Consider the following 56,406-nt stretch of genomic DNA (forward strand, 5'->3'; position numbering starts at 1 on the left):
GTGCGATTTGCTTTCTCCCCGACAATGGAACTTGCCGCCATTACAGAAGAAGCCATTATTGGAATGATTAAAAAGAATACAGGCATAATGTTGTTCAGCACAAGCTTTATTATATTCTGATTGAAGTTGCCTGCCTGTTCCGCAAGGGGAAGCATCTCTAACAGCTTTTGAAATTCAGCTGTTTCTTCTGGCACAAAGTGTATGACTAGGATAAATATCGAGGGTAGGATGACTGTCAATACCAGCGGTACAATCAACATAACGGAAAACATTTGCTTGTTACTTGTGATTCCTCGTAAATCCTTTTTTATGATGGCTCTTTGCATAGCGTTGATCATTTAATGGTCTCCTTCTGCTTTTCTTTTTCAATTAAATTGAAATAGATATCCTCCAGCGAAGGACGCTTCATTGACACATGATAAACATCGCCACCTTCTTCTACGATGCTAGAGACAATATGGGGGATTTCCTCTTCCGTTTGAATATCCATTTCAAAATTCCGTTCTCCTATTTTTCGATATGACAGACTGCCGGGTAGCTTGCTGGCTTTTATCTTGACTTTCATTCCGGAAATAACCTTGGAACGAAGCTGCTCAAGACTTCCAGATGCGAGTAAAGTTCCCTGATTCATCAATCCAAATGAGGTGCAAACCTCCTGCGCATAGCGCAATTGATGGGTACATAAGAATATGGTCATTCCTTTGTCACGTGCAAGACTTTGGATCAGTTTGTTGACACTTTGGGCACTTTCAGGATCAAGCCCGGAGGTAGGTTCATCTAAAAACAGGACTTTGGGTTGATGAATCAACGCACGAGCAAGGGAGAGCCGTTGGCGCATACCTGTAGAATAGGTGGTTAGTTTTTTATCTTTCGCATTCGAGAGATTCAACTTTTCTAATAGAGATTCAGCGTGTCTTTCACTCTGGCCAGAACTTTTGCCGAATGCAGAGGCATAAAAAATGAGGTTTTGAATCCCTGTCAAATTGTCATACATCTGCGCATGTTCCGTCACAACACCGGATAGACCATGCACTTTTTCTGGATTTAGAGTCGGATCAATTCCTAACACCCGGCAGCTTCCCGCAGAAGGTGTGAGCATGCCATTCAAAACTTTGATAGTAGTGGTTTTTCCGGCACCATTCGGGCCTAAAAATCCAAAAACTTCACCTTGCTCAAGAGTGATGCTTATATTATCCACCGCCTTTTTACCCCCGGGATATATTTTTGACATATGATCTATAACAACTGCTTTCATTATCAAACCTCCTTATTTTCAATCAAAGTACTATGCTCTTAACCGTTGGTCAGATTCTTCCGGAGATTAATCCTGGGGTAGCGCTGTCTCCATTTTGATTATTGTTTTTAGCCAGCTATCAATAAGAGCAAAAAATCATCTCCGTGAAGATGCAAAAGATAAATGATACAAAACCAACTCAGTGTAATTCTCTGATAACTCTAATACTTATCCCATTCACTTCAGCGTTATATTGTCCTTGCACTGCGGATATATAATAACTTGCGGTTCTCTTGCATTCATTCACCACTCCTGAAGGCGTTCCCATCATGGAATATATTAGAGAAAGCAAAGCCTTCTCCCGAATGCCCTTTAACGTTCATAGAGGAAGTAACCACGGATTTTCCCGAACTTTCCTTACCATCTAAATCTTGATAACGTACAAAGCTTGTTTAACCCCTAGAACACCCGATGTTAAATAATGGGAATATTCTCTTATCCATTCACTGTCTAACTGTTCAAAAGCAGAATCTGACTCAGCTGCTTGCTTATAATAGAAATTATACCCCTCTGCCTCTTCTATCCCCTGCCACCTCTAGCTCTCCATTTGTGTTTAGCACAACTACATTCTCGTTCGAATAATTACTGATAGATGAAATGCTAGAATTAGTTTCAGCTGCATTTGTAGGTATTGCAGCAGCCTATATAATAACAATGGGTGATACTAAAGCAATAGCGATTGCCTAGAATGCTTTTCTTTTTCCCTTCTAATTTTTTAGAAATTTTAAATACCCCTTAGAAAGTCAACATTGATTTAAAGCGTTTCCAATAAGTTGTGGCGGAAAAATAATTCTCAATACAAATATAACAAGTAAAAGAATAATTTTCTGCAGGACTTTTACTCTAATCTCTGAAAATGGTATTATCAGCATCCTTTTATCGTAATAGTATAGAGGTCATGAGAATTTCACTTTCAAAAACGCAAGCAGATTTTAATCATGTCTAGTCTATCTTACATTGTAAAAACCCATCGCTTCACTAATGGAAATGAAAAACTCTCCAGTAGCGGAGAGTTTTTTATTTATTCTATTTCATCTATCTTCTGCTTTAAATATTTAGCGATTTCTGTTTGCCCAAATTGTCTAGCATATTCATATGCATCCATATTCTTAATATTCTCTCCTGTATATCTAATTGAAATATCTATTCCCTTTTCAACTAGAAACTCAGCTACATCTTTATGCCCGCCATAAATTGCTCCAAATAACGGATTTCTGTTTGCCAAGCTCACATCTATTTCTGCACCATGCTCTATTAAATACTTCACTATTTTCAAATGCCCAGCTCCTGCTGCCAAATTTAATGAAGAAGCATCAAAGATACCACCTTTTGTATTAACATCGATTCCTTTTTGAACTAGATACTCTACTATTTCAAAATGTCCTTTCTTTGCTGCAACATGTAACCAGGTACCAAATGGTGTCATTAAGTGTAAAGATTCTGGATTATCATCTATTAAATGCTTTACTTCATTAATATCACCAATCTTTATAGCATTTCTTATCGTTTTATTTACAATTTTTTTATCCATAATATTAGCCCTTCTGTATTTTCTAATATCTTGTACTAGCTATGCACCTTAATCTTCAAGTCCTTCAACTATATCATCAAAGTCATGCCCATTTCTCCAATAGCCCTTAACCGTTTCACTATTTCCTCTAAAGCATCAAGACTCTGTTGTCCTACTTGGGCATTTGGTGCCAAGACAAGATTTCCTTCCCTATAAATGTTTTAACTTTCTATATACTTTATAGTAATAGCACCCATTAATCAAAAACCAAATACTATTAGCAATCCGCATCAAGTTACTTCTTCGGTCAAAAAACATTAGAATGATTTTGCAAATCATTCATATTATTGTAAAGATATGAAAATAAAGGAGGGCTTTTTGTTATGAGTCAGTTTTATAAAAAATACCACCCTTATATAAGCCCTAATGATCCTTGCCCGCCATTGAAAACAAAAGTATATTCCACCCCGCCCAATTTATATATGGGCTTTCAGCCGCCCCATTTGCCGCAATTTTCACCAATGGAAGCACTCAAAGCAGGAACATTATGGAAAGCTTTTTATGACCCTTATTATAGTCCTTATGAAAAAAGAGAAGGTGATGCATGATGAAACAGCTGCCTGCAGAATATTATCAGCTTCTTGAACAGCTGCAAGCTGTTGACTTCGTACTGGTCGAATTAACACTTTATCTTGATACACATCCGAATGATCAAGATGCAATCAATCAATTTAATCATTATGTTAAAGAAAGAGAAAAGTTTAAACAGCTATATGAAAGCAGGTATGGTCCACTTCTGCAATTCGGAAACAGCTATTCAGGCAGTCCATGGGATTGGGACACAGGGCCATGGCCTTGGCAAGTATAAAAATGATTGAGGGGGCATTGATATGTGGCTTTATGAAAAGAAATTGCAGTATCCTGTTAAGGTCAGCACCTGTAATCCCATGCTGGCTAAATTTCTGATAGAGCAATACGGCGGCGCAGACGGGGAACTGGCTGCAGCACTGCGCTATTTAAATCAGCGTTATACGATACCTGATAAAGTGATTGGCCTTTTAACAGATATCGGCACAGAGGAATTTGCTCATTTAGAAATGATTGCAACAATGATCTATAAATTAACTAAAGATGCAACTCCAGACCAACTAAAAGCTGCCGGCCTCGATGCGCATTATGTCACACATGAAAAAGCGTTATTTTATCATGATGCTGCAGGTAATCCGTGGACTGCTACATATATCCAGGCTAAAGGTGACCCGATTGCGGATTTATATGAGGATATTGCTGCTGAGGAAAAGGCGCGGGCGACCTATCAATGGATTATTAACATGAGTGATGATCCTGACTTAAATGATAGCCTGCGGTTTTTGCGGGAAAGAGAAATTATTCATTCCCAGCGGTTTAGAGAAGCGGTTGAAATTATTAAAGAAGACAGAGATCGAAAGAAAGTATTTTAGAATATGCCAAAAGAGACTAAAGTACAGTATTTTAGTCTCTTTCTCTACTTTGTTTCATGGAAAAGATTAATGTCATACTCCTGTTTCATCATATAAAAAACATGGTGACGGCCCTTCCACTCTTCTTCCTTCTTCCAAAGATCTTTAGCTTTATCGATAATCTCACAACGAAGCTCATGATATTCCTTCTCTGCTTTATCCTTTTTTTGTTTAAGAACATTCATAAATCCGAAGGAACCAACAATCATGGCCAGTGCATAGAGATTAAATGTTTTAGCGATAAAAATAGAAAACATGATGGCAAAGGAATGGGAGAACGGAACGGCAATATGTTTATACAGCCAGTAAGCGTAAAAAAATCCAAAAATAATTGTCAGCCACATAACAAATAAATGCCTTGTTTTTATCATGTCAAATTTACGTTTTTTATCCACTAGCTTTTGCAGCATTTCCTTTGTCGTTTCATCTGTATTGCTGTCAAGATTTAATATCGACGATTCCATATGCCAATCCTCCTTCCCTTTCACTATATGAAAGGAAAGGACAAGTTAGAATCATTTATTTAGCGGTTATTGTGGAATTTTTAATACTTGCCCAGCCAGTACATTATCACTTGTAAGCTGGTTTGCTTGCTTAATGATCTCTATTCCAGTTTTAGAGTTATAATATTTCATCGCTATTCTGTATAGTGTTTCATTAGCTGCTACAGTATGATAGATAACCGATTGTTGGGAGGCTGCTTCTGCATTTTCTGTTTCTGTTTTTTCAACCGGTTCCTGCTTTTCCACCTCAGAAGCAGCTGCCTTTTCCGCTTGGCTGTCTGCTGTGGTTTTTTCCTGTTCTGCTGCTGTTTTTTGTTTCTTTGTAGCCTCTTCTTTCTGTTGTTCTGTTTCTTGTTTCTTTGCAGCCTCTTCTTTCTGTTGTGCTGTTTCTTTCTGCTTGGCTACTTCTTTTTCTTCCTGCTCAGCACTGGCTGCTTGTTCTTTTGCGGTTTCATCAGGCTTTTCTTCTGCTTCACTGTCTTCTTTTTCTACTGTTACATTACCAGTTGCAGAACTACTGCCCTTTTGTTCAACACCTATCTGCTCGAATTGATTGGAAGAGCTGTTCACTGAAAGCACTGTGTCAACTGAATAGCGGTTTATCATTTCATGTATGCCGAGCAATAGTACAGGCAGGGCAATAAAAGAAATAGCAAGAATCGTCATGCCTGTATACTTTTGGTTTTTCTTTTTCTTTTTTTTCTTTTTATGATGAACAGCTCTGCGCGACGGCAGTTCTTCTGTTACTCTGCTTGGAATCGGTTGAGCTGGCTTTTCACTTTCTTCCAACCGAGAAAGCCGTTTTTTCTGCCGTTCTGCTTGAACTCTGTAAGGATCTTCTCTTGTCATGAACATCCCTTCCCCCTAAACATATTTCAAACGTATTAAAATTAGTCAAAAACCTTATATCTAATCAGCAAACCAAGGAAAAAGTCGATTGTAAAATGCATGATAATGGTCGCCAGTAAACTTCCTGTCCACATATATAAAAACCCAATTAAAAGACTTATAAAGATGATGTTTACAAATAAAAACCAATTAAATAAATATCGGTAGTGGATGACTGCAAAGATAATGCTTGCTGCCAATAATCCTAAATTTGTTTGAAGGATACCGCGAAACAATATTTCTTCACTGATACTAATCACGGCAGCGATTATGGCGATATGAGCTGGATGCATATTTTGAAATATTCGTTTGTTTAGTCCGCCGTCATCATGATACTTTTCAGGTAGATATCTCATAAATATCATATCGAGGCCAACAACCGCCGCACCTAAGGCAAAGCCGATTAAAATATGGTTCCAATTAAAGAGGCTTAAAGAAGTAAATAGATCTTCTATCTGGAATACGAATATACCTAAGCCTGCAGAAATAATTAATAATATAAATTGTGTTATATATAAGTGCTTTATAAGCTCTTTATCAGACAAAGTATTTAACAGCTGGGAATATTTTTGTTTATTCATCGGCTTTTTCTCTTCTCTTATTTAGAATAAAAGCAAGCTGTCTTTTCCAGCCATCACCAACAAGCTCTGCCTTATCATTAATAGGCTGACCCGCATAAAACCTCTCCATATTCAAACCGCAATTATCACAGCATACGGAATTAATTGGTGCTTCTTTTTCCTGGAAATAGCTCGTCAAATAGGATCTGCGGCATTGCTTTAATAATACCCATGCAAGCATATCGTGTATGCTTTGTTTTTTAACAGCAAGCCTGTTCTTGCAAAATTCACTAAAATGGTTAAGCTTTGCTTCTATTTGCTTGCAGGTTTTTCCTTCTGGCTGAACATAGGCAGTTAGCACTCGCCATTGAGTTTCAGTGAATTGCTCCATTATCCAAGCCAGCTCTTTTTCAGCCCAATCTTCATATGTAGTATATGGAAGCAGAGACCTTCGCAGTTGATTTAACTGCAGCTCATTCGGCAGCTCCATTTCCGTGAGCTGATAAGCAAGCGTTTCGTCACCTGGCACATATAAGAGGATAGAAATACTGTTTTGACGGTCTCTGCCAGCCCTGCCGATTTCCTGTAAAAAAGACTCTACTTGTGTTGGGAAATGATAATGAATAACATAACGGATGTTCTCCTTATTAACTCCCATGCCGAATGCACTTGTTGCACAAACGATATCAAGCTGGCCATTCAAGAACTGTTGCTGAATCAAGATGCGATCCTCTTGGGACATGCCGCCATGATAGGCATTTATTCTTTTACCCGAGTATTGCTTAAGTTCTGCAGCGGTTTGCTCTGCCAGCTTTTTGCTTGAAAAATAAATGATGCCAGGTCCTTGCAGTGTGTTTGTCAGTTCTTCAAGCCTTTTCCTTTTTTCTATCCCACTCGATAAAATTTCTGCTGTTAAGGCAATATTGGGTCTGTCGACACTGTAAATGACTTGTTCAACAAATTCTAGAGCTAATGATGATATAATATCTTTTCGGATGGCGGGAGTGGCTGTTGCTGTAAGTGCCAATGTTAATGGATTTCCCAACTCCTTGCGCACTATCCCTAAATTTTGGTACTCTGGTCTGAAATCATAGCCCCATTGGGAAATACAATGAGCTTCATCGACAACAAATAAACCAATTTCCAGTTTTTTCAAAACATTCAATATATAGGTTGTTCCAATCATTTCTGGGGAAATAAACACGAATTTATACTTGCGTATATTTTTAATTACATCATTTCGCTCTTGCCAGTTTAAAAAGGAATTAATGGCAACAGCACTTTTTTCGCCATTCATTTTCATTTGTTCGACTTGATCTTGCATGAGTGACAGTAATGGCGAAATGATGATGACCGTCCCTTTCAGAAGTTTCCCAGGCAGCTGATACACCAATGATTTCCCTGTTCCAGTCGGCAGCATTGCCAATGTATGACGATTCTCCATTAATGCTGAGATTGCTTCCTTTTGTCCTGGGCGGAAAGAGGGCAGCGAAAATAATTTCATTAGGTTTTTTTCTAAATTCAATTTATGCCTCCCCCTAACTTCGCAAGAACGATTCTTATTTCAAAATATGACACTTCAGGAAGCTGTTGTTTGATTTGCTTCAACGACTTGGAAGCAGTAACTTCTGCGATTTTTTTTATTTTAGCTATTTTGTCGAGACTAACATATTCTTCAATCGAAAAATCAGGGATATTCAACACGAGTTCTGCGATATGATCTTCAATTGTACTCATCTTCAAACGTCGCATTGTACTTATTTCGTCAAGGCTTAAGCCTTTTTGAATATATTCATATGTCGCTTTGGTTGAATTAGTCAAAATATATGCAGTATTATCATCCATCACCATTTGTCTTAAAAATGGGAATTTTTCTTTAGCACTGAGAATTTTCTTCAGCATAAAGTGAAGCAATGACAGAAAGTAAAGCTCATAATAACTTCTGTCTATCCCAAGACTAGCTGCCGCTTGCTCTGGAGTTAGCCCAATATGCTCTGACCCTGTTAACCTGCACACAAGGTATTCAGGTAACACTGCTTCATCATCGAGGCAATCAGCCAATTCTTGGTAAAGCTGTTCATTCAGTGATTGTCTGTCGCCAGCATAATTCTGCAATGCTTGCTTCATCCACGCCTGTACTACGATATTTCGCTGAATTGGCATATAGCGATTATCGCCTTTGGAAAGATGGGAGGCAACTTGAACAGAAAGTGCCAGCCGCTCCCAAAATCCTACAGCAATTCGGTGATATTTCCAGCCATTTAAATGGGTAGGAATAGGGTATTCTATAAGTAAACGCGCAAACTCATCTTCTTGTTTCGGATTGATGTCATAATGCTGAAATGTTTTTCCTTCAGCAGTCCATTTCTGCTCTTTTAAAGCAGAAATAATCCTGTCGAACTCTGCTCTTGATAAATTCGGGTATGTTTGAAAAAAAGGCATAAGTTCAAAAATATGGATATCCTGTATCGTTTGCGCTGATTTTTTGCCGTTTAGGATATGAAGGACAGAGTAGATAGTTCTTTCTCCCTTTATTCTTTGTAAACAATATAACACGATTACCTCAATAAAGGTCATATACGAAAACTCCTTAAAATAATGGTTCATGTCGAATTATGTACTTTCTTGCTTTATATTTTACCACGAAAACTGTACTTGGAGCTAAACTTGAATCATTAATGCGAGGTTTATTCCTTTATATTGGTCTTTTTTATTGAAAAGTTATACATTCAGTTTTACAATAAAGGATGGATAGTAAAGATGTATCATTATTTATAAATGCATATTACTTAACAAAAGAATACTGGAGGTTTTTACGACTCATGGCAAAATATACGATTGTTGATAAAGATACATGTATTGCTTGCGGTGCATGTGGAGCTGCAGCTCCTGATATCTATGATTATGATGATGAAGGCTTGGCATTTGTAATGCTTGACGATAACGAAGGAACTGTAGAAGTTCCAGAAGTATTGCTTGACGATATGCTTGATGCATTTGAAGGCTGCCCAACAGATTCCATTAAAGTGGCAGATGAGCCGTTTGAAGGCGACGCATTAAAATTCGAATAATAAAAAAAGCAAAAAGAGTTTTTCTCTTTTTGCTTTTTTTATTATTATGCTACCTTACGATATTGAGCTTGCTTTGTGATCCAGCCTTTCATTTTCGTAAAAACAAGCAGGAACAAGGCTGAAACGATAGCGCCTTTAATAAGGTTAAACGGCAGGATTAAGGAAATTACATATGCACGCATTTCGGCAGATGTCATTGGGTCCCATCCGATAAACTTAATATAAACTGGCAATAGTACAAAATAATTGAAGAAGCTAAGGGCTATACTCATCACAAGGGCACTTGAGATAAGGCCGAGCACCATTCCCAATTTTGATTTCAATTTATTGTAGATGAAATAGGCAGGCAGGATAAATGCAACTCCAGCAATGAAGTTTGCTAAATTTCCTACAGGTATTCCAATCTCACTGTTATGGACAATATAATCCAGAAGGTTTTTTATCAACTCTACCAATATACCTGCAACTGGACCAAGAATTAACGCTGTTACCAATGCTGGCAAATCACTGAAATCCAATGTCAAAAATGGAGGAAACGTTGGAAGCGGGAACTTGATAAACATAAGCACAAAAGCCATGCTGCTCATCATTCCAATCAAGACAAATTTCCTTACATTCATTTTCTTTTTATTCATTTCTTACTCTCTCCTTTTAGGATCCATCTGCCTAAGAAGAGAGATTCAGCAATTTTGTTAAGGCACGCCAAATAAAAACCTCAAGCTAACATGAGCTTGAGGGAGTGTTTAAAGGCATACTTAACAAACGTTCTAACTAATAATTTTTTCGAACGATTGCAGAACCTCCATCTTCTCCCATCCAGACTTTACTGTCGGTTTTGGATTTTCACCAAATCAGCCTAACGAATAGGCTCGCGGACTTAGAGCAATACTCCTCACCGCCGGTCGGGAATTACACCCTGCCCCGAAGATAGATCAATATTTTATTTTTTTTACTAATTTATATTATACATAAGAATGGCTGTTATGGGAAGAACATTGCTTATAATAAAAGCGGGAAGTTTTATCGGAATTAAAAGGAGATTTTCGAACTGGGGCAACTCACAAAGAAAGAAACATACTGGGAACTTTGTTTATTGCCCATTCTCACTTAGTGATACTACTTTTATGTAAGTCAAACCTTTAAGGAATACATTATTCATAATAGATGTTCACATTAGGTGTGATGCCGCTATTTTTATCTTCCTGCTCCTTTAATTGCTTAAATTGAAGCAGACTCATGCTTTCAGGGGGAAGCAAGGCAGGTTGTTCACCTAATATTGCGCTTATTTCGTTTTCTTTTATGTAATAGATTGCTTTTTTATATGGAACTTGCCCAAGAGTTGGGTTATAGCCTACCGGCTCTTCTACCGTTATTTCCAAAGTTTCTGGTTTTACCTCTGCCTGTTTTTCGGCTTTTGCCTTTTCCTTTTTATTTTCTTTCGTGGTTACTTCTTTTTTTACAGGTTTGCTTTTTGCTTCAGCAGCTTCCTGTCTCGCTGGTTTCGCTGCTGCTTCGACTGTCTGTCCCACTTCTGCCTCTCCTAATGCCAATATCGGGTTTATCGCATTTTCCTTTGTTACCGTCCATTCTTTTTCGTGAATCTCAAAATGCAGGTGGACGCCAGAGGAATGGCCAGTATTGCCCATCTTCCCAATAAGGTCGCCCATTTCAACCTTTTGTCCTTCCTTCACTACTCGTTCATTTAAATGGGCATAAACGGTTTCTAAGCCATTAGTATGCTTAATAAAAATTACATTCCCGTAGGATTGGGAATAATAAGACTTTGTGACATTGCCGCTGTCTACAGCAAATACAGCAGCTCCAAGGTCACCTGCAATATCAATTCCTTTATGATCTCCATGTCTTGTATTAAATGTATCTGAAATCATGCCTTCACTCGGCCAAGTCCACCCTTTGGTGCGTTCAGACAGTGAAGGTGATTTAGCTTCTGAATGCTTGCCTCCTAAAAATAACAAGCTGACAAACAGAAGCATTATTGCAGCTATGAGCAGCCGTCTGATATAGTCTCCCATTGTATCCTCCTTTTTTTCCTAACACGAAAATAACCTGCAACAAATATTTGTTGAGAGAAAAAAGAAAATTGAAAAGTTCCTCTTTCACCATATGAGTACATGTTTCGTTATAGAACTGATCAGTCCACCTAGATGAAAGTGACAACCATTAGCATAAGAGCATTTGCCTAGTCTCCTAAAAGCTATGAAACAAATGTTAGTATGGGATATGTTCTCTTAATTCATGCATTCTTTTTCACCGTCTAACAAAAACAACTAAAAAAAGCTCCAGCTAAGCTGGAACTTTTTTAATTCATTTCTCGTTTATTTGCCGCTACAGGAACTGGGATTTCATCAGTAAATACAAATCTTCCAATTTGATTAATCCCAGCGTTTTCAAATCTCACTGTTTTAAATTGGAAATCCTTAGCGGTCAGCAAGATCGATTCTATAGCTCTAAGTGTAGCTTTATCCGCATGTAGGACGCTGTCTTTTGTTAAATACAGCTCCAATTCACTTGTTTCTATATTTGGAACTATCTTCTCGAAACGGATATTGTCAGGGATTGATGCAGACAGACCATATTCCGGCATATCCTTTTGCATATTGATAAGTGCGGTCTCAATATCATGATACGGTGTCTCCCAAGGAACATACAGGGCATTTTCAGCCTCGACTGAATCTGTTAAGAGATAGTACCCTCTGTTTTCAAGCTGCTGATAATATATCTCCGTCAAATCTCTGTCACCAACTAATACTCCCTTTTGACCCTTTCTCCTGAATTCCATTTTATCGGCACCGACACTTTCCAGCTGCTGATAAACAATAGAGTTTAAGAAGTCATCTGAACCGATTGCTCCAAGGGATGTGACATCATCTGCGAAGTCAATAATAACTGTCTTATTGCTCATGTCATAACTGACTGTCCCATCAAATGGGTAATAGTTATCAAGGCCCCAGCTTGTTTCCTCAATGGCAGACATGTATTTTTTATACAAGTCAAATTTAGATAAGCTGTCCGGATTTTCAACAAGAATGCTGACAGGCACTGCCACCTGCAGATTCTTATCAGGAATAGGGTATGTGAGCAGCTCTTTGTCTCCTACTTCTTCTGCATACAAAGCTGTTGTTTGTAATTCAACATCTGCCTGTCGATTCTCGACTTCTCCTGACTGCTCTTTCATTTGGAACGAAGATGAGTTTTCTGTGCTTTGGCTGTCTTCATTAATTGCTATATATTTGCTGTTTTCGGATGAAGATGAATCACTTAAATTATAATTGCCGTTATTTGACCGAAAGAAGCTTTCTCCTATAACAATAAGAAGCATGAAAGCAAATACAGAAGCGACTGCTGGCATGAGCCAAGGACGGCGAATCCGTTGTTTAGACTTGCCGGCCGCAATATTTTGATAAATGCTCTTTGGGTCCCGTTCATCCTTAATGGCCGGGAATTGCCTCAACAGGCTTTTTAGCTGCTCATCGCTCCAATTGTTTTTTTCCATTGTATTCCTCCTCTCTCGTCCATTCCTCCATATGTTTTTTTAGTGCTTTTAAAGCGCGGTGCTGTGTTGTCTTTACCTTACTTTCTGTCCAGCCGAGTGTTTCTGCCGTCTCTGCAATGGACCGTTCCTGAATATAGCGAAGAATAATGACCATCTTTTGGTCCACTGTACATACCTTTAACGCTTGATATAAATATTGCACTTCTTCAGATAGTATAGCCACTTCCTCTGGCAGAGAATCATCAGCTTTGATTTGCTGTTTAGACCAATCAAACTTCTCCATGATTCTGTCCTTCCAGTTTTTATTTTTACGAAAATGGTCGATCGCTACATTCCGTGCAATACTGAACAGCCACGTTTTTTCTGCACTTTTCCCTTCGAAACGGTCATAGGATTTCAATACGCGAATATATACTTCCTGCACTAAATCTTCTGCCGTCTCTTTATGGCTGACCATATAAAATAGAAATTGAAAAACGTCATGATGATATTTTTTATATAGTTCATCAAAAACGGAGTCCATCAGTTTCTCCTCCCCGTTTATAAAATTAGTCGTATTGTTTTCCACAATAGTTACGGATTTTTTTCTTCTACAATAATTTTTTATGTAATTATTAAGATTAATTGTATTTTTAAGCAAAACAAAAAGGAAGGAATAATCCTTCCTTATGTTCTATTATGTTAAATTGTTTCTTGTGAATCAAGAAGAATCGGCAACATCTCTAAATTTATTCAACATTTCGGGGCAAAAAGATAAAAAATGTCGTTCCATGACCATACTTGCTTGTGACAGATATATGGCCATTATGAGCCTCCACGATATTTTTGGCAATGGCAAGCCCCAGTCCTGTGCCCGCGCTGCCTCTCGTCCTTGCCTTATCCGCCTTGTAAAAGCGCTCAAAAATATATGGCAAATCCTCTTCTTTAATCCCGGCACCGTTATCTTCTATTTCCAAGTAAATGCCGACATTATCTGATTTTGCATTGATTTTCACAGTACCATTGTCTTTCGTATGCCTGATGCAATTGTCGATAATATTTGTGACCACCTGCTCCATTTTATCAACATCCATCACAAATGGCGTCATATCCTCTTGGATATCCATCGTTATTTCAATATTTTTTTCTTTTGCGATTGCATTAAACTTCCGTGCAACCCGATGAAAGAAGGAAGTCATTTCCACTTCATCTAGGAATAGCTCAAGATGTCCCGCTTCCATCCTTGCTAAATCAAGGAGCTCATTGACAAGGCGGCCCATGCGAAGAGATTCGTCATAAATGATTTTGGCCATTTCCTGCTTTTCTTCCTCAGATTGTGCAATATTATCTACAATGGCTTCACTATAGCCTTGCAGCATACTGATCGGTGTGCGCAATTCGTGAGATACGTTAGCAATAAAATCGTTGCGCAGCTTGTCCAGCTTCCGCTCTTCGGTCATATCCCTAATAACTGCAATAGCTCCTCTTATCTGTTCCCTATTATAGAGGGGACTTACAATAATCACCCACGCTCTATGCGAAAGCTTCATCTCGGCAATTTGCTCTTCTCCCGTGCCGATGGCAAGCTGAAACAGTTCTTTCACTTCTGCAGGCACTTGCTCTTGCAGCGGCTCACTGCTGCCTTGTTCATAATGCCAATATTGCAGAAATCTTTCTGCCGGAGGATTTGTTATAAGCAAACTTCCGTTTTTATTAAACGTAAGCACACCGTCTGCCATGCCGCTCAGTATATTACCGAGCTGTTCTTTTTCTTGGCTTAAGGCATTTATGTTAAAGTTCAGCCGTTTTGCCATTTGATTAAATGCTACAGACAGCTCCCCTATTTCATCTTGAGACCATATTGGAACAGTAGTCTCGAAATTCCCTCTTGCCAGCTCCATTGCAGCCTCTCTCATCTTGCGGAGAGGGGCTGTAATTCTAGTAAGCAAAAAGAAAGCAAATATTGTTGTTAAAATAATGGCGACAACAGCAGCTAACACAATAAACTTCGTTGTTGAGTTTTTTGTATCATTAAGAACAGACAGATTTTGAAAAACATAGACTGCACCAATCGGTTTATCTCCCTGAAGTATAGGAACACCGCTTGCTGTCACTTCAACATTCTCATTTGTTCCTTCGCTTGCAAGTTTAATTGTTTGCATAGTCTCCTTGCCGTTAACGTTCACTTGTTTAAGCTGTTTGCTTGATAGGGCCGTTTCCATTGAATCCTGCGTAAATTCACTGTCCGGAGATATCGAAGTCTTACCATCTAATTCAATCGCCGCAGCGGCAGATTCATCCACCAGCTCCCACACGATATCCATGCCGATATCCGGATGTTGCTCAAGAATGCTTGACGCCTTGGCAGCATTGCTTGTCAGCTCTTTTTTTGTCAACTCCATATGATACTGCTCAAAATACTCAAGGAGCATAACAGTCAATATAATCAATACGACTGAAATCAGCAGTAAAAAGGTACTCCAAAGCTTAAATACAACACTTCTCCAAAACATCATCCATTGCTGACCTCGAACTTGTAGCCTACTCCCCAAACTGTAACAATCATCCGAGCAGCGTCCTCTGATACTTTATTCAGTTTTTCTCTCAAACGTTTAACATGTGTATCGACTGTGCGTAAATCGCCAAAAAAGTCATAATGCCACACTTCTCTCAGCAGCAGCTCCCTGTCATATACTTTGTCTGGTGATTTAGCAAGAAATAACAGCAATTCATATTCCTTTGGCGTGAGACTGACTTCTCTGCCATTTGCAAGAACACGGTGCGCATCATTGTCAATTGTTAAGTAAGGAAACACAATTAAGTCCTTTGCACTGCTTTCACTTTGTACAAATCCAGCTGGAGCAGATCTTCTTAATAAAGCTTTGACTCTCAACACTACTTCCCGCGGACTGAAGGGCTTAACAATATAATCATCTGTACCTGCTTCAAATCCTTGCACCCTGTTAATTTCTTCTCCTTTGGCAGTAAGCATAATAACAGGTGTCGCCTTTTTCTCCCTCAGCTCCTTGCAAACTTCCATTCCGTCCTTGCCTGGCATCATCAAATCGAGCAAAATAATATCATAATCGCTGGAAAGAGCTTTATTTAAAGCGGTTTGCCCGTCTGATGCTTCCTCAACAAGAAAGTCCTCTCGTTCTAAATACATTTTCAGCAGCCTTCTGATTCTGTCCTCATCATCCACGACAAGAATTTTTATTTCCTTCTCCATTTGGTAATCCTCCTTACAACGCTTCTATGATAATAATGGAAGCACGCTAAACACTTTTTTGCATGTTTCCTTTTTTGCCCATCTTATAAACAACAAAATCCCAAAGACTTGTTAAATATCAATGGGATTTCCGTAAAAAACTTATAATCATTATAGCATTTTAATGTTGCAGATATTGTAATCATGCACCTTGTTCTGTGAACGTTTTATGAATTTTTAACAAGCTTATTTTTTCTTATTCGCTTCCGTACGAAGAAGTTTTACTTCATGTGCTGTTAATTCACGTGCATCACCAGGGCTCAAGCCATTCAAATTCAAAAAGGAGTATCGTTCCCTTTTCAGCTTTAACACAGGTGTGCCAATCGCTTCGAACATTCTGCGGACTTGGCGGTTTTTGCCTTCATGAATTTTCAACTCAACGATAGACGTTCCTTTTTTCTTATCCACAGACAGAACCTTAGCTTTTGCTGGTGCTGTCTTACCGTCTTCAAGCATAACGCCTTTTTCCAGTAGCTTGATTTTCTCTCGCATCGGAATGCCTTTAATCTTTGCGACATATACCTTCTCTATTTCCCCTTTAGGGTGCATCATCAAGTTGGCGAATTCTCCATCATTTGTGAGCAAAATAAGTCCAGATGTGTCATAATCAAGACGTCCGACCGGATAGATTCTTGATGATATTACTTCAGAAAAGAAATCTGTTACGACTTTTCTGCCTTTATCATCATTCACACTCGAAATCACGCCGCGAGGCTTGTACAGCAAGAAGTATACAGGCTCCTCCCTTTCAATCGGAACACCGTTCACTTCAACCTTGTCAGAAGGTCCAACTTTTACACCTAATTCTTTTACGACTTTACCGTTAACAGTAACTCTTCCATCCAGAATTAATTCTTCTGCTTTCCTTCTCGATGCAATCCCAGCATGGGCAATTACCTTTTGCAGTCTTTCCATTTATGTTTCACCTCATTAAATTCATCAACAGCAATAGCTTACTTTTCAAACAGCCATATTTTTTGTCATCTTTTGAATTATGACATAAGTTTGCCCATTTTCAAAGGAAAGTCTGTAAAAACACTGAAATAAAAAAAACTCCGAACGAATCGGAGCATCACTTACCAAACATTAATGTCACAACAACAATCGCTGCTACAAACCCGACAAGGTCTGCAAGCAGCCCTACTTTAAGTGCATCACCCATCTTTTTGATGCCGACAGCGCCAAAATACACAGTTAGCACATAAAAGGTCGTATCAGTACTGCCTTGAATAGTAGCCGCAAGCCGGCCGATATAGGAGTCCGGACCATAGGTGGCAATCAGGTCACTTGTCATACCAAGTGCTGCATTGCCAGAAATAGGGCGAATAAACGCAAGCGGAGCAACCTCTGATGGCACTCCAAAAAAGTCTAATGCCGGCTTTAGAAATCCCATAAAATATTCCAATGCCCCTGATGCACGGAATACCGAGATTGCCACAAGCATGCCCACTAAAAAAGGGATAATGGAAAAGGCCATTGAAATGCCCTCTTTCCCTCCTTCTACAAAACTTTCATATGTTGGTACACGCTTGTATGTTCCATAAACGAGAATAAAGCAAATTAAAGAAGGAATCATCCAAACTGACAACAGTGAAATAATTTCCATTATGAATTCATCCTTTTCTCATTCTTCGATAGTAAAAATATCGATCAATTAAAATCCCGCTAATTGCGGAGAAAATCGTCGCAATTAAAGTCGGTCCAACTATATCAGTCGGTGAAGCTGAATCGTAGTTGATGCGAATGGCGATAACCGTTGTTGGAATAAGCGTTATGCTGGAGGTATTTAATGCCAAAAAGGTTATCATGCTGTTGCTTGCACTCGTCTTGCCTCCGTTTAACCGCTTCAGCTCCTCCATTGCTTTTATTCCAAGGGGAGTCGCAGCATTTCCCAAACCGAAGATATTGGCCATCATGTTGGAAAGAATATATCCCATGGCCGGATGGTCCTTCGGCACCTCTGGAAACAGCTTGGATACTAAGGGTCTGAACAGATTTGTAAGTTTTTTTAAGAGGCCTGCTTGTTCCGCAATCTTCATCATGCCAAGCCAAAAGACTAGCACACTGATTAATCCGATACATATCGTAACTGCTTCTTTTGCACCTGAAAAGATTGCCTTGTTGACTTCATCGATTGTCCCATTAAAGATGGCAAAAACTATTCCAATCACAGTCAGGAGCACCCAAATGATATTAACCATCCTTATCTACTCCCATAACTGCCAGAAACATACTTTTAAAATGGTCAAAGAAGCTCTTCTTTTCTTTTACTTTTGCATGTTCAAAATAAACGGGAGCAGTTTCTACCAGCTTGCCTTCTAAATAGATCTCTGCATTGCCGACTATGTCAGGAACACTCTGCTCCTTCTTTTTCCAATCTGCTTGGACTTTTGAAAGCTTAAATTGGATTTTTAACTCATCCTTCTCCGCTTCCGTAATCGGATACACTAAATCCTCTTTAATATACAGCTTGTTTTTATAGAAGGAGTCCTTTGTCTTAACTTTGCCTTTTTCCAGCACTAATGCCATTTGATAATTCTTAAATGCAGTCTCATACATGTTTATATGATCATCCCAATCATCAGGATCGTTTAAAGTGACTGCAATCAGCTCGACTCCATCTTTTTCCGCTGTGGAGACAAGGGTTCTTTTCGCTCTTTTTGTATAACCTGTTTTTCCGCCTGTGGTGTACTCATAAAGACCAGTCAGCAGCTTGTTTTTGTTCTTCCAAACCCGGTCCCATTCTCCATCAGGATTTTCTGAACGGTAATTTTTTGTTCCTGCTATTTTTTTGTATTGCTCATTATCCATCGCATACTTTGTTAGTAACGCCATGTCATAGGCAGATGAATAATGATCCTCATGATCATCCAGCCCATGAGGATTAGCGAAATGTGTGTCCTTCATGCCCAGCTCTTGTGCTTTTTGATTCATTAAGTAAACAAATCCGTCCAAACTTCCGCCGACATGCTCCGCAATAGCAGTAGCTGCATCATTCCCAGATCGAAGCATCAGCCCGTACACCAAATCTTCTAGAGAGATTTTTTCGCCGGCCTTCAAGTAAATCGAAGATCCCTCAGATCTAACTGCATTCTCGCTAATTTTCACCATATCATTCATTTTTCCCGACTCAATCGCAAGAATGGCTGTCATAATTTTTGTTATGCTGGCAATCCTTCTTTGGGTATGTGCATCCTTTTCATAAATGACTCGTCCTGATTCCTGCTCCATCAAAATGGCGCTGCTAGCACTGACATATATTTGCGCATTGGCATTTTGCGGGATAGTCAGCAACAGAAATGCCGTGATGCAAGATAGGAGTAATATCTTATATGGTTTCATATAACACTACCTCGTCTCCTTATATGGTTTGTACATATTTATGCAGGACAAGCGGGCTTATGACAAATTGGTAAAAACTTTAGACTTAGGCTCTCTTTTTAAAATCAAAAAAACAGACGAACCATTGCTGTTCGCCTGCATGCTCAATAAAAAATTAAAACGGCCTCCATTTCAAATCACTTGCCTTCGCAAACCTCTCTTCAACATCTTTCCAGTTAACGATTTTCCACCAATTACTGATATAATCAGCACGGTTATTTTTGTACTGTAAGTAATAGGCATGCTCCCAAACATCCAATGCCAACAAGGGAATTGTATCCCATTGAGTCAACAGCATATGCCTTTCTGATTGGAGAATTTCCAAATGGCGCGCCCGAGGTGACCAGACTAGGATTGCCCAGCCTACCCCTTCCACTGCCTTGGCTGCTTCTGTAAAGTGGTGCTTAAAAGCGTCAAAGCTGCCGAAATAATCCTTTATTGACTCAAGAAGCATCCCTTTAGGCTCTCCTCCGCCGTTTGGACTCATATTATTCCAAAAGATCGTATGCAAATAATGACCAGATCCGTGGAAGGCTAGCTCTCTCGACCAATGCTTCACAAGGTCAAACTTTCGATCTTTTCTTGCTTGTGCCAGCATTGTTTCTGCTTTATTTAGTCCATCCACATAGGATTGATGATGTTTTGTATGGTGAAGCCTCATAATTTCTTCCTCTATATAGGGCTCCAATGCATTATAAGCATACGGCAGCGGCGGCAGCTTGTGGCCTCCTGCCTTTACTGATGGTTCATTGATGAAAATCGTTCCAACCTGCTGTCTCTGCTTAAAGTAACCTTCCATTTCGTCCTGAAGCTCTTCCGCTTTATGCTGGATTTTAATCAGTTCCTCTGTATCAATCGGTTTGCGTTGGACCGTTTCCATTAAGGATGTAAACTTATCAAGGCTTTTCCAAATTTCTGCGCTTCTTTGGACATTCTCTGTTTCTAAAAAGTCCTTCAATTCTCTGTTCCAGACTAACACATCTTTTACATATTCATTGTAGCTGCTCATTGATCTCAGATAACCCCTTTTCTATCTAAAGTCATTCTTTACAGAATATGTGCAGAATGGGGGGAACATGTTTAAATAACCGAAAAAAAGAAGCAGGATGAATGCGTTGCTTTCATCCTGCCTCTTTTTGTTTTAGTCATCCAATTGCTGGAATGATTCGAAGAACAAATCTGCCTCTTCCTGCTTATAATCTTCCTCTTTTTCTGCTAATTCAGGAAGTTCCTTTAAGTCCTTTAAACCAAAATGATCTAAAAATTCCTTTGTCGTTCCGTATAAGATTGCCCTGCCTGCACCTTCTGCTCTGCCGACCTCTTTTATTAGCGCTTTTGCAGAAAGGGTATGAAGGGGCCTTTCTGTTTTCACACCGCGGATTTCTTCAATTTCTGCTCTTGTAATCGGCTGCCTGTAAGCAATAATGGCAAGGGTTTCAAGTGCAGCCTGTGATAATGTAGAAGCATGCGGGGATTCAACAAGCTTTTTTAAATAGACTGAATGCTCTTTTTTCGTGGCAAGCTGAAAGGTCCCGGCTATTTCCACAATGGAAATACCTCTATTTTCATCTTTACGATAATCCTCCATCAGCTCTCTTGTTACCTGCTCCGCCTCGAATTGCTCCACATTCAGGACATGGGCCAGCTGCTTAAGTGTCAAGCCTTCATCTCCAGCTGCGAATAATAAACTTTCAATAATACCTTTCCAATTTGTAACCATCAAAATCTTTCCTCTTCCTTTCCAACCACAAATATATCTGCAAAGTTATGCTCTTGTTCCACAAATAACGCCTGGCGCTTCATTAGCTCCAACAGAGCAAGAAAGGTCACAACTATATGGGTTTTATCATGGACAGGAAAAAGCTCTTCAAAATGAGTTCTTCTTCTGCTTTTAATGAAAACAAGAATTTCCTCCATCCTGCTCTCGATTGGAATTTCCTGTCTTGTTATTTTTGTCGATAGGGGCGCCTGCAGCTTTTTCCTGCGCATCAGCTTTTGGAACGCAGCCAGCATATCGTATAAAGACACGTCCAAATCGCTTTTAGCATTTTGATCTGCATCTTGGGTAAAGTCAGATAAATCGCTCGGAGGCTTCGTGAAAATCAACCCTCTCTCCTGCTCCATCTCCTTAAGATCATCCGCTGCTTCTTTAAATTTACGATATTCTACCAGTCTTTCGATTAAGTCTTCTCTTGAATCTTCTTCCGGCTCATACATAAGGTCATCATCAAGAAGCTCTTCATCGTATTTAGGAAGCAGCATCTTGCTTTTAATTGCGAGAAGTGTCGCTGCCATCACTAAAAATTCACTTGCAATATCAAGCTGCAGCTCTGACATTGCATGGATATATTCTAAGTATTGTTCCGTTATTTCCGCGACATTTATATCATATATATCAATTTCTAATTTATTTATTAAATGCAGCAGCAAGTCCAAAGGACCTTCAAAACTGTCAATCTTCACATTATATTGCATTATATCTCACCAAAATCCTAATAAAATAACATCTATATTCCTTATGCTAGTATAAGTATAGATGATTCCATAAAGTTATCCAATAATAAATTATACCATCTTCAAAAGCATATAGGGTAACTGACTTTTCTATCTGCTTGTAAAGGAAGTATAATAGCAAAAGATACTTTTTGTCGGGAAGGAGAAAATAGTGGTGTATCCAGATGAATATATTGAGTATTTGGCACATTTTCATGGAGATCAAGATTTCTTTGAGTGCCATGAAATATTAGAGGAATATTGGAAAGAGGTTGATTCAGGCAATAAAGAATCGATTTGGGTCAGCTTTATTTTAATGGCAGTATCATGTTATCACCATCGTCGCGGAAATTTCACTGGCGCACGCAAAACATTAGAAAAAGCCATTGTCATGTTTAAGCATGGAAACTGGATATGGTCAGACTATGGACTGGATGAGCATATATTGCTGGCGAGATTGGAAGAAAGATTGCATAATATCAATAACCAGCTTCCCTTTAAACCGTTAGTCCTGCCTATTAACGATGCTTTTTTAGAAGAGCAATGCGTGAAATGGTGTCTATCGCATGGAATGGAGTGGAAATCAAGTTTAATACCTGCTGAAGCAATTGTTCATCGTCATCTGACACGAGATAGAAGCGAGGTCATCTTAGAAAGAAATGCTGCCATTGCAGAGCGTAAGGAACGCAGGAAGAAATAGGTAGCAAAAAATCCCTGACCGCTTACCTGTAAGGAATCCGGTCAGGGATTTATTTTTATTACGAATTAAGATTTTCCTCCATATTCATGCATTTAGAAAGAAAGCCTACAGTCAATTCGTTCGCTTCGATTTTTTTGTTGGTATATAATGACTTAATTGCTTGCACCATCGATTTACCGACACCTTGATGTCTGTACGAAGGGTTTACGGATATATGCTGGATGCTGATTCTGTCCGCATCTTCAAAGCTGATTCCTATAAGCCCGATAATATCCTCTTCTTCCTTCCATAAAAAAAGCTGCCAATTCTCGTTAGCTTCGTATTGCTTTATCGTTTGCTGTAGCACTTTTAAATCCTTTTCGGCAGGCATAAAAGAAAGCAGGCCCATCGCAATTTTCTCAAAAGATTTTTTATAACGAATAATCATTTGTATCCCTCATTATTATTAAAGCATATTTACCTGTAAGTTTTCCCATAATGGATTGTTTCCAAACAATATTCTATTTTAAATATGAAGAAACCGGCACTAGTATTAAAATCCGCCATAAGAGCATAAATTATCTGACTTTGGCGAAACCTGTTATAAATACTATCATACATAAATTATGATTAATCTTCAATGAAAATATTATAAGAAGAAAGCATCATTACAGTAACTGCGTCAAAATCCCTACTGTTTGCAAGTAATCCATATATCATCTTCTCATTATAATAGTATGCTAAAACAATTCATTCAGCTACTATTTTTATTAGCCTTATTATCGATTATAATAGCAAGTGCAAATCCCGTCCTTTACACAATATGTGGATAGAAGGAAACTTTTTGATTTGCCTGTACGTCTATATGCATAGAACATATTTAGGAGGAAACACAGATGATTAGAAAAAAATGGGCTGTGCTTGTCTTTTCACTTTTGCTCCTGCTGCCATTGCACGCATTAGCAGATGCAGCGCCAGGGGATATGATTATCACTTTAGGTGAAAACTTGACAGAAGAGCAGAAGAAACTGCTTCTGACGGAAATGAAAGCGCCTGATGATGCACAAATCATTACAGTCTCTAATAAAGAAGAACATCAATATCTAGGAAGCTATATTTCCAAGGCATTGATTGGCACAAGAGCCATCTCTTCCTCCGCTATTACCATCAATGATGCAGGAAGCGGAATAGAAGTGACAACTAAAAATATAAACTGGGTAACAGATGAAATGTATATTAATGCGTTAATAACTGCAGGTGTAAAGGATGCTGACATTTATGTTACAGCTCCAATTGAGGTTTCGGGGACAGCAGCACTTACAGGTCTTATTAAAGCATATGAAGTATCTACAGATACAGAAATTCCAGAGGATGTTAAACAGGCTGCCAATGAAGAGATGGTGCAGACCGCTAACCTCGGTGAAGAAATAGGAACAGATAAAGCATCTGCACTAATGGCAAAAATCAAAGAAAAAATCGCGGAAAATAAACCGTCGACAGATGCTGAACTGGAAAAAATCATCAATGATGCAGCAAGCGAGCTTAATATTTCGTTAAGCGATACTCAAAAGCAAACATTGATGGATTTCTTCAATAAGCTTAAAGAGCTGGATATCAACTGGAATCAGGTTGGAGATCAGCTGCAAGATGCAAAAGATAAATTTAATGCATTTATTGAAAGTGAAGAAGGTCAAGGTTTTCTTGCAAAAGTAAAAGAATTTTTTGCAAGTCTCGTTGATGCGATAAAATCATTCTTCTCTTAATAGAAAAAAAAGGAAGTGCAAATGCACTTCCTTTTTCTTATTTATTTACAGACGCCTTCTCTTTCAAAGGTAAATCCAGACGAACTATGTCCTCATACGTCTCTCTTTTTACAACAAGAACCGCTTCCTTGTTTTCCACAAAAACGACTGGAGGTCTTGGAATTCGGTTATAGTTATTAGCCATAGAATAACCATATGCACCTGTGCAGAACACTGCTAAAATATCTTGTTCTCCTGCTTTGGGCAGTGGTAGATCCCAAATTAGCATATCTCCTGATTCACAGCATTTGCCAGCGATGGACACCGTTTCTTCTGCTTCAACCAAAGGTTTATTTGCCAAAACAGCCTCATATTTCGCATCATACAATGCCGGACGGATGTTATCTGTCATTCCTCCATCAATCGCTAAGTATTGGCGCACTTCTGGAACTTCTTTTCTCGAACCAATCTTATATAGAGTTGTGCCTGCATCCCCAACTAGTGATCTGCCTGGCTCAATCCAAATTTCCGGCATGCTCATGCCAAATTGATTCATATTTTTCTCCACTTCAGTAATAATCTCTTCCACATATTCTGAAGGCTGGATCGGTTGGTCTTCGTTTGTATATCTGATACCGAAGCCCCCGCCAAGGTTTAAAACTTTAGATTCAAAGCCGAAAGCCTGTTTCCATTTATAAAGCTGACCAATAATCTTTTTTGCAGCAAGCACAAAGCCTGTTGTCTCAAAAATTTGAGAGCCGATATGACAATGCAGCCCTAACAGCTCAAGATTTTCAGATTCCATCGCTTTAAGGATCGCTTCCTCTGCTTGTCCATTTTGCAGTCCAAAGCCAAATTTAGAATCCTCTTGTCCTGTAAGGATATAGTCATGTGTATGTGCTTCAATCCCAGGTGTTACGCGAAGCAGAATCGGCATCTTGCTGTGGTTCTGTTCACACAGCTCCTGCAATAAGGCAAGCTCATAAAAGTTGTCAACTACAATACAGCCGATTTTATGCTCAATTGCCATCAGCAGTTCTTCTCTGCTTTTGTTATTGCCGTGGAAATGGATTCTTTCCATCGGGAAACCAGCTGTAATTGCCGTATAAAGCTCACCGCCGGATACTACGTCAAGGGACAGCCCTTCCTCATTGGCAAGCTGTACCATTGCAATTGTTGAAAATGCTTTGCTTGCATAAGCAACCTGTGCCGGAATACCTCGTTTAGCGAATGTATCCTTAAATCCTCTTGCTCGTTCTCTGATAAGTGCAACATCATATACATATACTGGTGTTCCGAATTCTTCGACTATTTTCACTGTGTCAACACCGCCAATTTCCAAATGGCCAGCTTCGTTCACACTGGAAGTTCCATAATAATGCATATATCCCCCTCGATTCTCCCTAAGATTGATATGAAAGGCTAAGATGAAAAAATAAGAAACAAGCAGACAGTTCCCCTTTCGAACTGTCTGCCTTTTTATGTCCAATTATTTAACAGCCTACTTGATTAAACAAATGTATCATAAATAAACCCATTTCTCAATCCTCTTTTTATTGGATATTTCTATTTATTACGGTCTTGAGCATGTGCATGGCTTGGTCTTAATTTACTACTAGGAACTGTTCTTCTGATAAGAATATTAAGTAGCGCCTTTGGATAAAACGGAATGAAAGGCCATAGATATGGAACATTCAATGTGCGCAAGCTTGCTAAAAACAGAACATACAAAGTACAGCCGACAACAAAACCTGGAGTATGGAATATAGCGACTAATATTAAGAGAACAAAGCGTACGAGCTTATTGGCAATCCCTAATTCATAACTTGGAGTCGCAAAATTCCCGATTGCTGCCACTGACACATAAAGAATAACTTCTGGTACAAACAAACCAACATCAATGGCGATTTGCCCAATCATAACGGCCGCAATTAAGCCCATTGCGGTCGACAGCGGTGTCGGTGTATGAATGGCTGCAATCCTTAAGAATTCTAAACCGAAGTCAGCAATAAATAACTGAACAATAATCGGCAAGTGGGTACGCTCTGTCGGTCCGATAAAGGCCAGGTTTTCCGGCAGCAAAGACGGCTCAAGTGTAACAAGGAACCACAATGGCAAGAAAAACAAGGAAGCGATAACACCTAAAAAGCGAACCCAGCGCACAAATGTGCCGACCATTGGAGCTTGTCGATATTCCTCAGCATGCTGCAAATGATGAAAGAACGTAGCAGGTGTAATAATAACACTCGGTGATGTATCAACATATATGACAACATGGCCTTCTAGCAAATGATTGGCTGTGACATCTGCTCTTTCTGTGTAGCGGACTAGAGGATATGGATTGTAACCTTGCTTTAGCAAAAACTCCTCAATTGTCTTGTCTGCCATCGAGATGCCATCAACATTTATTTGCTCTAGCTCCTTTTTAATGATTGCAACTAGATCTGGATCAGCAATATCTTTAATATAACCAATTGCCACATCAGTTTTTGACCGTTCTCCGACCTTCATAATCTCAAAACGGAGCCGCTCATCACGTATTCGTCTTCTTGTAATTGCCGTATTTACGATAATATTCTCGACAAAACCATCACGAGAACCGCGGATAACCTTTTCTGTATCCGGTTCCTGCGGAGTTCTGCCAGGATAGCTTCTTACATCGATGGCAATACCTTTTTCATAGCCTTCCATGACTGCAACAACTAAACCAGACAGCACTTGGTCTACAAGCTCATCCATTTTTTCCAGGGGCTTTACTTGGTGGTGCACAAGCTGGTTTTCAATAATTTTAAAAAAGTCATCTGATTGATGTACACGTTCTTCATCATTTAAAAATAATAGCTGTTCTAAAAGCTGAGAAATGATGGCACTGTCAACGAGTCCGTTCACATAGTACACATTTACCTCATGATGGAGAACACTGATTTTTCTCACTCCAAGGTCAAAGCTGACACCTAAGCCTACCCTGTCGGTCATGTACTTTTCTACATCGCAGAGCCTTCTAAAAATAGTCTCCATATCATGTGTTTCCTTGCTCATAAAATCCACTTCTTTCTAAAATATATTCCACTGCAATTCGTGTTATTGGTGCACCTTTTTCATAGGAATCTCTTTTGCCCATTTTGCCTATATCACCGATGCCGACAACTAAAGGCAAGTCGAGACTATCGAGACTGTAGACAGTATCACCGCTCATTCTTCCTATCTCATACTCTGGAATGCCAAGCTTATCTACACCGTAAGGAGTCAGATTGCCATCTTGGTCGATTGCCACATCAATCCTTGTCCATTCCTCTCTTCTCGTTCTGCTTGCAACAGCAATTACCCCAAGCACTTCCACATCCTTGTGTGCTGCTATGTATTTCAAAGCTGTCTCGCCTGCCCCCTCACCCACATAGCCACTATCATCAAACATCACTAATACGGGATCATTTTTGGCTTTTTTTATGAGATTTAAAATCTCCGGTCCACTATGGGTGGAGGGATTTCCAAATGACGTAGAAATGCAGCGGCCTCCCACTTCTTTTGCCACCATTTCAACTGCTCGTTTTGCATATTCGTCTCCATCTGTTATTAAAATAATTTTTCTTTTTGTACCCATCTGCAAATTCCTTTCTTTGACACTTTGCTAGAATCTACGGTGCAAAATACATCCAGTGAAATAAGGAGCCAAAGATTTTACCAAAGACAAGTGCCATCATCAATACGAGCAGCCGATCATCGAGGCTTACCCTTTTTGCGAGAAGAGGAAAAACATTTAATACTTCTGTAAGTGCTGCAGCAATCATACCTATATAGATTCCACCGGCTAGACCCATTACTGTTAACAGAATGGCTGGTAATGAGAAGGCTGGTTCTCTCAAAAAGACGAATGTACCGCAGACTGCACCGCAGACGACAGACCATTCATAGGAATATATCTTGCTTCCTGTTTTCGTCAGCTGCGTCAATCTCGGAATAATCCCAAAGACGGTTAAAAAAGCAACATAACCGGCTCCGACTGTTATTCCCCAAGCTCCCCCAATAAAAAGGACAGCAAGTATTTTAATGATCATCTAATTTTTTCATGCTTTCTTTATTTTCATGCATGATGACATATTGGTCCAAAGCTTGCTGATAAGAGAAAACTTCTACTTCCAGGGGGCTTGGTTCCTCATTAAAACGCTTTTTGAATACATGGTTGAAAAAAATGATCATTCCTAAGCCTAAACCTAGACTATAGGGAATTTGGAAGATGAGAGGCTTTTCTACCTCTTTTCCTGTAATGATTTTATACAGCTTTTGGTGGACTGCCTGCATGCTGACGTCTTCATGAAAATTCATAATAGTCAAGGCAGAGCCAATAAAAAGGAGCAGCCAAACCAAAAGGAACAGCGGTATAGACACTTCTTTTTTTTTGAGGATGACTTCAATGATGGTTTGTGCAGGACCGATAATCTGTATCTCCAAGTTTAGATTGAAGCTGCGTATTGCCTTAATTACCCTTGTGCTGTCGATGATGATGATGTTACGGTCACTTTCTGAAATAGAATAGATTACCAAATTATTCAATTGTTCCATTAAGCTATCAACAGCTATTACTTGGGCTAAATCCTTCAGCAGCACATCTTCATTCAATCTTTTTTCGATACGATTTCTCATCCGAATATAGACTGTCTCAGCCATTCATCAACACATCCAATCATCTAATGTTTTTACGATGATGGTAGTATTTGCTTAATGTGGGCAATTTATAATGATAATTTTTTTGGTAATATTTCCATATAAAAAGAGCAGATGGATATTAAATATCCATCTGCTCTTTCATTTGTAGCAATATTTTTTTCTCAAGGCGTGATACTTGGACTTGGGATATTCCAAGCCGGGTTGCAACTTCAGATTGTGTCTGATCTTTGTAATAGCGCAAATACACAATCAGCCTTTCTCTTTCGTCGAGTTCCCTAATCGCCTCTTGCAGGGCGATTTTATCAAACCATTTGCCCTCATTGCCATCATCTATCTGGTCTAGAAGGGTAATAGGATCGCCGTCGTTTTCATATACTGTCTCATGGATAGAGGACGGTGTTCTGGCGGCCTCTTGTGCTAAGACAATATCTTCCGGCGGAATATCAAGATGCTCTGAAATCTCTCCAACAGTTGGTGTACGGCCGTACTGCTTGGAGAGTTCATCTTTTGCTTTCCTGATTTTATTGCTCAGTTCCTTTAAGGAGCGGCTCACTTTCACGGTTCCGTCATCACGGATAAAGCGCTGAATTTCGCCAATGATCATCGGGACTGCATAGGTCGAGAACTTCACATCATAGCTTAAATCAAATTTATCTACTGATTTAAGCAATCCGATACAACCGATCTGAAATAAGTCATCCGGATCGTAGCCTCTGTTCAAAAACCTTTGCACGACTGACCATACAAGTCGCATATTCTTCTGGACTATTGTGTCTCTAGCTGACTGATCGCCATCTTGGCTTCTTTTGATAAGCTCCTTCACTTCATGGTCTTTTAAATACGTTTCTTTCTCCTTTTTTACCTCCACATCCATAAGCGATTCTCCTTAATTGCTTAGCATTTTGCTCTTTATTAAATGCTTGCGCAGGCGGATCTCAGTTCCATTTTCTGGGCTAGAATGCACTTCAATTTCGTCCATAAAATTTTCCATGATGGTGAATCCCATTCCGGATCTTTCCAATTCAGGCTTTGTCGTAAATAACGGCTGTCTTGCTTCTTCTACATCCATAATTCCTCTTCCATCATCACGAATGGTCAAATCGATAAAGGAATCTTCCATAATGACTGAAATGTAGACAATCCCGTCAGGGTCATTTTCATAACCATGAATAATACAGTTTGTGACCGCTTCTGATACGACTGTTTTGATTTCTGTCAACTCATCCATCGTTGGATCAAGCTGTGTAATAAAAGCAGCGACAGTTACCCTTGCGAAGGATTCGTTTTGGCTTTGTGCGCTGAATTGCAAATGCATTTCATTTCTCATTTATGCAACCCCCAATCTTTCAAGTGCAAATTGTTCATTTGTTTCCAGCTTCATTATCTTAAACATGCCAGACATATCAAACAACCGTTGTACACTCGGGGAGATTGCGCAAATCACCATTTCTCCGCCTAGCTGCTTTATTTGTTTATATCTGCCTAAGATTACTCCTAAGCCTGAACTATCCATAAATGATAAATGCTCTAAGTTTAAAACAATATGGCGAATATTTCTGCTCTCTATCGCATCAGTCGCTTTTGTGCGCAGCTCTTCTGCGTAGTGATGATCTAATTCCCCTGCTAAACGAATACAAAGAACATTGTTTTTTGTTTCCAGCTCAATATTAAGACTCACTATCCATAGCCTCCTCTTTTTAGGTTAGTGAGTCAATTCTACCTTTAATCCCGCATTTCCTTCAAGCAAGACAAAACTAGTGTTGATTCGCTAAAAAAAGAGGAATGCTGACAGTTTTAGCAAGCTTATTGCGTTTTTGTAAACATACCGGCAGTTCGTTTAAACAGTGTCCACCAGCCTGCTTCTTTAATTTCTGTTTGCGATACGAGCGGACTTTCCACGATTGTCTTGCCATCTTTCACAAATTGGACCTTGCCGATTTCCTGACCCTTTGCAATTGGGGCTTTTAAGTTTTTGTTCATGACGATTTTTTTCTCTACGTCATCAACCTTTTCTCCCTTTTTCGTCAATAGAGAGATTGGTTCGCTTGTAACAGCTGATGCCTGTTTTTGGTCCCCTTTGCTTACATTTACTTTGCCGATAAGCTCATTCCTCTTATAGACTGGATGCGTTTCGTATTGGCTAAATGCATAATCAAGCATTTTTGTTACTTGTGCATTCCGCTCTTTTGATGTAGGCGCACCAAAAACAACAGCAATCACACGCATTCCATTCTTTTGGGCAGTTGCTGTCAGGCAGTATTTTGCTTCTTTCGTGAATCCCGTTTTCAAGCCGTCTACTCCAGGATAAAACTTAACAAGACGATTAGTATTTACAAGCCAGAACTTCTTGTCAGAGTCTTCTCGCAAGTACGCCTCATATGTACCTGTAAATTTAGTGATATCCTCATATTTCAATAATTCCTTCGCCATGATAGCCATATCATGTGCTGTGCTGTAATGCTCATCGACCGGGAGGCCTGTGACATTCTTGAATGCTGTATTCTTCAATCCTAAACTGCTCGCTTTTTTGTTCATCATTTCTACAAATGCTTCTTCTGAGCCAGCAAGTCTTTCGGCTACTGCCACTGCTGCATCATTCCCAGACCCGATTGCAATGCCTTTAAGCATTTCCTCTGTTGTCATTTCTTCTCCAGGCTCCAAGAAGATTTGGGAGCCGCCCATTGAAGCTGCATGTTCACTCGTCCTGATTTTCTCGTCTATTTTGAGTTTACCTTGATCGAGTGCTTCCATGATTAAAAGCATAGTCATTATTTTTGTCATACTTGCCGGCGGCAGCTCTTCATTGCTGTTTTTCTCATATAGTACTGTCCCAGTGTCTCTGTCAATCAAAATAGCTGATTTAACATTGTCCACCAATTCACTACTTTTCTCTGCAGCAAGTGTGCTTGGTGCCAACATAGATGCAAATAGTAACATGGTTAAAAAGATTGTTGCGATGCGTTTCATCTCAAAGACCCTCCATTCTATATACTGTCCCATTTTTTCCAATCATGTTTTTTTTATACAGTCAGCTATAAATATTTTTCTTAGGAAGACTACTGTGCGCACGAGGAGTGAGTATCCTTGACACAATCATGCATTTAAGCTATTTTTAGACTGTTATATAAATAGTTCGGCTATAGAAATAAGCTGTATTAACTTAGTGGTTTTTTCGAAATAAAGGAGGAGAAATTTTGATTCAAATAAAAACAAAGGAGCAAATCGAAAAGATGAAGAAAGCCGGGGAAATCCTTGCAGATTGCCATAAGGAAATCCGCAAGTTAATTAAACCTGGCATTACAACACTTGAGATTGATAGATTTGCAGAAGAATATATCACAAAAAGAGGAGCAACACCTGAGCAGAAGGGATATCACGGTTATCCTTTTGCGACATGCGCATCTGTCAACGATGTTATTTGCCACGGATTTCCAAACAAGACTGCTTTGAAAAATGGCGATATCGTTACAATAGATATGGTGGTGAATTTAGACGGATGGCTTGCCGATTCTGCCTGGTCCTATGCGGTCGGAACGATTTCGGAGGAAGCGCAAAACTTGCTGAAAACGACAGAAGAGGCCCTGTATAAAGGGATAGAGCAAGCAGTTGTAGGAAACAGGGTCGGCGACATTTCCCATGCCATTCAAACCTTTGCAGAGTCAAAAGGCTATGCCGTTGTTCGCGACTTTGTCGGCCATGCGATTGGCAGAGACATGCATGAAGAGCCGCAAATTCCTCATTTTGGTCCTCCAAATTTGGGTAGAAGGCTGAAAGAAGGCATGGTTATCACGATAGAACCAATGTTAAATACCGGAATGTATCATGCGAAGGTTGATTTAGATGGCTGGACTGCAAGAACAGTAGACGGCAGTCTCTCAGCTCAATATGAGCATACGCTCGCAATCACAGCAAATGGGCCTGAGATATTAACAAAGCAATAAGAAAAAAAGGGAAGCTAATTTTAACGCTTCCCTTTTTGTATGCAATTATTCGTGGATAAGCTGTCTCACTTGATTTGGCGGCATTACATCTGCCGGTATTCCAGGCTCATAAAGTTTCACAGCCGATGTTTTTGCAAACTCTTGTTTAGCTTCGTCTATTAAAGAATGATCTTCCAACAAATCATAAAGTGTTAAAGCCATTGTTTTGGCAGCTAAATGCATTCCTTTAAAGCCGATAGAGCTGCCATAACAAGCCGTTGCTTGCCAGGAATGCGCTTGAACTCCTACCGGTGCACAAGTTGTCATCACTTGTCCTACAGGGGTGATCCAGCTTACATCGCCGACATCTGTTGAACCGCCGATTGATACACCTTTCATTCTTTGATCGTCAATATTGACTGTTGGAAGGAGATCATCTGTGAATGCTGCAATGCGCTGTTTAGATGTAGCAACGATACTTGGGTCAATGGAAGCGATAACTTCACTTGCAAATTGTTTTTCCTCTTCTGTAAAGAATAACGGGTTTTCCTCCATATTTTTCAGCATCAGCCCGTTTAATGTATCGTTGGGCAATGTTTCATAGGCGAAAGCAAGAATTTCAGAACGAACTGTCGTTTCTGTCATTATGGCCGCTCCCTCGGCACATTTTTTTACCCTTTCAAGCAATTCGTCCACTTGTTCCTTTGTGGCAGCCCGGATATAATACCACACGGTGCTAGCATCTGGAACAACATTAGGAGCAAGACCTCCATTAGTAATGACATAATGTATTCTCGAGCCATCGAGGATATGTTCTCGCAAATAATTGCTGCCAATATTCATGATTTCCACGGCATCAAGTGCACTTCTGCCGGCATGAGGAGCTCCTGCAGCATGTGCTGCAATTCCGCTGAAATGGAATTTAATTGACACCATTGCTTGCATGCTAAAGTTTGACGTCATATTAGCAGTACCTGGGTGCCAAGTAAGGGCACAATCTAAATCATCAAATACACCTTCTCTTGCCATAAAGGTCTTGCCTGACAGAACCTCTTCGGCCGGACAGCCATAATAACGAATCGTTCCAGTGAGGCTTTCCTCTGCCATTTTCTCTTTTAAGGCAATAACTGCTGCCACCCCTGCTGTCCCTAATAGATTGTGTCCGCAGCCATGGCCTGGACCGTTTGCAACTATTTCCTCCCGAACTGGCGATACGGTTTGAGAAAGACCTGGCAATGCATCATATTCTCCTAATATGCCGATGACTGGACTGCCGCTACCAAACTCTGCAATAAAAGCCGTTTCTGAGCCTCCTGCATTTTTTGTAACCGTAAACCCGGCATTTTGCAGTGCTGCTATTTGCAGCCCGACAGCATGCGTTTCCTCATAAGCAAGCTGCGGATGTTCCCATATATCCTTCGCCATGTCTGTAAAGAATTGTTCATGTTCGTTCAGCCACTCTACTACATCTGTTTTACTCATATAAAGCCTCCTAATCAATTAGTTGCAAAAAGAAGAATGAATATTCTGTATTTTAAAAGCATAACCCATCTTTTTAATTCGTGCCACTAATCAGTCAGGAAATCTGACGAAAACATTTTTATTGAAGAACATCCATCACTTTATTCTGTATCATGACAACCTCATTTTTCATATGTACTGGCTCATATTCCTTGTCTATACATTCCTCCCAATAGGCAATATGAAGGTTATCTATTTCATGTTTGGATTCCGCTAACAAAGCTCCCCCTTCACCTTGGATTGAGTACCAATAAAGAAATTCCTCACCGCCTGTAACCTCCCGAAAGATTGTTTCCACATACATTTTTTCATCTTCCAACGTCAGCAGCACCTTGTCCATTTCCTTATTTAGAAGCGCCATCCATTTATCCACGACTGCAGATTTACCTTTTTTCACTTTTACTTTCGTCAACTCTATATTCACAAGCAGCACCCTCCTCAAGTAATTAATGTCATTATAGCAAACTAATTAGATATCCGTCTAATTAGTTTGCTATAAAAGAAGATCGAGTTCGCCTCGACCTTCCTTCCTGCTTTATTTAGCCTGAAATTACTTCATAAATTAATTCAGGAGCATCTACTTTTTGATCTGTCACTTTAATATGCTCATATAATCTTTGTTTAACATCATCGACATTGTCTGTATTACTATAAATCGTCACAAGGGATTCGCCTGCTTCCACCTTGTCACCGATTTTCTTGTTTAGAACCAATCCAACAGCTAAGTCAATTTCTGACTCCTTCGTCGCTCTGCCAGCACCTAGAATCATCGCTGCTGTTCCGATACTATCAGCCGTGATTTCTGCCACATAGCCGGACTCCTTTGCAGGTAGCTCAAGCTTGTATTGTGCTTGTGGAAGACGCTCAGGCTCATCCACAACACTTGAATCGCCGCCTTGTGATTCTAAAAACAGCTTGAACGTTTCCAAGGCTTTGCCGCTCTTAATTGCATCCTCGAGCATTTCTCTTGCTGTTTCAATATTTTCAGCCTTCTCCGCTAAATACACCATCTGAGAGCCTAGAGTGAGACAAAGCTCTGTTAAGTCTGCTGGTCCTTGACCCTTTAATGTATCGATTGCTTCCTTCACTTCTAAAGCATTACCGATGGCAAATCCAAGCGGCTGGCTCATGTCAGAAATAATTGCCATCGTCTTGCGGCCGACATTATTGCCGATTCGAACCATTGCTTCTGCAAGTTCCCTTGAGTCATCCAATGACTTCATAAAAGCTCCTGCCCCTGTTTTAACATCAAGACAAATCGCGTCAGCACCGGCAGCGATTTTTTTGCTCATTATGCTGCTTGCAATAAGAGGAATACTGTTTACTGTTGCCGTAACATCTCTTAAAGCATACAATTTCTTATCAGCAGGAGTCAGATTGCCGCTTTGACCAATGACAGCAACCTTATTTTTATTTACTAGTTTAATAAATTCTTCTTTATCGATTTCCACATGGAAACCTTTTACTGCTTCTAATTTATCAATCGTTCCGCCAGTATGGCCAAGACCCCTGCCGCTCATTTTCGCAACAGGAACGCCTACAGCCGCAACGAGCGGGCCGAGTACAAGTGTCGTCGTATCGCCGACACCGCCAGTAGAATGTTTGTCAACTTTGATTCCTTCAATTGCCGACAGGTCGATTACATCACCGGAATGAACCATTGCCATTGTTAAATCAGCTCGTTCCTTCTCGGTCATGCCTTGAAAAAACACTGCCATTGTAAATGCACTGATTTGATAATCAGGTATTGTACCATCTGTATAGCCGTTGATAATGAAAGAAATTTCCTCTTCCGTCAATTCGCGTCCATCACGTTTTTTCTCAATTAAATCAACCATTCGCATTTTCATAGTGAGAATCCCCTTATCTACTATTCGCCGATTTTTGTAACCAATTCTTTCACATATTTAAGGAAGTCTGCTTTAACTTTTTCTGTCGTTTCAATTACTTCTTCATGATTCAACGGCTGGTCAAGAATACCTGCTGCCATGTTGGAAATACAAGAGATTCCAAGGACTTTAAGTCCAGCATGTCTAGCAACAATTACCTCTGGAACTGTTGACATACCGACTGCATCTCCGCCAAGAACTCTAAGCATTCTAACCTCTGCCGGTGTTTCATACGATGGACCTGTGTTACCGACATATACGCCTTCTTGTACCTTTAAGCCGATGCTTGCAGCGATTTCTTTAGCTGTTGAACGTAAATTTTTGCAATATGCTTCAGACATATCAGGGAATCTAACGCCTAGGGCAGAATCATTTGGGCCGATAAGCGGGTTTGTTCCCATATTATTAATATGATCTGAAATAAGCATTAAGTCTCCAGGAGCGTATGATTCATTCACACCGCCTGCTGCATTTGTTACGATTAAGTTTTCGACACCTAATTCTTTCATAACACGAACTGGGAATGTCACTTTTTCAAAAGTGTACCCTTCGTAATAATGGAATCTCCCTTGCATTGCAACAACTTCCACACCGCCAATTGTTCCAAATACAAGCTGACCAGCATGGCCTTCTACTGTTGAAACTGGGAATTCTGGAATTTGCTCGTACGGAATTTTTACAGCATTTTCGATTTCTTCAGCTAGAACACCAAGTCCTGAGCCTAAGATGAGGCCAATTTTTGGCACAGCGGAATATTTTCCCTTCAAAAAGTCTGCTGATTGTTTAATTTTAGTATAATCCATGTTCACTGCTCCTTATATTAACTCTTTTAAAAAGCTCTTTCCGTTTTTTGGCATAGAGACATTAAAGTTTTCTGCAATCGTTGCGCCAATGTCCGCGAACGTTTCTCTTAACGGAAGCTGTTGTCCTGCACTGATTTTTTTGTTGTATACTAACAGCGGCACATACTCTCTCGTATGGTCAGTTCCATGATGGACAGGATCATTTCCGTGGTCTGCTGTGATAATCAGCAAATCATCCTCGTTTAAGTGCGGCAGCACTTCTGAAAGCCTTGCATCATATTCCTCAAGCGCCTTGCCATAGCCGATTGGATCACGTCTATGTCCGTAAAGAGCATCAAAATCGACAAGATTTAAGAAGCTTAATCCCGTAAAGTCCATATGTAAAGTTTCAAGCAGCTTATCCATCCCATCCATATTCGATACGGTTCTTAGTGACTTAGTAACACCTTCGCCATCATATATATCAGAGATTTTACCGATAGCAATGCTGTCAAAACCGCTGTCTTTCAGTTCGTTCATTACTGTTCTTTCAAACGGCTTCAACGCATAATCATGGCGGTTTGCTGTTCTTTTAAAGCTGCCTGGTTCACCTACAAACGGTCTTGCAATAATTCTGCCTACCATATACTTCTCATCAAGTGTCAATTCTCTTGCAATTTCACAAATCTCGTAAAGCTCCTTTAATGGTACAACTTCTTCATGTGCTGCAATTTGCAGGACAGAATCAGCTGATGTATAGACAATCAAGGCACCTGTTTTCATATGCTCTTCGCCAAGCTCATCTAAAATTTCCGTACCGCTGGCAGGTTTATTGCCGATAATTTCTCTGCCTGTTTTTGCTTTTAATTCATTTAACAGCTCATCCGGGAATCCTTCCGGGAAAACACGAAACGGTGTGTCAATACGCAGGCCCATGATTTCCCAGTGACCAGTCATTGTATCCTTGCCGTTTGATGCTTCCTGCATTTTCGTATAATGAGCCATCGGCTTGTCTGCTTTATCAATACCTTTAATTTCTTCGATGTTGCTCAAGCCAAGTTTCCCCATATTTGGCATATGGAGACCATTCATCTTTTCAGCTATATGACCAAAAGTATGGGCACCTAAATCGCCGAATTTTTCAGCATCAGGAGCTTCACCAATTCCGACTGAATCCATCACAATTAGGAATACCCTTTTAAATGGATATGTGGACATTTAATTACCTCCTATATATGAATTAATCATCCTATTTTACCCTTTAGTATGTATCTTTAACCTAAAAAATTATAGCATATTGTCAGAAGTCTGACATCTATTTGCATAAAAATAATTTTAGGGCCAGTCCTTCCACCATTGTATGAAAAAAGGTGAAAGGGCTGCCCCTATGCTCTTGGATGATATTGACTATAAACGTCTTTTAATCTTGTTTTTGTAACATGTGTATAAATTTGTGTTGTAGAGATGTCAGCATGTCCAAGCATTTCTTGAACTGCCCGCAAATCTGCCCCATTCTCAAGCAGATGTGTCGCAAAAGAATGCCTTAGGGTATGGGGAGTTATCTCCTTATTAATCTCCGCTTCTTTGCCGAGTCGTTTTAAGATTTTCCAGAAGCCTTGCCGTGACAGTCTTCTGCCGTGATGGTTTAGAAACAGGGCATCTCCTACTTCTTTTTTGCTTATAAAAGCAGGTCTTCCTTCTTCAAGGTATTCTGTAAGCGCCCTTGTGGCGGCACCCCCGATTGGAATGATTCGCTCCTTATTCCCTTTACCGATACACCGAACGAAGCCCATCATTAAATGGACATCATCCATATTCAACTGAATCAGCTCACTCACCCGTATTCCTGTTGCATATAAAAGCTCCAGCATAGCCTTGTCTCTTTTTCCAAAATGATCCAGCTTATTCGGAAATTCAAGCAACGCCTCTACCTCTTTCATAGACAGCACCTTAGGCAATGACCTTTCTCCTTGCGGCGATTCAATATGTACGGTCGGATCCTCTTCGGTCACCCTGTCCCGAAAAAGGAATTGGTGAAACGCTCTGATAGAAGCTATGTGTCTGGCAATTGTTTTAGAAGATTTTCCGTTATCTTTCAAAAACCCCAAAAACCGAACAATATGTGCACGCTGAATATCGGTAAGGCCAACCATCTCTACTTCTTTCATGTACTTACTGTAGGATTTCAAATCCCGTTCATACGAAACTAGAGTGTTTTTTGCCAGACCCTTCTCCACCAATAAAAAATGCATAAAGTCCTTTAGCTGTTCTTCCATTAGTCATTACTCCCCATTTAAGTAAAAAAGAAATATTCGTTCCTTCCAGGAAAATTCCTCTGCCTTTCCATCACCACTCACTTTCACAGCAGCTCCAGATGGTTCATCATAACGATGAAAATCCTGATATTCTTCATTAAACCATATAAGCGCATAATAAAAAAGAACTGTGCATCCTACAAACAGCAAAAAAACCTTTGCTGTCCGAAAAACTACTTTAGACCATTGCAGCATTATTACTCCTCCAAACTAGTGTCATACTAAAAGCTATGCCAGTTTACGGAGTAAATATACCTGTAATAGGACCTAAAACTACTAAACAATGCAAAAAACCTTCTCCATATGAAAAAGGTTTCTCATTCTTTGATTAATCTGCACTTTTTTCAATACAGCGATGACATATTCCATGAAAGGTTAAACGGTGATCTTTTATTTTAAAGTTCCAGTCACGTTCAACCACTTTTTCAACATCCCCTAATAAATCCTCTTGAATTTCATCAACAGCTCCACATTCTATGCATACTAAATGATGGTGAAAGTGAGCTGCACCTTCTTGTCGCAAGTCATATCTAGAAACACCGTCACCGAAATTTATCTTGTCGACTATTTTCAGCTCAGTCAGCAGCTCTAATGTCCGGTAAACTGTCGCTAATCCAATCTCGGGAGATTTCTCTTTTACAAGGAGGTAAACATCTTCTGCACTTAAGTGGTCTTCTTCATTCTCTAGCAAAACCCTCACTGTTGCTTCCCTTTGAGGAGTTAATTTATAGCTCGAAGAATGCAACAGCTTTTTTATTCTATCTATTCTACTTTCCATTCCGAAAGTCCCTCCCTAGCCACTGTCCATATCATTATAACAGAAGAAGGAATAGAATCCTAATAAAAATTATTATAAATAAGAATCAATAATTATTTGTTAATTAAAATAATTATAATTTACTTACACTTTCGGGATGAACCCTATAAATGATTCTACCATATTAATAATCGATTTCATAAGTCCTGGTGAAATATAGGCCTCCACTCCAGCGGCAGCAGCAAGGAATATCATAGCAGCAAACAGCAGAAACATATATCTTCCAAATAACGGCAGCATCGGCTCTCCCATTTTTTTCATAAATTGCTGTCTAATCATCTTAAATGAAAACGAAACAGACAAGGTTGCAGAGATGATAAAAATCGGGATAATGATAATATTTTGAGGCAAAACAGACACAAAAGAAAGCAAGAAGCCGTTCCAGCCCATCTGGTTTACTAAAAATCCGACTGTAAATCCAACAACCATCCCTTTAATGAACAATAAAATGAGAATAACCGGCAAACCGATGATAGAAATACCCAAGAGCCACATCAAGCCGATGAATTTACTGTTATGAGAAAAGCTTTGAATAAATAAATCCTTGCTGTCAGCAACCTTGCCATTAGAAATTTGGCTGAAAAACTGTGACAGATAATAGAATAAATCTTCCTTTTGGCTCAATGTTAAACTGTTCACGACAATTGCTCCAAATATGACACCCATCAAAAACAACACCGCAATAAATAAATAGATGGAGGAATGCTCCCGAAAATGATTTGCTAGAATGTTCTGGTACTTATTTTTTTTCATTGCTACCTCTCCTCTGTGCCAATCTGTTAGTTCATTCTATGAAAAGATTCAGCAGTATATGACTAGCAAATCTAGTATTTTTCTACCAAAAGTATCTGTAAATTATAGATGGCAGCACGTATACTAAAAGAAACCAATAGAAGGGGCGAGCGCTTATGAAACCAATCCTCCTTGATTTTCCTCCTAGAATAGAAACAGACAGACTGTATTTAAGGCCATGCCTACCAGGTGACGGAAAACTAGTTTTGGACAGCATCCAGCATTCCTTGCAAGAGCTGCAAGATTGGCTCCCTTTTGCCCACAAACAGCAAACATACGAAGAAATAGAAGAGAATATTAGAAGGTCGTATGCTAAATTTATTTTACGAGAAGACATTCGCTTGCATATCTTCTTGAAAGAGACAGACACATTTATTGGATCAACTGGCCTTCACAAAATTAATTGGGATGCTCGCATTTTTGAAATCGGCTACTGGTGTGATTCAAGATTTGCTGGATGTGGCTATATTACGGAAAGCACGAAGGGATTGGTCCAATTTGCGAAAGATGTTCTAAAAGCAAATCGAATTGAGATTCGCTGTGACCCTCTCAATACAAAAAGTAGGAACATCCCTGAAAAGCTCGGATTTACGCTGGAAGGAATTCAAAGGAAGGATTGTATGAGCGCAGACGGAAGTACCCTTAGAGATACTTGTGTGTTTGCTTTGACTTAACTCATGACAAAAAACGAAAAGAAACGGCCAATCCGCCATTTCTTCTCGTTTTTTATTCGTCATTTTTATTAGAAACACGCCCATACCTGCCGCCGCCGCCAACAGTGAGCGACAGCTTGCCAGCTCTTGCAGCTTGGATATATTCGGCCACCTGAGTCGGAAGTATTTCAGCAAGCTGCTCATACGGTGCTTCGTGAATAATTTGCATTTCCGTCGAAAAATAATGAAGCAGCTTCTCAAGTGTTTTTTTCCCTAAACCTGGAATAAACTCCAGTGGAACTTGATGAATATAGGGCGGCCTTGACGGCTTATCACCAGCAGTGGCAAGCTCTTTTATCCTTGCAGCCACCCCTTTTTTTCCGTTTTTATGCCCGCAGCTTGAGCATACCTCTTCCTCTTCTCCTAATGGCTTGTGGCATTTTAAACAAACTGTATTATGATATTTGCCTAACAAAGGATCCATTCCATAGTTTTCTGCGACTTGCCGGCCATCGACACCCTGCAATGCTTTCTCCAGCTCTGTGAAGGATGCTTCCTCTACCTCTAAAATTTGATACTCTCGGGCAATTTTTGCCAGAGAATGGGCATCTGAATTGGTGATATACGTATAGCTGTGTAGCTCCTTGATCTGATCTGCCATCATAGTATTCGAGCTTAGGCCCAGTTCTACAGCATCAATCAAATCTGGATCAAAAACTTCTGAAAGGGATGCTTTTACGCCGCTTCCGTACAAACTTTTATATGGTGTAAAGATATGTGCAGGAATAAACAAACCGCCAAGACTCTTTACCATTTTTTGCAGTTCTTTGCCTGTCACATAGATGCGCTGTGAGCTTAATTGAATGTTTTTCATGTATTTAGAAAGCCATGATGAGAATTCCTTCATAGCCGTCAATGTCGGCATATAACAGAGCACATGGATAGGCCCTTTACAAGAATCATCATATATTTCAAGCTCAGAACCAGGAATAATGGTTATTCCATCCATCTCCAGTCCCCCGCCTGTCTTTTGAACCATTCTGCCTTTTGCGATGTATTCATCCATTTCCATTAGTATTTCTGGCGAATGGCAATCGATAATTCCAATCATATCAAGCCCCTTTTGAAAACTGGCATATTCGATAATATTCAAAAGCGTCAATGTACGAGATCCTGTGATTTTTACTGCCTTACCGCTTGCTGTTCTGCCGATATGGATATGTAAATCTGCAAATATGCGAATCATTAAATCACCTTATTTTCCTAGAAGCTGCCAGTACTGGACGGCATACATTGTTTTGGCATCAAAAATTTTTTGCTCCGTTATTAAGCTTTGTGCTTCCTCCATTGTAATTTCCATCAAGTTGACGAATTCATCTTCATCTAGTTCTGCCGCATTTTCTATTTTATAAAGACCGCTCGCCAAGTATACATGGACAATTTCATCAGCAAAGCCAGGGGAAGTATAAAAGGAGCTGATAAGCTTCATTTCCTTACATCCATAGCCGGTTTCTTCCTCTAATTCCCTTCTTGCACAAAGAGCTGGGTCCTCATCCTTTTCAAGCTTGCCTGCCGGAATTTCCACAATCGCTTTTTCCAAGGCTTTCCTGTATTGCTCCACCACCACAAGCTTCCCTTCTTCTGTTATCGCTATAACTGCAACAGCTCCAGGATGCTTAATAATCTCTCTTTTGGAAGTACTGCCATTCGGAAGCATTACCTCATCCACTTGTAAGGAAATAATTCTCCCGTTAAAAATCTTCTCTGTGCTGATTGTCTTTTCTTCTAAATTTTCCATTTGTCCTTCACTCCTGTTCTAAGCAATTCCATTTTTCATATATTTCATTATACTTATTTCCCTGTGCAAAAGGGAAGGAAACGGAGGATGTCTTTGAAGATTTATAAACAGGAAAAAGCCATTATACTGACTGGAAAGGCATGGCAAGTCCGGCATATGCTTAAAAACTACCGTAAAGACTATGTTTATATTAAGGATTGGATAAAGGGCGAAAAAACACTGCAGAAAAAAGAAGACAAACTTTAAGCCACTTTTTTTGTCTTCTTCTCCTCCTTTTCGTTAAAATAAAGATGGAAATACTAGTGAGAGAGGTGTGCTTATGAAGAAAAATCGTTTAGGACAATCTGATTTACATGTTTCTGCTCTCGGACTAGGCTGCATGAGTCTTGGGACAGACGAAAAAACAGCCTTCCCTATCCTTGAAGCAGCACTGGAAGCAGGCGTTAATTATTTTGACACAGCCGATTTATATGATTTCGGACAGAATGAACAAATCTTAGGTAAATTCTTTAAGCAAAACCGAGAGAATGTTATTATTGCTTCTAAAGCTGGCAACAAGTGGCAGGAAAACAAAGAAGGCTGGACGTGGGATGCCAGTAAGGCTTATATAAAAGAAGCGGCCAAACAAAGCTTGAAACGCCTTGATACAGATTATATCGACTTGTACCAGCTTCACGGCGGAACGCTCGATGATCCTATTGAGGAGACGATTGAGGCATTCGAAGAGCTAAAAGCAGAAGGTTATATCCGTTATTACGGCATTTCTTCCATCCGCCCAAACGTTATTAGAGAATATGTAAAGCGTTCTAATATTGTTTCAGTTATGATGCAATACAGCATATTGGACAGGCGTCCAGAAGAGGAAGCCTTGCCACTTCTTCATGACAGCGGAATCAGTGTTGTCACGCGCGGTCCAGTAGCAAAGGGCTTGCTGAGTGATAATTACCTAAAAAAGCTTACGGCAAAAGGCTATTTAGACTACAGTGAAGAAGAGCTCCGCTCCACACTGGAAGGTTTACAGGCACGCTTTGAAGGCAAACGCTCTATTTTGGAAGCAGCTGTCCAATACAATCTTTCCAATCCGGCAGTTGCTACTGTTATTGCTGGGGCTAGCAGTGTGGAACAGCTGCAGGAAAACGCCAGAGCTGTTAACAGCATTGCCTTAACTCAGGACGAACAAAAAGTCATTCAAGCCGTATCAAAAGCTTCCTTCTATAAGGATCACCGATAAGAGTAAACAAAAAAAAGCAGGATTTTAGCCTGCTTTTTTTATTTGTATTCTTTCCAATTCATAGGGGTCTCGTTCAAAAGTTCTTCAAAGCTTTTGTTTTTATCACGCTGCCTGCGCTCTTCTTTTTTTCTTTCTTCTTCGACTTTAAGTTTTTCTTCTTCTGCAGCTTTCAGCTCCTGCTTCTTATCCTTAAGCTGTTTGGCAAGCTGTTCATTCAGCATATCTCCAAGTGTTACAGGCTTATCTGTGTTATCCTTTTTTGCAGGTCTGTTTTGTTTTCTCATGGCAAGAAACCACCTTTCCATTAATCTTCGATTGTAATCGTCTCTTCAAGGCTAACCTTAACATTGCCTTTAATTGCTCTTGTAATCATGCAAGATGCCTCTGCCTTTTCCGCGAGCCTTTTTGCAAGCTCCACCTCTTTGCTTGAAGATCCAGCTGGAAGAACTATATTTGGACGATGGATGATTTCTTTATATGTAAAGACACCGTTTGTCACATCTACAATCGCTTCCGATGCCAATGTTAAGCTATTTTTATCTAATTTGCTTCTTTCCATCATTGCTGCCAATGTAATTATAAAGCAAGTAGCCGCTGCACCGAGCAGCATTTCATCAGGATTTGTCCCGACACCTGGACCATCCATTTCCTTTGGAATAGAAATTTGTGTTTTTAAATTGCCGCTTTCAATTGTGCCAATATCATTACGAAGTCCTGGCCAATTTGCCTGCAAATGAAAATGATGTTCTGCCATTCCTTTCATCGTCCTTTCTGTAAAACCTGATGAAAGTATCATACCATAATTTTGGAGCGTTTGTTCGTTGGAAGCTTATACAATTACTCACTTGACTCATCTTTTCCTGTTTAGGCTTTTATGTGTATCGAATCTCGTGTTTTTGTGTATGTATAATACTAGCAAAGCTTGTTTCATGCTTAGCTAAAAGCCAGTAAGGAGACAAGGGGTGCAAATTATATTATTGTCCGCTTTGTTTCTATAGAAAATAATGGTAAACTCATATTAGTTTTTTGAAATGAAATATTTTGTTCGGAGGAATGAATGTGAAAAAATTTTTTCGCTATTTTTTTTCATTCTTAGTTTTTATCTCATCCATCGGTGTATATTGTACGAACCGATTGATGTATATGAAGAAAAAAGAAGACGAATTTATTTTTAACAGGGAAAAAGCAGCTGGAAGACTTAAGCCAGAAGTTCTGGAATCCCTAAAAAAACGGGAAGTAACCATCCCTTCCCCATATGGATACATGCTGAAAGCAGTTGTAGCAGAGCCTTTCCTTGAAAAGCGGTATATTATTATTGCCCACGGGGTGACGGAAAGCAAAACGAACTCCATTAAATATATGAACTTGTTTCTTGAGAGAGGATTTAATGTTGTCATTTATGATCATCGTCGTCACGGGGAGTCTGGCGGAAAAACAACTAGCTTTGGTCATTACGAAAAATTCGATTTAAAAGCTGTTGTTGATTGGTTAAAGGCAGACAAAGGCAAAGACATACTTTTAGGTATTCACGGGGAATCGATGGGAGCTGCCACGATGATTCTATATGCCGGGATGGTCGAAGACGGTGCTGATTTTTATATTGCTGATTGCCCTTTTTCCGATTTTGGCGAACAGCTTAATCATCTTGTCAAAGCTGAAATGAAGGTGCCTGGAAAACTGTTTCTGCCAATTGCTGATGTTTTTCTGCGGGCAAGAGAACGATATTCTATCCGCCAAGTGTCTCCCATTGCAGTTATTGATAAAATCGCGAAGCCGATGCTGTTTATCCATAGTGAAAAAGACTCCTTTATTTTGCCGCATATGACACAGGAGCTTTTTGAAAAGAAACAAGGACCTAAAAAGCTTTTTTTAGCATTAAATGGTTTTCATGCCCAAAGCTATAATGAAAATAAAGAAGAATATGAAAAAGTAATTGATGATTTTTTGCAGGAATATGTCATTCAGTGATTTATTCACATATTCTTTATAGGAAGGTTTGCTTCTTTATATGAAAGTTCTATCCATGATCCAGCCTTGGGCAAGTTTATTTGTACTTGGTGAAAGTAAATTCGAGACAAGGTCGTGGAAAACAAATTACCGCGGACCTCTTGCCATTCATACGAGTAAGAAAATAGACAAGAAGGCAAGCAGCCATCCCAATATTCAAAAACTGTTGAACTTAAAAGGCCAAGCGCCAGACACTCTCCCAACAGGAATGATTATCGGCGTCTGCATGTTAACAGACTGCTTACGAGTGATAGACAGCCGAGAGAATGAGGCAGTGTTGGCAGATGGCCGCCTTGTTATCGGCAATGAATTTTTCCTTGGTGACTACACTGTCGGCAATTATGCTTGGGAAGTGAGCTCTATGAAGCAGCTGGATGTATTTATCCCTGCTAAAGGGCAGCTCGGATTATGGGAATATAATGGAGATATCTCCATTTAAGCAAAAAAAGACATGCAAAGCTTCGTTCTTTGCATGTCTTTTTTTGCTTATTTCCAGTGCTCGTTTATATACTCATCTCTTCCAGACATTGCTCTGTCCTCTTTGTAATGCTGTTTATTTTTCTTATGATAATCTTGATGATAGTCTTCAGCTGGATAAAAGATAGCTGCCGGCTCAATTTCTGTTACAATCGGCTTTTTGAAACGGCCGCTGTCTTCAATTGCCTTTTTCGAGTTTTCTGCCAACTGTTTTTGCTTTTCATTATGATAGTAAATAGCAGTACGGTACTGGGAACCTCTGTCTTGGAATTGCCCGCCGCTGTCTGTCGGATCTATTTGCTGCCAATACAGCTCCAGCAGTCTCTCATATGGAAAAACCTCTGGATCGAACGTGATTTGTACCACTTCTGCATGTCCAGTGCTACCCGTTTTCACTTGTTCATATGTAGGATTTTCAACATGTCCTCCTGAATACCCTGATACAATGCCTCCGATTCCCGGAAGCTCTTCAAAAGGCGTTACCATACACCAAAAGCATCCGCCTGCAAATGTTGCTTTTTCCATCTTCATCCCTCTTTCTGACCACTAACTTCCTAAACGGAAGATTCTTCTAAGTTAAGATTGAAACTAGTATATACTAAATTCTAGTAGGATACTACCATTTAACACTAAAAAAGGACTTGCATTCATTGGATAAATAGCTATAGAAAAATGCTTAAAATGGCTGAAATTAAGGTTTTTGGCTATATTACCGTTAAGGAGATTACTTTTTGTCCAGCATGCCGCCCATAATCCGGTCAGCAATACGAGGAAACAGATTATAAAGAACGCTGCCTGCATTCATCCATTTCGGCAAATTCAACTCTCTTTTCGGTTTTAAAATCAGCGCTGTTATCTTGTCCGCAACATAATCTGTGGAAAGCATGAACTTCTCCACATTTTTTGCATAGTTGCCGGATTTATCTGCAATCTCAAAAAAATTAGTATCAATTGGTCCTGGGTTAACTGCTGAAATACGGATATTGGTTTTAGCAACCTCCATTCGCAAGCTGTTAGTGAAGCCTAACACAGCATGCTTTGTTGCTGAATAGCCGCTTGACTTAGCTGTCGCTAGCTTGCCGGCTTGTGAGGCAATGTTAATTATATGACCTTTATTGGCACTTAACATCGACGGCAAAACTTCCTTCGTACAAGCAATCAGTCCTAGAACATTGACAGCAAACATTCTTTCCATATCAGCAATACTTGTTTCATGGAGGTACTCAAAAATGCCAAAGCCGGCATTGTTCACTAAAATATCAACAAAACCGACCTGTTCATTAATTTCAGCAAATACCTCATGCACTTTTTCCAGATCGCTTACATCTAAAGCGAAATAGATTGGATTTACTGCTGTTTCACTTTGTATTTTCGCTGCGATTTTTTGGAGCTTTTCCTCTGTTCGCGCAATCAGGATTGGTCTTCCACCAAGCAATGCTATATTGATAGCAAGCCTTTCGCCAATTCCTGATGATGCTCCTGTTATTATGATATTTTTACCTTGTAAGCTTTCCATCCGTATCACCTCTTATATCATTCATGATTAATCGCTATCTTTTTGTACTGGAATATCATATTCCTTGAAATCCTCTGCAGCAGAGGATGGCGGGAATATTCGTTTTGCTTCTTCAAGAAGGCTGTCGGCACAATCATATCTGGCGCTAATATGGGTAAGAATCAAAAATTTTGCCCCCGCTGCCTTTGCGTTTGCAGCTGCATGTGTTGTCGTCGAATGATAATATTCCTTTGCTATGTCTGCTTCCCCTTCAGCAAAAGTGGCTTCATGTACTAACACATCAGCATCTTTTGCAAGCTCTACTGCTGCTTGACAGGTTCTTGTATCACCTAAAATTGTGACTATTCTCCCCTTAATACTAGGTCCAACAAAATCTCTGCCATCAATGATACTGCCATCTTCAAGGGTAACTTTGCGGCCTGCTTTAATCTCTTTAAATATCGGTCCAGGCTTTACTCCGATTTCTGCCAGTTTGTCTGTTTGCAGAACACCAGGCTTATTCTTTTCTACAATACGGTAGCCAAAGCTCACCACACCATGCTCCAGCATTTTCGCTTCCACTGTGAATTTATCTTCATCTAATATAATGCCATCTTCTATTTCTACTATCTTTAATTCATATTTTAAGTATGTTTGACTAACCTTCAGGCTAACAGCAATATATTCAGCAATTCCTTTTGGTCCGTATACAGTAAGAGGTGTTTCTCCTCCTTGAAAGGATCTGCTTGCTAAGAAGCCTGGTAACCCATATAAATGATCGCCATGAAGATGGGTGATAAACACCTTTTCCACTCTTCTCGGTTTAATGTTCGTATGTAAAATTTGGTGCTGTGTTGCTTCCCCACAATCAAACAGCCAAATGCTTCCTGTTTCCTCGAGCAGTTTCAATGCGATGCTCGTCACATTTCTTGCCTTGGCTGGAATGCCAGCTCCTGTTCCTAAAAATGTAAGCTGCATATTCAAGTCACTTCTTTCTCTTTTTCTAAGCTTCTTTCTACTAAAAGTATGGGTATGTGATTGGACATTTTGCACAAAAAAATCGATACTAATAGCAGTATACGGCAAAAAATGCCACAAACCAAATATATTAAAACTTTTTCCTAGTAAGTTTCCCTATTATCATGTAATATCTAAAAAGACAACATATTTTTCAGATATGGATATAGGCTGCTTACCTTTTAAAAATTTTCAAATATTCAAACATAATATTTGCCAAATTAACTTTAGTCAGCTAAAATTCTATATCTGTACAGATGCTCAAGGCTTGCAAACCGAGTTTTGCAAGAACTTGAACAACAACAATGGGGATACAAAGATCATACATATATATAGAAAAGAGGTCCATGTACGTGAATCAAAATCAACAATCTACTGCGTTAATCATGATTTTTGGGGCAACTGGAGATTTGGCAAACAGAAAACTGTTTCCTTCCCTTTACCGTCTATACCAAAAAGGCAAACTTTCTCGTTTTGCTGTAGTCGGCGTCGGAAGAAGAACTTTAACAGATGAGCAATTCAAACAAAATGTACAAAACTCTGTCGCTGAAGCAATATCTGGCAGCAAGGATTTAGAAGCATTCGCTTCCCACTTCTGCTACCATTCGCATGATGTAGCTGATTCCAGTTCCTATGCTGCTTTGAAAAACATTGCGGACGACTTGGATAATAAATATAATTTGGGCGGAAACAGAGTGTTCTACTTAGCAATGGCACCTGAATTCTTTGGTCCGATTGCCATACATTTAAAAGAGGACGGTCTGACAGATGTTGCTGGCTTTAAGCGCCTGATTATCGAGAAGCCGTTTGGACATGATTTAGAATCAGCCAAAGAGCTGAATGAACAAATACGTACTGCATTTGCAGAAAATGAAGTATACCGCATTGACCACTATCTTGGTAAAGCGATGGTTCAAAATATTGAAACAATTCGTTTTTCCAATGCTATTTTCGAAAATCTATGGAATAACCGTTATATCAGCAATATTCAAGTCACTTCTAGTGAAGTGTTGGGTGTGGAAGAAAGAGGAAGGTATTACGAAACAAGCGGCGCTTTGCGTGACATGGTGCAAAACCATATTCTGCAAATGGTTGCCTTGCTTGCAATGGAGCCGCCAATCCGTCTGACTCCAGATGAAATCCGCTCTGAAAAGGTTAAAGTATTCCGTGCAATGAGACCTGTTGAAGGGGATGCAGTGAAGGATTATTTCGTCAGAGGACAATACGGAAAAGGTGTAGTGGAAGATTTGGAGGTTCCTAGCTACCGCGAAGAACAAATGGTAAATCCAGAGTCGCAAACCGAAACATTTGTGGCTGGAAAAGTGATGATTGATAACTTCCGCTGGGCTGGTGTGCCATTCTATATCCGTACAGGAAAACGCCTTGAATCAAAATCAACCAAAATTGTCGTTCAATTTAAAGATATCCCAATGAATCTTTATGACAGACCAGATCAAGCGTTAACGCCAAATCTGCTTGTTATCCATATCCAGCCGGAAGAAGGAATCACCTTGCACTTAAATGCAAAAAAAGCCGGCCAAAACATGGAAGCTACACCAATTAAATTAAGCTATGCCAACACAGGCATCGCAAGCATCAATACTCCAGAGGCATATGAAAAGCTGATTGATGACAGCATTCATGGTGACGCAACAAACTTTACCCACTGGGATGAAGTGGCACTTTCCTGGAGCTATGTTGATAAGATTTCACAAGCTTGGGCAAGCACTCCAGCAGAAAACTTCCCGAACTATGTTTCTGGCAGCATGGGTCCGAAAGAAGCAGATGAGCTTCTTGAGAAAGACGGATTCTTCTGGTGGCCGCTAAGTCAGTTTGAAGTAGATGTTTGCTGATTATAATAATAACAATATTAAAACGTGGAATCCTCGATTTCACGTTTTTATGTACTTATCAATATTATGATGGGAGTTTCGAAGTTTGATGGGAAAAACAAAAATAGTCGTGCAATTTTTACTCGTGTTTCTTCTATATAATTTAATTATTTTATATATTGGCTGGAATATCTTCACATGGCTTGAAGTATTGCTGCCGAATGTGTATGTTCCTGTTTTGACGGCTATACTGCTTATCGTTGCATATTCGTATTTTGCCGGCCATCTCATCCGTTCCATTCCCTTATTCCGGATTGTCGGTTCGTATTGGCTCGGTTTTCTTCAATATGCTGTCCTTATCTTGCCAATAGCTGACTTAGCAGCATATATTATTTCAAGATTTACGGATGCCGATAAAACAGTTGCCATTATTGGAATTATGACCTTTATAGCTTTTGCTTATTTACTGATTGCAGGGAGCTATAATGCTTACTCCCCTGTTATTAAACAATATGAGCTTATGCTCCCTAAAGGTACAGCAAAACCTAGTAAGCTGAAGATAGCAATGGCATCCGATATGCATTTTGGCACATTATCAGGCAATGCCCACTTAAACCGGCTTGTAGAGCAAATCAATGGACTGGAACCTGATATCATTCTTTTTCCAGGTGATATTATTGATGATGACCCTATTCCCTTCCTCCGTAAAAGAATGGGTGATAAAATGATGGAATTAACCGCTCCTTTAGGAATTTATGGTGTATTAGGAAATCATGAATATTATGGTAAAAAAATTCCGGAGTTTTTGGAGGAAATGAATCGTGTCGGTGTAACGATTTTAATGGATGAGACAGAAGTCATAGATGACCGATTTATCCTGATTGGCAGAAAAGATAAGACAGACAAAGACCGCTTGCCTATCAGGGAATTGGCTCACCAAAAACCTGCTGATCTCCCTGTCATCATGATGGATCACCAGCCAGCAGAGTTAGTGCAAGCTATGGAGGAGGGCATCGATTTATCTTTATCTGGCCATACACATAGAGGTCAAATGGCACCAAATCATTTAATTACTAGAAAAGTATTTGAATTAGATTGGGGCTATAAACAAAAAGAGCAGCTTCATGCCATTGTTTCATCTGGCTATGGATTTTGGGGTCCTCCAATCCGCATGGGCAGCCGCTCGGAGATTGTATGTATTGATATTGAATTTGTATAAAATTCAGCAAACAAAAAAACACCGAATGGTGTTTTTTTGTTTTAACTGTTTATTTCATCCAGTTAGTGTGGAATACGCCTTCTTTATCCGTGCGTTGGTATGTGTGTGCACCAAAGTAGTCACGTTGTGCTTGAAGAAGGTTTGCTGGAAGCGTTTCTGTACGGTAGCTATCGAAATACGCCAGTGCAGCAGCAAAGCTTGGTACAGGAATACCGTTCAATACAGCACCTGAGATTACTTCGCGAAGAGCAGCTTGGTATTGCTCTGCGATATCGCTGAAGTATGGATCAAGCAACAAGTTCTTCAATTCTGGGTCACGGTCATAAGCATCTTTGATTTTTTGCAGGAATTGTGCACGGATGATGCAGCCTCCGCGGAAAATCATTGCGATTTCGCCGTAGTTAAGATCCCAGCTATACTCTTCAGATGCAGATCTCATTTGCGCGAAACCTTGCGCATAAGAAACGATCTTGCTCAAGTATAGGGCTTTGCGAACAGACTCAATATATGCAGCTTTATCGCCTGTAAACGGCTTGATTTCTGGTCCAGTCAATACTTTGCTTGCTTTAATACGCTCTTCTTTCATTGCAGAAATGAAGCGTGCAAATACTGATTCAGTAATCATTGGAAGTGGAACACCTAAGTCAAGTGCACTTTGGCTTGTCCATTTACCAGTACCTTTTTGGCCTGCAGTGTCAAGGATTAAGTCTACAAGCGGCTTGCCTGTTTCTTCATCCACTTTAGTGAAGATGTCTGCAGTGATTTCGATTAAGTAGCTGTCTAATTCGCCTTTGTTCCAGTCAGCAAATACTTCATGCAATTCTTGAGCATCAAGGCCAAGAACATGCTTCATGATGAAGTAAGCTTCACAGATTAATTGCATATCTCCATACTCAATACCGTTATGAACCATTTTTACATAATGACCAGCACCGTCTGGACCGATGTATGTTGTACAAGGCTCATCGTTTACTTTTGCAGAGATATCTTTGAAGATAGGAGCTACTAGCTCATAAGCTTCTTTTTGTCCACCAGGCATGATAGAAGGCCCTTTTAGTGCTCCTTCTTCACCACCAGATACACCAGTACCAATGAAGTGGATACCTAGCTCACTCAATTCCTTGTTGCGTCTTTGCGTATCTACGAAGAAAGTGTTTCCTCCGTCAATAACAATGTCGCCTTTATCAAGCAATGGCTTCAATTGTTCAATTGTAGCATCTGTTGCTGGACCTGCTTTAACCATAAGCATGATTTTGCGCGGCACTTCTAATGATTGAACAAATTCCTCCATTGTGTATGTGCCAACAATGTTTTTACCTTCTGTTTCTTGCAGCATTTCTTCCGTTTTTTCTTTTGAACGGTTGAATACTGAAACAGTGTAGCCCCTGCTTTCGATGTTCATAGCAAGGTTTTTACCCATGACTGCTAAACCAATAACCCCAAATTGCTGTTTTGTCATCTTTTAACGTCCCTTCTAAACTATGTATCCTTAGCTTTATAGTAGAATTCACTTTACTTTAGCAAGATTCTACTATTTATACAACTATTCTAGCTCATTCCAAACAAACTTTCATCGAAATTCTGAAAAAAATTTTCTTAAAAAGTAAATTACTTATAAAACTACTTTCCTTGGAGGAAATCTTTGTTAAAACTTGTTTGTGTTCCTACATTTTCATCAGCCTTTGAAACTGCATTTTCTGAGGCCGGTTCAATAATTTTCGAACCGTATTTTGCCTTTAACTGTTCAATAGTTTTCCATAAAGGCTCTTTTTCTGCTTCTTTTTCAAACGAGAATAAATCAAGTTGTTTGGCAACATAGCTATTCTCTACTAAATCAGTTGCAGTTATGCCAAGCAGTCTGACCGCATTGCCGTCCCAGGCTTGAAGAAACAGTTCCTTTGCGATGTGGATTAAGTCACTTTCCGCTTTCACCGGGTTATTAAGCTTTCTGCTTTTTGAAAAGTTCTTCCTATTACCATACCGGATTGTAACACTTAACCCCTTTGCATGGACTTTCTTGCGCTTCATTCGGGTTGCAACCTTATGGGCCAATTCTGTAATTACTGCAAATAGTTCCTGCTGATTTGCTGTATCCTTCGGCAATGTGGATGAATTGCCGATGCTCTTGAACTCTTTAGCAGCTTCAGGATCAACTTGTCTGTTATCCATTCCATTCGCTCTGTCCTTTAAACGGAGACCGTTTATCCCAAGCACTGCCTTCAGCTGGATTGAATCAGCATGCGCCAAATCCTTTATTGTCGTTATGCCCTGCTTCCTCAGCTTTTCACCTGTTTTTGTGCCAATGCCATGCATTTCCTCGACTTCAAGAGGCCATAAGACGTTTGGTACATCCCTTTTTCTCAGAACAGTAATGCCCATTGGCTTCTTAAAATCGGAAGCGGTTTTCGCGAGAAATTTGTTTGGAGCAATTCCAATACTGCATGGCAAATCCAGGCGGTCGTGTATCCTTTTTTGAATAGACTCCGCAATTTCAAGGGGAGTTCCAAACTCATAGCTTTCTGTTATATCAAGATAGCCTTCATCAATGGATACAGGTTCTACTAAATCGGTGAATTCCCGCAAAATGTCAAACATAGCAGAAGAAGCTGTGCGATACCTGTCAAACTGGGGTTTCATGATAATCAGCTCAGGACACAATCTTTTCGCTTCCCAAAGGGGCATCGTCGTCTTTAGACCGAACTTTCGGGCCTCATAACTGCATGTAATAATAATCCCTTTTCGTTCCTCCACATTGCCTGCAATGGCAAGCGGTTTTCCTTTTAATGAAGGCTCGTATGCCATTTCTACTGATGCATAAAAACTATTCATATCGACATGCAGAATGACTCTGCCCTTTTTCGGATAGAATTCCTTCATTAAAATCACCCATCCTATCTTTACTACACAGGCTGTTTGTTCATATAATCCTTAATTTCTTTGATGCCATCAAGGGAATCAAGCAGAATATGCGGCTCAATCACCATAACGAGGCGATTGTCTTCCAGATTCAAGACACCTGTGAAATAGCTTGTCTTTTGATAGGCAGACAAGCCTGCTTGTTTAATCATCTCTGCTTTTACATCTATTATTTCCTTGGCTGCATGAACTAAGACAGCAAATGACAGTTCTTCTGTTTTAATAACAATCAGCCTGTTGTGCTCATTAGACTGCGTTGCCTTATTATACAATACATTTTGCAGATCAATAACGGGAATAAGCTCATCCCGCACCTTCGTAATTCCAAGCACATAAGAAGGCAGCTGAGCTATATTTGTTATATTTTCCTCTTTTTCGATGGATATAACGTGCTTAATGGAAATAGAGTATTCTCCTGAACCAACTTGAAATATTACCGCTTTATCTAAATCCTGTATCATTTATACTTCTCTCGCTTTCTATTAATTTTTTATGTAAATGGATGTTATTTGAAAGTCACTCTAGTATTATTATACTAATTTTATCTAATATCCTCTACCAAAACGACTAAATCTAGCTGTTTTTATCCGTTAATTGACATTATTTCAGTATATCACTCCTGTTATTTCTCCATAATAAAAAGCTTTCCCTTTTAAGGGAAAGCTTTTTATTATTTTGC

65 protein-coding genes and 1 riboswitch (2 of these 66 running past the window's edge) are annotated in these 56,406 nt (G+C 39.7%); of the genes, 14 read left to right on the forward strand and 51 right to left on the reverse strand.

Annotated features, from left to right (window positions below):
- The 3 genes from L8T27_RS12600 to L8T27_RS12610 form a co-directional block, all read right to left on the reverse strand.
- Positions 1–338, reverse strand: partial view of an ABC transporter permease subunit gene (locus L8T27_RS12600; protein WP_237941666.1) — the start only. It extends 454 nt beyond the left edge of the window; the window shows 338 of its 792 coding nt (coding positions 1–338); its start codon is at positions 336–338; the stop codon falls past the left edge of the window.
- The gene (locus L8T27_RS12605; protein ID WP_237941667.1) at positions 335–1,255 is read right to left on the reverse strand and encodes an ABC transporter ATP-binding protein; all 921 of its coding nucleotides are present in this window, start codon (positions 1,253–1,255) and stop codon (positions 335–337) included. The genes L8T27_RS12600 and L8T27_RS12605 overlap by 4 nt, the downstream gene beginning before the upstream one ends.
- A 1,060-nt stretch (positions 1,256–2,315) precedes the next feature.
- Positions 2,316–2,825: an ankyrin repeat domain-containing protein gene (locus L8T27_RS12610; protein WP_233313331.1), complete on the reverse strand. Its 510-nt coding sequence runs from the start codon at positions 2,823–2,825 to the stop codon at positions 2,316–2,318.
- A gap of 362 nt (positions 2,826–3,187) precedes the next feature.
- On the opposite strand from L8T27_RS12610, the gene L8T27_RS12615 reads away from it, so the two are divergent.
- From L8T27_RS12615 to L8T27_RS12625, 3 genes are read left to right on the forward strand one after another with little or no spacing between them, the layout of a single operon-like run.
- On the forward strand, positions 3,188–3,412 hold the full coding sequence (locus L8T27_RS12615; RefSeq protein WP_233313330.1) for a spore coat associated protein CotJA: 225 nt from the start codon (positions 3,188–3,190) through the stop codon (positions 3,410–3,412).
- Positions 3,412–3,672, forward strand: coding sequence for a spore coat protein CotJB (locus L8T27_RS12620; RefSeq protein ID WP_282581436.1), 261 nt, complete (start codon positions 3,412–3,414; stop codon positions 3,670–3,672). The genes L8T27_RS12615 and L8T27_RS12620 overlap by 1 nt, the downstream gene beginning before the upstream one ends.
- A gap of 22 nt (positions 3,673–3,694) precedes the next feature.
- Positions 3,695–4,264, forward strand: a complete 570-nt coding sequence (locus L8T27_RS12625) for a manganese catalase family protein (RefSeq protein WP_233313328.1) — start codon at positions 3,695–3,697, stop codon at positions 4,262–4,264.
- Positions 4,265–4,308: 44 nt separating this feature from the next.
- Here the strand turns inward: L8T27_RS12625 and L8T27_RS12630 are convergent, their stop codons facing one another.
- From L8T27_RS12630 to L8T27_RS12650, 5 genes are all read right to left on the reverse strand, one after another.
- The gene (locus L8T27_RS12630) at positions 4,309–4,767 is read right to left on the reverse strand and encodes a YpbF family protein (RefSeq protein ID WP_233313327.1); all 459 of its coding nucleotides are present in this window, start codon (positions 4,765–4,767) and stop codon (positions 4,309–4,311) included.
- Positions 4,768–4,833: 66 nt separating this feature from the next.
- Complete coding sequence (locus L8T27_RS12635; protein WP_237941668.1) at positions 4,834–5,655, reverse strand: LysM peptidoglycan-binding domain-containing protein; 822 nt, start codon at positions 5,653–5,655, stop codon at positions 4,834–4,836.
- Positions 5,656–5,696: 41 nt separating this feature from the next.
- Positions 5,697–6,275, reverse strand: coding sequence for a CPBP family intramembrane glutamic endopeptidase (locus L8T27_RS12640; protein ID WP_237941669.1), 579 nt, complete (start codon positions 6,273–6,275; stop codon positions 5,697–5,699).
- A complete protein-coding gene (locus L8T27_RS12645; RefSeq protein WP_349238802.1) occupies positions 6,268–7,779 on the reverse strand; it encodes a RecQ family ATP-dependent DNA helicase in 1,512 nt (503 codons plus the stop codon). Before L8T27_RS12645 ends, L8T27_RS12640 begins: the two co-directional genes overlap by 8 nt.
- On the reverse strand, positions 7,776–8,831 hold the full coding sequence (locus L8T27_RS12650) for a YpbB family protein (protein WP_237941670.1): 1,056 nt from the start codon (positions 8,829–8,831) through the stop codon (positions 7,776–7,778). The genes L8T27_RS12645 and L8T27_RS12650 overlap by 4 nt, the downstream gene beginning before the upstream one ends.
- 245 nt (positions 8,832–9,076) lie before the next feature.
- Here L8T27_RS12650 and L8T27_RS12655 point away from each other — a divergent pair, with 245 nt between their 5' ends.
- Complete coding sequence (locus L8T27_RS12655; protein ID WP_233313323.1) at positions 9,077–9,325, forward strand: ferredoxin; 249 nt, start codon at positions 9,077–9,079, stop codon at positions 9,323–9,325.
- Positions 9,326–9,369: 44 nt separating this feature from the next.
- Here the strand turns inward: L8T27_RS12655 and L8T27_RS12660 are convergent, their stop codons facing one another.
- From L8T27_RS12660 to L8T27_RS12720, 13 genes are all read right to left on the reverse strand, one after another.
- Positions 9,370–9,960 (reverse strand): ECF transporter S component, encoded by a 591-nt coding sequence (locus L8T27_RS12660; RefSeq protein ID WP_233313322.1) that lies wholly within the window; start codon positions 9,958–9,960, stop codon positions 9,370–9,372.
- A 165-nt stretch (positions 9,961–10,125) separates the two neighbouring features.
- Positions 10,126–10,258, reverse strand: a riboswitch (FMN riboswitch).
- Positions 10,259–10,476: 218 nt separating this feature from the next.
- The gene (locus L8T27_RS12665) at positions 10,477–11,358 is read right to left on the reverse strand and encodes a M23 family metallopeptidase (protein ID WP_233313321.1); all 882 of its coding nucleotides are present in this window, start codon (positions 11,356–11,358) and stop codon (positions 10,477–10,479) included.
- A 287-nt stretch (positions 11,359–11,645) separates the two neighbouring features.
- Positions 11,646–12,839: a hypothetical protein gene (locus L8T27_RS12670; protein WP_233313320.1), complete on the reverse strand. Its 1,194-nt coding sequence runs from the start codon at positions 12,837–12,839 to the stop codon at positions 11,646–11,648.
- Positions 12,814–13,383 (reverse strand): RNA polymerase sigma factor SigX, encoded by a 570-nt coding sequence (gene sigX, locus L8T27_RS12675; protein WP_325169552.1) that lies wholly within the window; start codon positions 13,381–13,383, stop codon positions 12,814–12,816. Before sigX ends, L8T27_RS12670 begins: the two co-directional genes overlap by 26 nt.
- Before the next feature lie 184 nt (positions 13,384–13,567).
- A complete protein-coding gene (locus tag L8T27_RS12680) occupies positions 13,568–15,334 on the reverse strand; it encodes an ATP-binding protein (RefSeq protein WP_237941671.1) in 1,767 nt (588 codons plus the stop codon).
- Positions 15,331–16,047, reverse strand: coding sequence for a response regulator transcription factor (locus L8T27_RS12685; RefSeq protein WP_233313317.1), 717 nt, complete (start codon positions 16,045–16,047; stop codon positions 15,331–15,333). The genes L8T27_RS12680 and L8T27_RS12685 overlap by 4 nt, the downstream gene beginning before the upstream one ends.
- A 225-nt stretch (positions 16,048–16,272) precedes the next feature.
- Positions 16,273–17,001, reverse strand: coding sequence for a pseudouridine synthase (locus L8T27_RS12690; protein ID WP_237941672.1), 729 nt, complete (start codon positions 16,999–17,001; stop codon positions 16,273–16,275).
- A 157-nt stretch (positions 17,002–17,158) separates the two neighbouring features.
- The gene (locus L8T27_RS12695; RefSeq protein WP_233313315.1) at positions 17,159–17,692 is read right to left on the reverse strand and encodes a spore maturation protein; all 534 of its coding nucleotides are present in this window, start codon (positions 17,690–17,692) and stop codon (positions 17,159–17,161) included.
- A gap of 7 nt (positions 17,693–17,699) precedes the next feature.
- Positions 17,700–18,287, reverse strand: a complete 588-nt coding sequence (locus L8T27_RS12700; protein ID WP_233313314.1) for a nucleoside recognition domain-containing protein — start codon at positions 18,285–18,287, stop codon at positions 17,700–17,702.
- A complete protein-coding gene (locus L8T27_RS12705; RefSeq protein ID WP_233313313.1) occupies positions 18,280–19,428 on the reverse strand; it encodes a D-alanyl-D-alanine carboxypeptidase family protein in 1,149 nt (382 codons plus the stop codon). The genes L8T27_RS12700 and L8T27_RS12705 overlap by 8 nt, the downstream gene beginning before the upstream one ends.
- 154 nt (positions 19,429–19,582) lie before the next feature.
- On the reverse strand, positions 19,583–20,476 hold the full coding sequence (locus L8T27_RS12710) for a superoxide dismutase (protein WP_237941673.1): 894 nt from the start codon (positions 20,474–20,476) through the stop codon (positions 19,583–19,585).
- Positions 20,477–20,608: 132 nt separating this feature from the next.
- A complete protein-coding gene (gene scpB, locus L8T27_RS12715) occupies positions 20,609–21,190 on the reverse strand; it encodes an SMC-Scp complex subunit ScpB (RefSeq protein ID WP_282581398.1) in 582 nt (193 codons plus the stop codon).
- A complete protein-coding gene (locus tag L8T27_RS12720) occupies positions 21,187–21,942 on the reverse strand; it encodes a segregation/condensation protein A (protein WP_233313310.1) in 756 nt (251 codons plus the stop codon). The genes scpB and L8T27_RS12720 overlap by 4 nt, the downstream gene beginning before the upstream one ends.
- Before the next feature lie 190 nt (positions 21,943–22,132).
- Here L8T27_RS12720 and L8T27_RS12725 point away from each other — a divergent pair, with 190 nt between their 5' ends.
- The gene (locus L8T27_RS12725) at positions 22,133–22,660 is read left to right on the forward strand and encodes a DUF309 domain-containing protein (RefSeq protein WP_248574445.1); all 528 of its coding nucleotides are present in this window, start codon (positions 22,133–22,135) and stop codon (positions 22,658–22,660) included.
- A 58-nt stretch (positions 22,661–22,718) separates the two neighbouring features.
- Here L8T27_RS12725 and L8T27_RS12730 read toward each other — a convergent pair whose 3' ends face one another.
- Positions 22,719–23,087, reverse strand: coding sequence for a GNAT family N-acetyltransferase (locus L8T27_RS12730; RefSeq protein ID WP_233313307.1), 369 nt, complete (start codon positions 23,085–23,087; stop codon positions 22,719–22,721).
- Between the two features lie 448 nt (positions 23,088–23,535).
- Here L8T27_RS12730 and L8T27_RS12735 point away from each other — a divergent pair, with 448 nt between their 5' ends.
- Positions 23,536–24,402 (forward strand): DUF1002 domain-containing protein, encoded by an 867-nt coding sequence (locus L8T27_RS12735; protein WP_233313305.1) that lies wholly within the window; start codon positions 23,536–23,538, stop codon positions 24,400–24,402.
- 37 nt (positions 24,403–24,439) lie between these two features.
- Here L8T27_RS12735 and lysA read toward each other — a convergent pair whose 3' ends face one another.
- The 9 genes from lysA to L8T27_RS12780 form a co-directional block, all read right to left on the reverse strand.
- Complete coding sequence (lysA, locus tag L8T27_RS12740) at positions 24,440–25,765, reverse strand: diaminopimelate decarboxylase (protein ID WP_233313303.1); 1,326 nt, start codon at positions 25,763–25,765, stop codon at positions 24,440–24,442.
- A gap of 182 nt (positions 25,766–25,947) precedes the next feature.
- Positions 25,948–27,420 carry a spore germination protein gene (locus tag L8T27_RS12745; protein WP_282581399.1) on the reverse strand — a complete coding sequence of 491 codons (1,473 nt, stop codon included), beginning with the start codon at positions 27,418–27,420 and terminating at the stop codon, positions 25,948–25,950.
- Positions 27,401–27,982, reverse strand: coding sequence for a stage V sporulation protein SpoVABEA (gene spoVAEA, locus L8T27_RS12750; RefSeq protein WP_233313295.1), 582 nt, complete (start codon positions 27,980–27,982; stop codon positions 27,401–27,403). The genes L8T27_RS12745 and spoVAEA overlap by 20 nt, the downstream gene beginning before the upstream one ends.
- Before the next feature lie 34 nt (positions 27,983–28,016).
- Entirely contained in the window at positions 28,017–28,436 is a 420-nt protein-coding gene (locus L8T27_RS12755) for a stage V sporulation protein AB (RefSeq protein ID WP_233313293.1), read from the reverse strand.
- Positions 28,426–29,046 carry a stage V sporulation protein AA gene (locus tag L8T27_RS12760; RefSeq protein WP_237941675.1) on the reverse strand — a complete coding sequence of 207 codons (621 nt, stop codon included), beginning with the start codon at positions 29,044–29,046 and terminating at the stop codon, positions 28,426–28,428. The genes L8T27_RS12755 and L8T27_RS12760 overlap by 11 nt, the downstream gene beginning before the upstream one ends.
- A 118-nt stretch (positions 29,047–29,164) precedes the next feature.
- The gene (gene sigF, locus L8T27_RS12765) at positions 29,165–29,920 is read right to left on the reverse strand and encodes an RNA polymerase sporulation sigma factor SigF (protein ID WP_233313290.1); all 756 of its coding nucleotides are present in this window, start codon (positions 29,918–29,920) and stop codon (positions 29,165–29,167) included.
- Between the two features lie 12 nt (positions 29,921–29,932).
- Entirely contained in the window at positions 29,933–30,373 is a 441-nt protein-coding gene (gene spoIIAB, locus L8T27_RS12770) for an anti-sigma F factor (RefSeq protein ID WP_233313288.1), read from the reverse strand.
- On the reverse strand, positions 30,374–30,724 hold the full coding sequence (gene spoIIAA / locus L8T27_RS12775; RefSeq protein WP_233313286.1) for an anti-sigma F factor antagonist: 351 nt from the start codon (positions 30,722–30,724) through the stop codon (positions 30,374–30,376).
- A gap of 125 nt (positions 30,725–30,849) precedes the next feature.
- Positions 30,850–32,013, reverse strand: coding sequence for a D-alanyl-D-alanine carboxypeptidase family protein (locus L8T27_RS12780; protein ID WP_237941676.1), 1,164 nt, complete (start codon positions 32,011–32,013; stop codon positions 30,850–30,852).
- A 227-nt stretch (positions 32,014–32,240) separates the two neighbouring features.
- Between L8T27_RS12780 and map the strand changes: the two genes are divergently transcribed.
- Positions 32,241–32,987, forward strand: coding sequence for a type I methionyl aminopeptidase (gene map / locus L8T27_RS12785; protein WP_233313282.1), 747 nt, complete (start codon positions 32,241–32,243; stop codon positions 32,985–32,987).
- Positions 32,988–33,032: 45 nt separating this feature from the next.
- Here map and L8T27_RS12790 read toward each other — a convergent pair whose 3' ends face one another.
- The 9 genes from L8T27_RS12790 to spoIIM all read right to left on the reverse strand — a co-directional run bounded on the left by L8T27_RS12790 (position 33,033) and on the right by spoIIM (position 41,043).
- Entirely contained in the window at positions 33,033–34,448 is a 1,416-nt protein-coding gene (locus L8T27_RS12790; protein ID WP_237941677.1) for an amidohydrolase, read from the reverse strand.
- Between the two features lie 118 nt (positions 34,449–34,566).
- Positions 34,567–34,911, reverse strand: coding sequence for a DUF6176 family protein (locus L8T27_RS12795; RefSeq protein WP_233313279.1), 345 nt, complete (start codon positions 34,909–34,911; stop codon positions 34,567–34,569).
- 115 nt (positions 34,912–35,026) lie between these two features.
- A complete protein-coding gene (locus tag L8T27_RS12800) occupies positions 35,027–36,331 on the reverse strand; it encodes a pyrimidine-nucleoside phosphorylase (RefSeq protein WP_233314717.1) in 1,305 nt (434 codons plus the stop codon).
- A 26-nt stretch (positions 36,332–36,357) separates the two neighbouring features.
- Positions 36,358–37,179, reverse strand: a complete 822-nt coding sequence (locus L8T27_RS12805) for a purine-nucleoside phosphorylase (RefSeq protein ID WP_233313274.1) — start codon at positions 37,177–37,179, stop codon at positions 36,358–36,360.
- Positions 37,180–37,191: 12 nt separating this feature from the next.
- Entirely contained in the window at positions 37,192–38,376 is a 1,185-nt protein-coding gene (deoB, locus tag L8T27_RS12810) for a phosphopentomutase (protein WP_233313272.1), read from the reverse strand.
- Positions 38,377–38,543: 167 nt separating this feature from the next.
- Positions 38,544–39,434, reverse strand: coding sequence for a site-specific tyrosine recombinase XerD (gene xerD / locus L8T27_RS12815; RefSeq protein WP_233313270.1), 891 nt, complete (start codon positions 39,432–39,434; stop codon positions 38,544–38,546).
- Positions 39,435–39,440: 6 nt separating this feature from the next.
- Positions 39,441–39,668, reverse strand: coding sequence for a YqzK family protein (locus L8T27_RS12820; RefSeq protein WP_237941678.1), 228 nt, complete (start codon positions 39,666–39,668; stop codon positions 39,441–39,443).
- A gap of 133 nt (positions 39,669–39,801) precedes the next feature.
- A complete protein-coding gene (gene fur, locus L8T27_RS12825) occupies positions 39,802–40,251 on the reverse strand; it encodes a ferric iron uptake transcriptional regulator (protein WP_233313267.1) in 450 nt (149 codons plus the stop codon).
- Positions 40,252–40,374: 123 nt separating this feature from the next.
- On the reverse strand, positions 40,375–41,043 hold the full coding sequence (gene spoIIM, locus L8T27_RS12830; protein WP_233313264.1) for a stage II sporulation protein M: 669 nt from the start codon (positions 41,041–41,043) through the stop codon (positions 40,375–40,377).
- Between the two features lie 155 nt (positions 41,044–41,198).
- On the opposite strand from spoIIM, the gene L8T27_RS12835 reads away from it, so the two are divergent.
- The gene (locus tag L8T27_RS12835) at positions 41,199–41,756 is read left to right on the forward strand and encodes a GNAT family N-acetyltransferase (protein ID WP_237941679.1); all 558 of its coding nucleotides are present in this window, start codon (positions 41,199–41,201) and stop codon (positions 41,754–41,756) included.
- 52 nt (positions 41,757–41,808) lie between these two features.
- Here L8T27_RS12835 and L8T27_RS12840 read toward each other — a convergent pair whose 3' ends face one another.
- Complete coding sequence (locus L8T27_RS12840; RefSeq protein WP_237941680.1) at positions 41,809–42,981, reverse strand: endonuclease Q family protein; 1,173 nt, start codon at positions 42,979–42,981, stop codon at positions 41,809–41,811.
- A 9-nt stretch (positions 42,982–42,990) separates the two neighbouring features.
- Positions 42,991–43,533 (reverse strand): NUDIX hydrolase, encoded by a 543-nt coding sequence (locus L8T27_RS12845; protein WP_233313260.1) that lies wholly within the window; start codon positions 43,531–43,533, stop codon positions 42,991–42,993.
- A gap of 93 nt (positions 43,534–43,626) precedes the next feature.
- Here L8T27_RS12845 and mciZ point away from each other — a divergent pair, with 93 nt between their 5' ends.
- Positions 43,627–43,779, forward strand: a complete 153-nt coding sequence (gene mciZ, locus L8T27_RS12850) for a Z-ring formation inhibitor MciZ (protein WP_233313259.1) — start codon at positions 43,627–43,629, stop codon at positions 43,777–43,779.
- Between the two features lie 73 nt (positions 43,780–43,852).
- Positions 43,853–44,764: an aldo/keto reductase gene (locus L8T27_RS12855; protein ID WP_233313258.1), complete on the forward strand. Its 912-nt coding sequence runs from the start codon at positions 43,853–43,855 to the stop codon at positions 44,762–44,764.
- 38 nt (positions 44,765–44,802) lie between these two features.
- Here the strand turns inward: L8T27_RS12855 and L8T27_RS12860 are convergent, their stop codons facing one another.
- Complete coding sequence (locus tag L8T27_RS12860) at positions 44,803–45,048, reverse strand: YqkE family protein (protein WP_233313257.1); 246 nt, start codon at positions 45,046–45,048, stop codon at positions 44,803–44,805.
- Between the two features lie 20 nt (positions 45,049–45,068).
- Positions 45,069–45,518 (reverse strand): OsmC family protein, encoded by a 450-nt coding sequence (locus L8T27_RS12865; protein ID WP_233313256.1) that lies wholly within the window; start codon positions 45,516–45,518, stop codon positions 45,069–45,071.
- A 305-nt stretch (positions 45,519–45,823) separates the two neighbouring features.
- Between L8T27_RS12865 and L8T27_RS12870 the strand changes: the two genes are divergently transcribed.
- Positions 45,824–46,732, forward strand: a complete 909-nt coding sequence (locus L8T27_RS12870) for an alpha/beta hydrolase (protein WP_237941681.1) — start codon at positions 45,824–45,826, stop codon at positions 46,730–46,732.
- Positions 46,733–46,772: 40 nt separating this feature from the next.
- The gene (locus L8T27_RS12875) at positions 46,773–47,210 is read left to right on the forward strand and encodes an ASCH domain-containing protein (RefSeq protein ID WP_237941682.1); all 438 of its coding nucleotides are present in this window, start codon (positions 46,773–46,775) and stop codon (positions 47,208–47,210) included.
- 47 nt (positions 47,211–47,257) lie between these two features.
- Here the strand turns inward: L8T27_RS12875 and msrA are convergent, their stop codons facing one another.
- The 3 genes from msrA to rnz form a co-directional block, all read right to left on the reverse strand.
- Complete coding sequence (msrA, locus tag L8T27_RS12880; protein ID WP_237941683.1) at positions 47,258–47,773, reverse strand: peptide-methionine (S)-S-oxide reductase MsrA; 516 nt, start codon at positions 47,771–47,773, stop codon at positions 47,258–47,260.
- 199 nt (positions 47,774–47,972) lie between these two features.
- The gene (locus L8T27_RS12885) at positions 47,973–48,764 is read right to left on the reverse strand and encodes an SDR family NAD(P)-dependent oxidoreductase (protein ID WP_237941684.1); all 792 of its coding nucleotides are present in this window, start codon (positions 48,762–48,764) and stop codon (positions 47,973–47,975) included.
- Positions 48,765–48,791: 27 nt separating this feature from the next.
- Positions 48,792–49,721 (reverse strand): ribonuclease Z, encoded by a 930-nt coding sequence (gene rnz / locus L8T27_RS12890; protein WP_233313249.1) that lies wholly within the window; start codon positions 49,719–49,721, stop codon positions 48,792–48,794.
- A 386-nt stretch (positions 49,722–50,107) separates the two neighbouring features.
- On the opposite strand from rnz, the gene zwf reads away from it, so the two are divergent.
- Together zwf and L8T27_RS12900 are read left to right on the forward strand one after the other, a co-directional pair.
- Complete coding sequence (gene zwf / locus L8T27_RS12895; protein ID WP_245399878.1) at positions 50,108–51,613, forward strand: glucose-6-phosphate dehydrogenase; 1,506 nt, start codon at positions 50,108–50,110, stop codon at positions 51,611–51,613.
- Positions 51,614–51,701: 88 nt separating this feature from the next.
- Positions 51,702–52,811: a metallophosphoesterase gene (locus L8T27_RS12900; protein ID WP_237942315.1), complete on the forward strand. Its 1,110-nt coding sequence runs from the start codon at positions 51,702–51,704 to the stop codon at positions 52,809–52,811.
- 49 nt (positions 52,812–52,860) lie between these two features.
- Here the strand turns inward: L8T27_RS12900 and gndA are convergent, their stop codons facing one another.
- The 4 genes from gndA to L8T27_RS12920 form a co-directional block, all read right to left on the reverse strand.
- Positions 52,861–54,270 carry an NADP-dependent phosphogluconate dehydrogenase gene (gndA, locus tag L8T27_RS12905; RefSeq protein WP_233313247.1) on the reverse strand — a complete coding sequence of 470 codons (1,410 nt, stop codon included), beginning with the start codon at positions 54,268–54,270 and terminating at the stop codon, positions 52,861–52,863.
- A gap of 161 nt (positions 54,271–54,431) precedes the next feature.
- Positions 54,432–55,688 carry a DNA polymerase IV gene (locus L8T27_RS12910; RefSeq protein WP_237941685.1) on the reverse strand — a complete coding sequence of 419 codons (1,257 nt, stop codon included), beginning with the start codon at positions 55,686–55,688 and terminating at the stop codon, positions 54,432–54,434.
- Between the two features lie 23 nt (positions 55,689–55,711).
- On the reverse strand, positions 55,712–56,188 hold the full coding sequence (locus L8T27_RS12915) for a chemotaxis protein CheW (RefSeq protein WP_245399879.1): 477 nt from the start codon (positions 56,186–56,188) through the stop codon (positions 55,712–55,714).
- A gap of 209 nt (positions 56,189–56,397) precedes the next feature.
- Positions 56,398–56,406 carry the end of a tripeptidase T gene (locus tag L8T27_RS12920; RefSeq protein WP_233313244.1) on the reverse strand. 1,116 nt of this gene lie beyond the right edge of the window, so the window shows 9 of its 1,125 coding nt (coding positions 1,117–1,125); its start codon lies beyond the right edge, outside the window — the gene reads right to left on this strand; its stop codon occupies positions 56,398–56,400.

Origin of the sequence: Niallia sp. Man26, assembly GCF_022049065.2 — a bacterium.
Taxonomy (GTDB): Bacteria; Bacillota; Bacilli; order Bacillales; family Cytobacillaceae; genus Niallia.

Coding starts and splice junctions, on each gene's coding strand:
- L8T27_RS12605 (WP_237941667.1), bottom strand. CDS start 1,255: ATGAAAGCAGTTGTTATAGATCATATGTCAAAAATATATCCCGGGGGT.
- L8T27_RS12610 (WP_233313331.1), bottom strand. CDS start 2,825: ATGGATAAAAAAATTGTAAATAAAACGATAAGAAATGCTATAAAGATT.
- L8T27_RS12615 (WP_233313330.1), top strand. CDS start 3,188: ATGAGTCAGTTTTATAAAAAATACCACCCTTATATAAGCCCTAATGAT.
- L8T27_RS12620 (WP_282581436.1), top strand. CDS start 3,412: ATGAAACAGCTGCCTGCAGAATATTATCAGCTTCTTGAACAGCTGCAA.
- L8T27_RS12625 (WP_233313328.1), top strand. CDS start 3,695: ATGTGGCTTTATGAAAAGAAATTGCAGTATCCTGTTAAGGTCAGCACC.
- L8T27_RS12630 (WP_233313327.1), bottom strand. CDS start 4,767: ATGGAATCGTCGATATTAAATCTTGACAGCAATACAGATGAAACGACA.
- L8T27_RS12635 (WP_237941668.1), bottom strand. CDS start 5,655: ATGACAAGAGAAGATCCTTACAGAGTTCAAGCAGAACGGCAGAAAAAA.
- L8T27_RS12640 (WP_237941669.1), bottom strand. CDS start 6,275: ATGAATAAACAAAAATATTCCCAGCTGTTAAATACTTTGTCTGATAAA.
- L8T27_RS12650 (WP_237941670.1), bottom strand. CDS start 8,831: ATGACCTTTATTGAGGTAATCGTGTTATATTGTTTACAAAGAATAAAG.
- L8T27_RS12655 (WP_233313323.1), top strand. CDS start 9,077: ATGGCAAAATATACGATTGTTGATAAAGATACATGTATTGCTTGCGGT.
- L8T27_RS12660 (WP_233313322.1), bottom strand. CDS start 9,960: ATGAATAAAAAGAAAATGAATGTAAGGAAATTTGTCTTGATTGGAATG.
- L8T27_RS12665 (WP_233313321.1), bottom strand. CDS start 11,358: ATGGGAGACTATATCAGACGGCTGCTCATAGCTGCAATAATGCTTCTG.
- L8T27_RS12670 (WP_233313320.1), bottom strand. CDS start 12,839: ATGGAAAAAAACAATTGGAGCGATGAGCAGCTAAAAAGCCTGTTGAGG.
- L8T27_RS12680 (WP_237941671.1), bottom strand. CDS start 15,334: ATGATGTTTTGGAGAAGTGTTGTATTTAAGCTTTGGAGTACCTTTTTA.
- L8T27_RS12685 (WP_233313317.1), bottom strand. CDS start 16,047: ATGGAGAAGGAAATAAAAATTCTTGTCGTGGATGATGAGGACAGAATC.
- L8T27_RS12690 (WP_237941672.1), bottom strand. CDS start 17,001: ATGGAAAGACTGCAAAAGGTAATTGCCCATGCTGGGATTGCATCGAGA.
- L8T27_RS12695 (WP_233313315.1), bottom strand. CDS start 17,692: ATGGAAATTATTTCACTGTTGTCAGTTTGGATGATTCCTTCTTTAATT.
- L8T27_RS12700 (WP_233313314.1), bottom strand. CDS start 18,287: ATGGTTAATATCATTTGGGTGCTCCTGACTGTGATTGGAATAGTTTTT.
- L8T27_RS12705 (WP_233313313.1), bottom strand. CDS start 19,428: ATGAAACCATATAAGATATTACTCCTATCTTGCATCACGGCATTTCTG.
- L8T27_RS12710 (WP_237941673.1), bottom strand. CDS start 20,476: ATGAGCAGCTACAATGAATATGTAAAAGATGTGTTAGTCTGGAACAGA.
- L8T27_RS12720 (WP_233313310.1), bottom strand. CDS start 21,942: ATGCAATATAATGTGAAGATTGACAGTTTTGAAGGTCCTTTGGACTTG.
- L8T27_RS12730 (WP_233313307.1), bottom strand. CDS start 23,087: ATGATTATTCGTTATAAAAAATCTTTTGAGAAAATTGCGATGGGCCTG.
- L8T27_RS12735 (WP_233313305.1), top strand. CDS start 23,536: ATGATTAGAAAAAAATGGGCTGTGCTTGTCTTTTCACTTTTGCTCCTG.
- lysA (WP_233313303.1), bottom strand. CDS start 25,765: ATGCATTATTATGGAACTTCCAGTGTGAACGAAGCTGGCCATTTGGAA.
- L8T27_RS12745 (WP_282581399.1), bottom strand. CDS start 27,420: ATGAGCAAGGAAACACATGATATGGAGACTATTTTTAGAAGGCTCTGC.
- spoVAEA (WP_233313295.1), bottom strand. CDS start 27,982: ATGGGTACAAAAAGAAAAATTATTTTAATAACAGATGGAGACGAATAT.
- L8T27_RS12755 (WP_233313293.1), bottom strand. CDS start 28,436: ATGATCATTAAAATACTTGCTGTCCTTTTTATTGGGGGAGCTTGGGGA.
- L8T27_RS12760 (WP_237941675.1), bottom strand. CDS start 29,046: ATGGCTGAGACAGTCTATATTCGGATGAGAAATCGTATCGAAAAAAGA.
- sigF (WP_233313290.1), bottom strand. CDS start 29,920: ATGGATGTGGAGGTAAAAAAGGAGAAAGAAACGTATTTAAAAGACCAT.
- spoIIAB (WP_233313288.1), bottom strand. CDS start 30,373: ATGAGAAATGAAATGCATTTGCAATTCAGCGCACAAAGCCAAAACGAA.
- L8T27_RS12780 (WP_237941676.1), bottom strand. CDS start 32,013: ATGAAACGCATCGCAACAATCTTTTTAACCATGTTACTATTTGCATCT.
- L8T27_RS12790 (WP_237941677.1), bottom strand. CDS start 34,448: ATGAGTAAAACAGATGTAGTAGAGTGGCTGAACGAACATGAACAATTC.
- L8T27_RS12800 (WP_233314717.1), bottom strand. CDS start 36,331: ATGCGAATGGTTGATTTAATTGAGAAAAAACGTGATGGACGCGAATTG.
- L8T27_RS12805 (WP_233313274.1), bottom strand. CDS start 37,179: ATGGATTATACTAAAATTAAACAATCAGCAGACTTTTTGAAGGGAAAA.
- deoB (WP_233313272.1), bottom strand. CDS start 38,376: ATGTCCACATATCCATTTAAAAGGGTATTCCTAATTGTGATGGATTCA.
- xerD (WP_233313270.1), bottom strand. CDS start 39,434: ATGGAAGAACAGCTAAAGGACTTTATGCATTTTTTATTGGTGGAGAAG.
- L8T27_RS12820 (WP_237941678.1), bottom strand. CDS start 39,668: ATGCTGCAATGGTCTAAAGTAGTTTTTCGGACAGCAAAGGTTTTTTTG.
- fur (WP_233313267.1), bottom strand. CDS start 40,251: ATGGAAAGTAGAATAGATAGAATAAAAAAGCTGTTGCATTCTTCGAGC.
- spoIIM (WP_233313264.1), bottom strand. CDS start 41,043: ATGAAAAAAAATAAGTACCAGAACATTCTAGCAAATCATTTTCGGGAG.
- L8T27_RS12835 (WP_237941679.1), top strand. CDS start 41,199: ATGAAACCAATCCTCCTTGATTTTCCTCCTAGAATAGAAACAGACAGA.
- L8T27_RS12840 (WP_237941680.1), bottom strand. CDS start 42,981: ATGATTCGCATATTTGCAGATTTACATATCCATATCGGCAGAACAGCA.
- L8T27_RS12845 (WP_233313260.1), bottom strand. CDS start 43,533: ATGGAAAATTTAGAAGAAAAGACAATCAGCACAGAGAAGATTTTTAAC.
- L8T27_RS12855 (WP_233313258.1), top strand. CDS start 43,853: ATGAAGAAAAATCGTTTAGGACAATCTGATTTACATGTTTCTGCTCTC.
- L8T27_RS12860 (WP_233313257.1), bottom strand. CDS start 45,048: ATGAGAAAACAAAACAGACCTGCAAAAAAGGATAACACAGATAAGCCT.
- L8T27_RS12865 (WP_233313256.1), bottom strand. CDS start 45,518: ATGGCAGAACATCATTTTCATTTGCAGGCAAATTGGCCAGGACTTCGT.
- L8T27_RS12875 (WP_237941682.1), top strand. CDS start 46,773: ATGAAAGTTCTATCCATGATCCAGCCTTGGGCAAGTTTATTTGTACTT.
- msrA (WP_237941683.1), bottom strand. CDS start 47,773: ATGGAAAAAGCAACATTTGCAGGCGGATGCTTTTGGTGTATGGTAACG.
- L8T27_RS12885 (WP_237941684.1), bottom strand. CDS start 48,764: ATGGAAAGCTTACAAGGTAAAAATATCATAATAACAGGAGCATCATCA.
- rnz (WP_233313249.1), bottom strand. CDS start 49,721: ATGCAGCTTACATTTTTAGGAACAGGAGCTGGCATTCCAGCCAAGGCA.
- zwf (WP_245399878.1), top strand. CDS start 50,108: ATGTACGTGAATCAAAATCAACAATCTACTGCGTTAATCATGATTTTT.
- L8T27_RS12900 (WP_237942315.1), top strand. CDS start 51,702: ATGGGAAAAACAAAAATAGTCGTGCAATTTTTACTCGTGTTTCTTCTA.
- gndA (WP_233313247.1), bottom strand. CDS start 54,270: ATGACAAAACAGCAATTTGGGGTTATTGGTTTAGCAGTCATGGGTAAA.
- L8T27_RS12910 (WP_237941685.1), bottom strand. CDS start 55,688: ATGAAGGAATTCTATCCGAAAAAGGGCAGAGTCATTCTGCATGTCGAT.
- L8T27_RS12915 (WP_245399879.1), bottom strand. CDS start 56,188: ATGATACAGGATTTAGATAAAGCGGTAATATTTCAAGTTGGTTCAGGA.